57 protein-coding genes and 1 pseudogene (1 of these 58 running past the window's edge) are annotated in these 56192 nt (G+C 64.2%); 23 read left to right on the top strand and 35 right to left on the bottom strand.

Features of this window, described 5'->3' with window-relative positions; translation table 11 throughout:
* Together QO034_RS09625 and QO034_RS09620 are read right to left on the bottom strand one after the other, a co-directional pair.
* Positions 1-153 carry the 5' end (the start) of a cell division protein FtsX gene (locus tag QO034_RS09625; RefSeq protein WP_284485310.1) on the bottom strand. Its footprint begins 747 nt before the window's first position, so only the first 153 of its 900 coding nucleotides appear in the window; it begins with the start codon at positions 151-153; its stop codon lies beyond the left edge, outside the window.
* Positions 150-827: a cell division ATP-binding protein FtsE gene (locus tag QO034_RS09620; protein ID WP_284485309.1), complete on the bottom strand. Its 678-nt coding sequence runs from the start codon at positions 825-827 to the stop codon at positions 150-152. Before QO034_RS09620 ends, QO034_RS09625 begins: the two co-directional genes overlap by 4 nt.
* A 188-nt stretch (positions 828-1015) precedes the next feature.
* Here QO034_RS09620 and QO034_RS09615 point away from each other — a divergent pair, with 188 nt between their 5' ends.
* The gene (locus tag QO034_RS09615; RefSeq protein ID WP_284485308.1) at positions 1016-1792 is read left to right on the top strand and encodes a zinc-ribbon domain-containing protein; all 777 of its coding nucleotides are present in this window, start codon (positions 1016-1018) and stop codon (positions 1790-1792) included.
* On the opposite strand, the gene QO034_RS09610 is transcribed toward QO034_RS09615, so the two are convergent.
* From QO034_RS09610 to argH, 6 genes are read right to left on the bottom strand one after another with little or no spacing between them, the layout of a single operon-like run.
* Entirely contained in the window at positions 1793-4357 is a 2565-nt protein-coding gene (locus QO034_RS09610; protein WP_284485307.1) for a TIGR02302 family protein, read from the bottom strand. It lies immediately after the preceding gene.
* A gap of 34 nt (positions 4358-4391) precedes the next feature.
* Positions 4392-5657 carry a diaminopimelate decarboxylase gene (gene lysA / locus QO034_RS09605; RefSeq protein ID WP_284485306.1) on the bottom strand — a complete coding sequence of 422 codons (1266 nt, stop codon included), beginning with the start codon at positions 5655-5657 and terminating at the stop codon, positions 4392-4394.
* A gap of 49 nt (positions 5658-5706) precedes the next feature.
* A complete protein-coding gene (locus QO034_RS09600; protein WP_284485305.1) occupies positions 5707-6024 on the bottom strand; it encodes a DUF2834 domain-containing protein in 318 nt (105 codons plus the stop codon).
* Positions 6025-6027: 3 nt separating this feature from the next.
* Positions 6028-6198, bottom strand: coding sequence for a hypothetical protein (locus tag QO034_RS09595; RefSeq protein WP_284485304.1), 171 nt, complete (start codon positions 6196-6198; stop codon positions 6028-6030).
* 28 nt (positions 6199-6226) lie between these two features.
* Positions 6227-6430: a hypothetical protein gene (locus QO034_RS09590; protein WP_284485303.1), complete on the bottom strand. Its 204-nt coding sequence runs from the start codon at positions 6428-6430 to the stop codon at positions 6227-6229.
* The gene (gene argH, locus QO034_RS09585; RefSeq protein ID WP_284485302.1) at positions 6427-7815 is read right to left on the bottom strand and encodes an argininosuccinate lyase; all 1389 of its coding nucleotides are present in this window, start codon (positions 7813-7815) and stop codon (positions 6427-6429) included. The genes QO034_RS09590 and argH overlap by 4 nt, the downstream gene beginning before the upstream one ends.
* A gap of 23 nt (positions 7816-7838) precedes the next feature.
* Here argH and QO034_RS09580 point away from each other — a divergent pair, with 23 nt between their 5' ends.
* The gene (locus QO034_RS09580; protein ID WP_284485301.1) at positions 7839-8396 is read left to right on the top strand and encodes a TlpA disulfide reductase family protein; all 558 of its coding nucleotides are present in this window, start codon (positions 7839-7841) and stop codon (positions 8394-8396) included.
* A gap of 24 nt (positions 8397-8420) precedes the next feature.
* Here the strand turns inward: QO034_RS09580 and QO034_RS09575 are convergent, their stop codons facing one another.
* A complete protein-coding gene (locus tag QO034_RS09575) occupies positions 8421-8996 on the bottom strand; it encodes a DNA-3-methyladenine glycosylase I (protein ID WP_284485300.1) in 576 nt (191 codons plus the stop codon).
* Positions 8997-9145: 149 nt separating this feature from the next.
* Between QO034_RS09575 and QO034_RS09570 the strand changes: the two genes are divergently transcribed.
* The 4 genes from QO034_RS09570 to QO034_RS09555 all read left to right on the top strand — a co-directional run bounded on the left by QO034_RS09570 (position 9146) and on the right by QO034_RS09555 (position 13477).
* Entirely contained in the window at positions 9146-9985 is an 840-nt protein-coding gene (locus QO034_RS09570; RefSeq protein WP_284485299.1) for an EAL domain-containing protein, read from the top strand.
* A gap of 216 nt (positions 9986-10201) precedes the next feature.
* A complete protein-coding gene (locus QO034_RS09565) occupies positions 10202-11377 on the top strand; it encodes an acetyl-CoA C-acetyltransferase (protein WP_284485298.1) in 1176 nt (391 codons plus the stop codon).
* A gap of 82 nt (positions 11378-11459) precedes the next feature.
* On the top strand, positions 11460-12182 hold the full coding sequence (gene phbB / locus QO034_RS09560; RefSeq protein ID WP_284485297.1) for an acetoacetyl-CoA reductase: 723 nt from the start codon (positions 11460-11462) through the stop codon (positions 12180-12182).
* Positions 12183-12487: 305 nt separating this feature from the next.
* Entirely contained in the window at positions 12488-13477 is a 990-nt protein-coding gene (locus QO034_RS09555; protein ID WP_284485296.1) for a transcriptional regulator GcvA, read from the top strand.
* Between the two features lie 66 nt (positions 13478-13543).
* Here QO034_RS09555 and QO034_RS09550 read toward each other — a convergent pair whose 3' ends face one another.
* The 3 genes from QO034_RS09550 to QO034_RS09540 form a co-directional block, all read right to left on the bottom strand.
* A complete protein-coding gene (locus QO034_RS09550; protein ID WP_284485295.1) occupies positions 13544-13708 on the bottom strand; it encodes a YdcH family protein in 165 nt (54 codons plus the stop codon).
* 120 nt (positions 13709-13828) lie between these two features.
* On the bottom strand, positions 13829-14602 hold the full coding sequence (locus tag QO034_RS09545) for a tRNA1(Val) (adenine(37)-N6)-methyltransferase (RefSeq protein ID WP_284485294.1): 774 nt from the start codon (positions 14600-14602) through the stop codon (positions 13829-13831).
* Complete coding sequence (locus QO034_RS09540; RefSeq protein WP_284485293.1) at positions 14599-14814, bottom strand: putative signal transducing protein; 216 nt, start codon at positions 14812-14814, stop codon at positions 14599-14601. The genes QO034_RS09545 and QO034_RS09540 overlap by 4 nt, the downstream gene beginning before the upstream one ends.
* 56 nt (positions 14815-14870) lie before the next feature.
* Between QO034_RS09540 and QO034_RS09535 the strand changes: the two genes are divergently transcribed.
* Complete coding sequence (locus tag QO034_RS09535; protein ID WP_284485292.1) at positions 14871-15869, top strand: polyprenyl synthetase family protein; 999 nt, start codon at positions 14871-14873, stop codon at positions 15867-15869.
* Here the strand turns inward: QO034_RS09535 and QO034_RS09530 are convergent.
* From QO034_RS09530 to QO034_RS09515, 4 genes are all read right to left on the bottom strand, one after another.
* The gene (locus tag QO034_RS09530) at positions 15845-16771 is read right to left on the bottom strand and encodes a 4-(cytidine 5'-diphospho)-2-C-methyl-D-erythritol kinase (RefSeq protein ID WP_284485291.1); all 927 of its coding nucleotides are present in this window, start codon (positions 16769-16771) and stop codon (positions 15845-15847) included. The genes QO034_RS09535 and QO034_RS09530 overlap by 25 nt on opposite strands.
* Positions 16758-18479, bottom strand: a complete 1722-nt coding sequence (locus tag QO034_RS09525) for a tetratricopeptide repeat protein (RefSeq protein WP_407696752.1) — start codon at positions 18477-18479, stop codon at positions 16758-16760. The genes QO034_RS09530 and QO034_RS09525 overlap by 14 nt, the downstream gene beginning before the upstream one ends.
* 101 nt (positions 18480-18580) lie before the next feature.
* On the bottom strand, positions 18581-20230 hold the full coding sequence (locus tag QO034_RS09520; protein WP_284485290.1) for an electron transfer flavoprotein-ubiquinone oxidoreductase: 1650 nt from the start codon (positions 20228-20230) through the stop codon (positions 18581-18583).
* Between the two features lie 177 nt (positions 20231-20407).
* Complete coding sequence (locus QO034_RS09515) at positions 20408-22606, bottom strand: xanthine dehydrogenase family protein molybdopterin-binding subunit (protein WP_284485289.1); 2199 nt, start codon at positions 22604-22606, stop codon at positions 20408-20410.
* Between the two features lie 485 nt (positions 22607-23091).
* Here QO034_RS09515 and greA point away from each other — a divergent pair, with 485 nt between their 5' ends.
* Genes greA through QO034_RS09500 form a run of 3 tightly spaced genes read left to right on the top strand, consistent with a single transcriptional unit; the run spans position 23092 to position 25242 of the window.
* Positions 23092-23562, top strand: coding sequence for a transcription elongation factor GreA (gene greA / locus QO034_RS09510; protein ID WP_284485288.1), 471 nt, complete (start codon positions 23092-23094; stop codon positions 23560-23562).
* 11 nt (positions 23563-23573) lie between these two features.
* Complete coding sequence (locus tag QO034_RS09505; protein ID WP_284485287.1) at positions 23574-24602, top strand: hypothetical protein; 1029 nt, start codon at positions 23574-23576, stop codon at positions 24600-24602.
* Between the two features lie 49 nt (positions 24603-24651).
* Positions 24652-25242 carry a DUF502 domain-containing protein gene (locus QO034_RS09500; protein ID WP_284485286.1) on the top strand — a complete coding sequence of 197 codons (591 nt, stop codon included), beginning with the start codon at positions 24652-24654 and terminating at the stop codon, positions 25240-25242.
* 27 nt (positions 25243-25269) lie between these two features.
* Here QO034_RS09500 and hemA read toward each other — a convergent pair whose 3' ends face one another.
* Positions 25270-26493 (bottom strand): 5-aminolevulinate synthase, encoded by a 1224-nt coding sequence (hemA, locus tag QO034_RS09495; RefSeq protein WP_284485285.1) that lies wholly within the window; start codon positions 26491-26493, stop codon positions 25270-25272.
* 208 nt (positions 26494-26701) lie between these two features.
* On the opposite strand from hemA, the gene QO034_RS09490 reads away from it, so the two are divergent.
* On the top strand, positions 26702-27409 hold the full coding sequence (locus tag QO034_RS09490) for a Crp/Fnr family transcriptional regulator (protein ID WP_284485284.1): 708 nt from the start codon (positions 26702-26704) through the stop codon (positions 27407-27409).
* A complete protein-coding gene (locus QO034_RS09485) occupies positions 27406-27966 on the top strand; it encodes a DUF4202 domain-containing protein (protein ID WP_284485283.1) in 561 nt (186 codons plus the stop codon). The genes QO034_RS09490 and QO034_RS09485 overlap by 4 nt, the downstream gene beginning before the upstream one ends.
* Here the strand turns inward: QO034_RS09485 and QO034_RS09480 are convergent.
* The 8 genes from QO034_RS09480 to QO034_RS09445 all read right to left on the bottom strand — a co-directional run bounded on the left by QO034_RS09480 (position 27956) and on the right by QO034_RS09445 (position 36754).
* Positions 27956-28225 carry a nitric oxide reductase F protein gene (locus QO034_RS09480; RefSeq protein WP_284485282.1) on the bottom strand — a complete coding sequence of 90 codons (270 nt, stop codon included), beginning with the start codon at positions 28223-28225 and terminating at the stop codon, positions 27956-27958. The two genes, QO034_RS09485 and QO034_RS09480, sit on opposite strands and share 11 nt — an antisense overlap.
* Entirely contained in the window at positions 28222-28770 is a 549-nt protein-coding gene (locus QO034_RS09475; RefSeq protein ID WP_284485281.1) for a cytochrome c oxidase subunit 3, read from the bottom strand. Before QO034_RS09475 ends, QO034_RS09480 begins: the two co-directional genes overlap by 4 nt.
* Positions 28767-30695, bottom strand: a complete 1929-nt coding sequence (locus tag QO034_RS09470; protein ID WP_284485280.1) for a nitric oxide reductase activation protein NorD — start codon at positions 30693-30695, stop codon at positions 28767-28769. The genes QO034_RS09475 and QO034_RS09470 overlap by 4 nt, the downstream gene beginning before the upstream one ends.
* Positions 30696-30704: 9 nt before the next feature.
* Positions 30705-31511, bottom strand: a complete 807-nt coding sequence (locus tag QO034_RS09465) for a CbbQ/NirQ/NorQ/GpvN family protein (protein ID WP_284485279.1) — start codon at positions 31509-31511, stop codon at positions 30705-30707.
* A gap of 5 nt (positions 31512-31516) precedes the next feature.
* Positions 31517-32914 (bottom strand): cbb3-type cytochrome c oxidase subunit I, encoded by a 1398-nt coding sequence (locus tag QO034_RS09460; RefSeq protein WP_284485278.1) that lies wholly within the window; start codon positions 32912-32914, stop codon positions 31517-31519.
* Positions 32915-32929: 15 nt separating this feature from the next.
* Positions 32930-33382, bottom strand: coding sequence for a c-type cytochrome (locus tag QO034_RS09455; protein WP_284485277.1), 453 nt, complete (start codon positions 33380-33382; stop codon positions 32930-32932).
* Positions 33383-33488: 106 nt separating this feature from the next.
* Complete coding sequence (locus QO034_RS09450) at positions 33489-34688, bottom strand: NnrS family protein (RefSeq protein ID WP_284485276.1); 1200 nt, start codon at positions 34686-34688, stop codon at positions 33489-33491.
* Positions 34688-36754 carry a NosR/NirI family protein gene (locus tag QO034_RS09445; protein WP_284485275.1) on the bottom strand — a complete coding sequence of 689 codons (2067 nt, stop codon included), beginning with the start codon at positions 36752-36754 and terminating at the stop codon, positions 34688-34690. The genes QO034_RS09450 and QO034_RS09445 overlap by 1 nt, the downstream gene beginning before the upstream one ends.
* Positions 36755-36863: 109 nt before the next feature.
* Between QO034_RS09445 and QO034_RS09440 the strand changes: the two genes are divergently transcribed.
* From QO034_RS09440 to QO034_RS09390, 11 genes are all read left to right on the top strand, one after another.
* Positions 36864-38618, top strand: a complete 1755-nt coding sequence (locus tag QO034_RS09440) for a nitrite reductase (protein ID WP_284485274.1) — start codon at positions 36864-36866, stop codon at positions 38616-38618.
* A 78-nt stretch (positions 38619-38696) separates the two neighbouring features.
* On the top strand, positions 38697-39482 hold the full coding sequence (gene cobA, locus QO034_RS09435) for a uroporphyrinogen-III C-methyltransferase (RefSeq protein WP_284485273.1): 786 nt from the start codon (positions 38697-38699) through the stop codon (positions 39480-39482).
* A gap of 34 nt (positions 39483-39516) precedes the next feature.
* Positions 39517-39783 carry a c-type cytochrome gene (locus QO034_RS09430; RefSeq protein WP_284485394.1) on the top strand — a complete coding sequence of 89 codons (267 nt, stop codon included), beginning with the start codon at positions 39517-39519 and terminating at the stop codon, positions 39781-39783.
* Complete coding sequence (locus QO034_RS09425) at positions 39780-40922, top strand: cytochrome D1 domain-containing protein (RefSeq protein ID WP_284485272.1); 1143 nt, start codon at positions 39780-39782, stop codon at positions 40920-40922. Before QO034_RS09430 ends, QO034_RS09425 begins: the two co-directional genes overlap by 4 nt.
* Positions 40923-40925: 3 nt before the next feature.
* The gene (ahbB, locus tag QO034_RS09420) at positions 40926-41918 is read left to right on the top strand and encodes a siroheme decarboxylase subunit beta (RefSeq protein WP_284485271.1); all 993 of its coding nucleotides are present in this window, start codon (positions 40926-40928) and stop codon (positions 41916-41918) included.
* Positions 41915-42364 carry an Lrp/AsnC family transcriptional regulator gene (locus QO034_RS09415; protein ID WP_284485270.1) on the top strand — a complete coding sequence of 150 codons (450 nt, stop codon included), beginning with the start codon at positions 41915-41917 and terminating at the stop codon, positions 42362-42364. The genes ahbB (QO034_RS09420) and QO034_RS09415 overlap by 4 nt, the downstream gene beginning before the upstream one ends.
* Positions 42361-42849: a siroheme decarboxylase subunit beta gene (gene ahbB / locus QO034_RS09410; RefSeq protein WP_284485269.1), complete on the top strand. Its 489-nt coding sequence runs from the start codon at positions 42361-42363 to the stop codon at positions 42847-42849. The genes QO034_RS09415 and ahbB (QO034_RS09410) overlap by 4 nt, the downstream gene beginning before the upstream one ends.
* 4 nt (positions 42850-42853) lie before the next feature.
* The gene (gene nirJ / locus QO034_RS09405; RefSeq protein WP_284485268.1) at positions 42854-44071 is read left to right on the top strand and encodes a heme d1 biosynthesis radical SAM protein NirJ; all 1218 of its coding nucleotides are present in this window, start codon (positions 42854-42856) and stop codon (positions 44069-44071) included.
* The gene (locus tag QO034_RS09400; RefSeq protein ID WP_284485267.1) at positions 44043-45590 is read left to right on the top strand and encodes a nitrite reductase; all 1548 of its coding nucleotides are present in this window, start codon (positions 44043-44045) and stop codon (positions 45588-45590) included. Before nirJ ends, QO034_RS09400 begins: the two co-directional genes overlap by 29 nt.
* Complete coding sequence (locus QO034_RS09395; RefSeq protein WP_284485266.1) at positions 45547-46293, top strand: CbiX/SirB N-terminal domain-containing protein; 747 nt, start codon at positions 45547-45549, stop codon at positions 46291-46293. The genes QO034_RS09400 and QO034_RS09395 overlap by 44 nt, the downstream gene beginning before the upstream one ends.
* Positions 46290-46529, top strand: a complete 240-nt coding sequence (locus tag QO034_RS09390) for a hypothetical protein (RefSeq protein ID WP_284485265.1) — start codon at positions 46290-46292, stop codon at positions 46527-46529. Before QO034_RS09395 ends, QO034_RS09390 begins: the two co-directional genes overlap by 4 nt.
* Before the next feature lie 49 nt (positions 46530-46578).
* On the opposite strand, the gene QO034_RS09385 is transcribed toward QO034_RS09390, so the two are convergent.
* From QO034_RS09385 to QO034_RS23445, 10 genes and pseudogenes are all read right to left on the bottom strand, one after another.
* On the bottom strand, positions 46579-46968 hold the full coding sequence (locus tag QO034_RS09385; protein ID WP_284485264.1) for a c-type cytochrome: 390 nt from the start codon (positions 46966-46968) through the stop codon (positions 46579-46581).
* A 20-nt stretch (positions 46969-46988) separates the two neighbouring features.
* Positions 46989-47915, bottom strand: coding sequence for an FAD:protein FMN transferase (locus QO034_RS09380; RefSeq protein WP_284485263.1), 927 nt, complete (start codon positions 47913-47915; stop codon positions 46989-46991).
* A complete protein-coding gene (locus tag QO034_RS09375) occupies positions 47912-48427 on the bottom strand; it encodes a nitrous oxide reductase accessory protein NosL (protein WP_284485262.1) in 516 nt (171 codons plus the stop codon). Before QO034_RS09375 ends, QO034_RS09380 begins: the two co-directional genes overlap by 4 nt.
* Positions 48424-49245, bottom strand: coding sequence for an ABC transporter permease (locus QO034_RS09370; protein ID WP_284485393.1), 822 nt, complete (start codon positions 49243-49245; stop codon positions 48424-48426). Before QO034_RS09370 ends, QO034_RS09375 begins: the two co-directional genes overlap by 4 nt.
* Entirely contained in the window at positions 49245-50144 is a 900-nt protein-coding gene (locus QO034_RS09365; RefSeq protein WP_284485261.1) for an ABC transporter ATP-binding protein, read from the bottom strand. The genes QO034_RS09370 and QO034_RS09365 overlap by 1 nt, the downstream gene beginning before the upstream one ends.
* Positions 50137-51399, bottom strand: coding sequence for a nitrous oxide reductase family maturation protein NosD (locus QO034_RS09360; RefSeq protein ID WP_284485260.1), 1263 nt, complete (start codon positions 51397-51399; stop codon positions 50137-50139). Before QO034_RS09360 ends, QO034_RS09365 begins: the two co-directional genes overlap by 8 nt.
* Before the next feature lie 2 nt (positions 51400-51401).
* Positions 51402-53315 carry a TAT-dependent nitrous-oxide reductase gene (gene nosZ / locus QO034_RS09355; RefSeq protein ID WP_284485259.1) on the bottom strand — a complete coding sequence of 638 codons (1914 nt, stop codon included), beginning with the start codon at positions 53313-53315 and terminating at the stop codon, positions 51402-51404.
* Positions 53316-53337: 22 nt separating this feature from the next.
* On the bottom strand, positions 53338-55518 hold the full coding sequence (locus tag QO034_RS09350) for a NosR/NirI family protein (RefSeq protein WP_284485258.1): 2181 nt from the start codon (positions 55516-55518) through the stop codon (positions 53338-53340).
* Positions 55509-55982, bottom strand: a complete 474-nt coding sequence (locus QO034_RS09345) for a hypothetical protein (protein ID WP_284485257.1) — start codon at positions 55980-55982, stop codon at positions 55509-55511. Before QO034_RS09345 ends, QO034_RS09350 begins: the two co-directional genes overlap by 10 nt.
* Before the next feature lie 98 nt (positions 55983-56080).
* Positions 56081-56192, bottom strand: a pseudogene (locus tag QO034_RS23445) (IS1 family transposase); the annotation flags it as partial.

Below are 56192 nucleotides of genomic sequence, written 5' to 3'. Positions count from 1 at the left end.
CGACGCCAGGGACAGCGCCAGGGCGAACACCGCCAGGAATGCCATCGCGCCACTGACAAAGATCGTCAGGTGGGCTGTAAGACCGCTCGGAGGAACGAGCCGGTCCGCCTGGACATCGCCGGCGAGCAATTCGCGGATGTCGCCCTTTTTCACAGGTCCGCCCCCGCCAGTTGCAGCCGCTTTTCGGAAATGCGCAGCACGCGGGCCTGCACCTGGTTCTTCGCGGCACGGATCAGGGCCAGATCGTGGCTGGCGACCAGCACCGTCTTGCCCATCCGGTTGAGTTCCACGAGCAGTTTCAGCAACCGTTGCGACATGTCCCAATCCACGTTCCCGGTCGGCTCATCGGCGAGTATGACGTCCGGCGACATGATCACGGCGCGGGCCAGCGCCGCACGCTGGCGTTCGCCGCCCGACAGTTCCGGCGGCAGGGCATCCGCCCGCGCGGACAATCCGACCCAGTGCATGAGGTCGGTCAGGTTGGTGTTCTCTTGCCCCATGTCGCGCCCGGAAACGATCAGCGGCAGGGCAATGTTGTCCGCCAGCGGCAGATGATCCAGAAACCGGCAATCCTGATGCACGACACCGACCCGCCGGCGCAACAGGGCCGTCTGGTCGCGGTCCAGCGCCGCCAGATCCGCGTCAAACGCCCGGACCCGTCCCACGGTCGGAAGAAGCGCCCCGTAACACAGCTTTATCAGGGTGGTCTTGCCGGACCCCGATGGCCCCGTCAGGAAATGGAACGACCCCGGAGACAGATCGACCGACACATCGCTCAGCAGTTCCTTGCCGCTGTAGCTGTAGCCCACCTGTTCCAGACTGATCACGGCCATCCCCCTGACACTCGGGTGCCTTTTGCCTGACCGAATGACAGGTTTCAATGGCCCTTCGCCCGCCCCGGCGGCACGACGCCGCCGGGGGCCAGATTGTCCTTTTCCAACCGGGTCCGACAACCTATGGTTCCGCAAAACAAGCAGTAGACGCACAGGCAGCGGACAGGATCAGGAGGCGGAGTATGCGGCTGACATGCCCGAATTGCGATGCCCAGTACGAAGTGCCGGATGCGGCAATTCCGGCCGAAGGCCGCGAAGTCCAGTGTTCAAATTGCGGTAACCTGTGGTTCCACGCCCATCCGGATCATCCCCGGCAGGACACGTCCGGGAAGCTCGAATCCGTGGAGCGGAACGACGCGGTCCGCGATGACGATCCGCGCGACGGGCCGGCACGAGGCGGCGACATCGCGCAGACCGGCGAAGACGTGGATGAGGACGAAGATGACCTGGAAGGGGCCGAGGAAGACGACACCCTTCCTCCAAGGCGGGACATCGATCCGGTCGTTATCGAAATCCTGCGCGCGGAAGCGGAACGCGAGGTAAGACTGCGCGCGGCCGAGAAAAGCGGCGCGACAGAGACGGCTGCCGATCCCGGACCAGAACCGGACGATGCCGCCGCCGACGGGGCCGAATCCCCCCCCGTGGACACGCGGACAAAGCCCGGGCGCGACGCTCTGCCGGAGCTTGCCGGACCGGAACCCGACGCGCCGGATGACGTTTCGCCGAACGTGCCACCCGCGCTATCGGCGGCTTCGGGAACCGGAAACGCGGGCGGTTTCGCGCGCGGTTTCGCGCTGGTGATCGCCGTGGCGTCGGTCCTTGTCCTCGTCTATTCCTGGGCCGACCGCATTTCTGAAAGCGTTCCGCAGGCGGCCCCGGCCCTGGACAGCTATGTCGCCAATGTGAACCAGATGCGCGTCTGGCTGGATTCCACGCTCAACACCTATCTTCCGAAATAGTCAGAAACGATCAAGCAGCCTTTGCAGGTAATCCCGTTCGACTTCGGGCCTCTCGGCTTCACCTGACCGCCGCCGGATTTCGTCCAGCAGTTCGCGGGCCCGGCGATACACGTCCTCGCCCTGCAACAGGTTTTCCTGAGTGCCAAGGGATCCGTTCGATCCGCTGTTCCGGCCCAGCGGATCGCGGTTCTGCGCCCGCATGTCGCCTTCGGTCATACCCTGCCCGGTCTGGTTCTGCTGTTGCTGCGCCATCGCTTCGCCCAGCGCGCGCATGCCTTCGCGCAGCGCCTCCATGGCTTCGGACTGCTGGTCGATGGCGCCGGCGTAGTCGTCCTGCCGCAGGGATTGCTCGGCCCCTTCCATCGCGCGCCCGGCCCGGTCCAGCGCATCGCGGGCGGCATCGCCTTCGGGCGTGCCCGCGCCGGGCAACCTGCCCTGTTGGCGGGCCAGTTCATCGCGCAGCGCCTGCTGCCGGTCCGCCAGCGACTGTTCCGATCCCGGCTGCCCGTTGCTGCCCGGCTGGCCCTGCCCGTCGGCGCGCCCCTGACCCTGTCCCTCGTGGCTCTGGCCGCGCCCCTGGCCGCCATTGCGGCCTTCGTTGCCCCGGTTTTCCCCGGACTGGGCACCCGGATTGAACTGTTCCTGAAGATCGCGGAACGCCTGATCGGACAGACCCTGCTGTTCGCGCAGGGTTTCGGCAAGCCCTTCCATCGCCTGCTGACCTTCGGACTGGCCGCCCTGACCCTGCCCCTGGGTCACGCGCATGTTTTCCATCATCTGCTGCAATTCCCGCAGCGCCTGTTCGGCCTCGGCCATGCGGCCCTGTTCCATCAATTCCTGGATGCGGTCCATCATGCGTTGCAGGTCGTCCTGCGTCATCTGCATCCCGTTCTGCGCCTGCTGCTGGTCGCCCTGCTGGCCTTGCTGCTGCGCCTGACGCGACAGTTGCCGCAGGTAGTCGTCCGTCGCCTCACGCAATTCCTGCATCAGGTCGGCGATCTCCTGGTCGCTGGCGCCGTTCTTCATCGCCTCGCTCAGCCGTTCCTGCGCCCGGCGCAGCCGTTCGAGCGCATCGCCCAGGTCACCTTCTTCCAGGAGGATCGCCAGATCCCACATGGCCTGGGCCAGTTCGGCCTGATGGTCTCCGGTCAGGCCATGGTCCGTCATCAATTCCAGCCGACGCAGGATCGCCCGAAGACGCAAATAGCTGGTTTCGGAGCGGAAAACCTCGTCCGGACGATGGGAAATGGCCCGAAGCACCTGCGCCACCCGCCGCGCGTTGTCCAGCGACCAAAGCAGGTCGCGCCGCTGCTCCACCACCGCCGCGGCCATCGGATCGAAGAACCGGCGGGCCGGCAGCAGCATCGGCCGCGGCTCGGCCTCGGTCACGTGACCCGCGGCATCTTCGGCGGACAGCGTGACGGTCACGGGCAGATGCGCCCAGGGGTGCCTGGAAAAATCCTCGACCAGGGTTTCGGTGAAATCGGTCCGGTCCCCGGCAATCGGCATCGGCAATTGCACGATCACCTCGTCCCGCGGGTCCGGGTCCACCGCCAGGCCGTGGCGTCTTGGCAGGACCCCCAGGTCGAGCGTTATCCGCGCCTGCCCGGACACCACGCCATAGTCGTCGGAGGCCGCGAAGGGCAGCAGCATTTCGCCGGTGGCCTCGGCCTCCGCCGGTCCCGCGATAGCCACCTGCGGCGGCATGTCCGCGAGCACCCGCAGGTCCCAGGTCCGCCCGCCGGGTCCGTCGATCCGTAATTCCCCGTCCCGCGCGACGGTGATGTCCTGGATCGGATCGCTTGCGGGCGGGGTTTCCCCGATGCGGCCGGAGACGGTTTCGGCCAGCGTGAGGGCGCCGATCTCGCCATAAAAGCGCAGAGTGATCCGGCTGCCTTCGGGTACCTGCATCATCGGCGCGGACACGTCGTTCAGATAGATCGTCGGTTTGCCCGTGTATCGCGGCGGCTCGACCCAGCCTTCCCATGTCGGGCCACCGGCGAGATCGATCCCGCCCGGCGCCATGGCGGCCATGGTCCCGACGCGCCAGATCGAACCGAACAGCAGCGCCACGAGAAACACCAGCAAGGCCGCATAGCGCAACGCGAAGGGATCACGCCGGGCCACGCGAAGATCCGGGGCGGGCGCGCGGGCGGTGGCGGCACGTCTGGCCATGCGCGTCTGATGCGCCTGCCAGACGGCCATCGAGTCGCGGTCGGCGGTGCCGATCACCTGATCGTCGAGAAGCGCCTGGATCGGATGGCCCGGCAGGGTTTCATCGAGCCGCGCCAACGCCTTGTCCCGTGTCGGCCAGCGGAACTGCCGCAGCCCGATCGCGACTGTCCCGAGCAGCGCCAGTCCGGACAGCGCCGCGCCGCCCCAGACGATCCTGACCGGCAAATGATCCTGCACGCCGAGCATCAGCAGGGCCAGCGCCAGCAGCGCCACGCTGACAAAGGGCCAGAAGCTGCGCACGGCGTTTTCGGCCAGCAGGCCGCAACGGGTGAGGAACAGAGGCAGGCGCAGATCGCTCAGGACGGGGATCGTGCCGGTGGGTTTGGCCATCAGGGTCTCCGAAGGGCCGCGACGCGGAAGCGCGTCACAGCCATTCGGGGATGGTATCGCGATTTATGATTTCGTCAAAGGTCGGACGGTGCCGAATAACCGCAAATTGATCCCCTTTCACCAGAACTTCCGGGATCAGCGGGCGGGTGTTGTATTCGCTGGCCATCACCGCGCCATAGGCCCCGGCGCTGCGAAAGGCGATCGTGTCGCCCGCCGCGAGCGGCGACATGGCCCGTTGCCTCGCGAATGTGTCGCCTGTTTCGCAGACCGGGCCGACGATGTCATAGGGCCGCGTCTCGACACCCGGTTCCGGTTCGACCAGCGGCACGATATCATGGTGCGCATCATACATCGCCGGTCGGATCAGATCGTTCATCGCCCCGTCCAGGATCAGGAAATCGCGTCCTTCGCCCTGTTTCACATAGATCACCCTGCAGACCATGATCCCGGCATTGCCCGCGATCAGCCGGCCCGGTTCGATCTCGATCTCGCAGCCGAGATGGCCGACCGTGCGCTTGATCAGCGCGCCGTAATCCAGCGGCAGGGGTGGCGCGCTGTTGCTGCGTTCGTACGGGATACCCAGCCCGCCCCCAAGATCGAGCCGCCGGATGTCGTGCCCATCCGCGCGCAACAGGGTCGTGAGTTCCGCCACCTTGAGGTAGGCCTGCTCGAACGGTGCAAGATCGGTCAACTGGCTGCCGATATGCACGTCGATCCCGATCACGTCGAGACCGCGCATCGCCCCGGCCAGCGCATAGACCTCGCGGGCGCGGGCGATCGGAATTCCGAACTTGTTCTCGGACTTTCCGGTTGCGATCTTTGCGTGGGTCTTCGCGTCGACGTCCGGGTTCACACGGATGGTGATCGGCGCGATCTTGCCCAGCGACAGGGCCACCGCGTTCAGAACCTCCAGTTCCGGCTCGGATTCGACGTTGAACTGGCGGATGCCGCCTTCCAGCGCGGTGCGGATTTCCTCGGCGGTCTTGCCGACGCCGGAAAACACGATCCGCTCTCCCGGCACGCCCGCCGCCCTGGCCCGCAGGTATTCGCCGACGGACACCACGTCCATCCCCGCGCCGGCCTGCGCCAGCGTCTTCAGGATCGCCTGATTGCTGGCCGCCTTCATCGCGTAGCACACCAGATGGTCGGTGCCCGCCAGCGCCTCGTCGAACAGGCTGAAGTGACGCAGCAAGGTTGCCGTGGAATAGACGTAGAACGGCGTGCCCACGGCAGCGGCAATATCGCTGACCGGCACGTCTTCGGCATGCAAGCTGCCGTTTCTGTAAAGGAAATGATCCATGCCGCGCGATTAAACCGATCCCGAGGGCGGATCAAACGGATTCGTCAGCTCAGTCAACCGGGCGCGTGCGCAGGAACAGGTAGAGCGGCAGGCCGCAGCTGACGCCGATGCCAAAGGTTGCCGGTATCGCGATCAGCCCGATCCAGTTTCGCCGCACCGCGACTTCGGCAATCACGAAAACGGTGAGCGTCACGGCGGCGATTGTCAGGTCCCAGACCAGCCCGCTGCTGGCGGCGTTGGCATGCCAGGCGTCCATCAGTCCGGCGAGATCCAGACCGTTCGCGCCGAACCATTGCAGGAAATAATACATCGGATGCACCGCGCCCCAGACCGCCAGGGCGAGATAGACCTTCCGGAGCGATGACACGAATCAGAACCCCAGGTAGATCGACATCGGCCCCTGGTGAACGCCGAGCGCGCCATAGGTGTGCATCCCGCCGGAACCGACCCCGATACCGACATTCATCGAAGGCTGCACCGGCTCGCCATCGACTCCGCATCCCGCGAGAAAGACGGCCAGTACAACCACGATCTTCTTCATGCCCGAAATCCCGATCTGCTACACATCTTCACGGCAGAACCTGATGATAGCCCGAAACGGCCGCCGGGTCGACCGCGTTGCGCATGGACAGGGACACGCCCATCCGAACATCTCCGGAGACCCCGACGCCACCGATCGTAGAGGTTGGCTCGGGTCGCCGTGACGGCGTATCGACCGGATCGCAGGCGCTCAGCGCCATCAATCCGGCACAGATCAGCAGCGGCCGGATCACAGCGCCTGCCTCCAGCGGGCGATCTGTTCGCGAACCCGCGCCGGGGCCGTGCCGCCATAGGACATGCGTGAATTGACCGAATTCTCCACGCCCAGCACATCGAAGACACCGGCGGTGATGTCCGGATGCACCGACTGCATGTCCGCAAGCGTCAGGTCGGGCAGGTCGCACCCGCGCGCCTCGGCCTTGGCGACCAGAGATCCGGTGACGTGATGGGCGTCACGGAACGGAAGCCCGAGCACCCGAACGAGCCAGTCGGCCAGGTCGGTCGCCGTCGAGAACCCGGACCCGGCGGCGGCGGCGAGACTGTCGCGGTTCGCGGTCATGTCGCGCACCATGCCTTCCATCGCAGCCAGCGCCAGCATCCAGTTGTCGGCGGCGTCGAAGACCTGTTCCTTGTCTTCCTGCATATCCTTGGAATAGGCCAGCGGCAGTCCCTTCATCACCATCATCAGCGCGGTATTCGCACCGAAGATGCGTCCGACCTTTGCGCGGATCAGCTCGGCCGCATCCGGGTTCTTCTTTTGCGGCATGATCGAGGAGCCGGTCGAAAACCGGTCGCTCAGCGTGACAAACCGAAACTGCGCCGAGGACCAGATCACCAGTTCTTCGGCGAAGCGCGACAGGTGGATCGCGCAGATGCTGGCCACGCCCAGGAACTCCAGCGCGAAATCCCTGTCGCTGACGGCATCCAGCGAATTGGCGGCGGGACGGTCGAACCCGAGCGCGGTTGCGGTCATTTCGCGGTCGATCGGAAAACTTGTTCCCGCCAGCGCCGCCGCGCCCAGAGGCGATTCGTTCATCCGCACCCGCGCGTCCCGCACCCGGCTGAGGTCGCGCCCGAACATTTCCACATAGGCCATCATGTGGTGGCCCCAGGTCACGGGCTGCGCGGTCTGCAAATGGGTGAACCCCGGCATGACCCAGCCGGCGCCCGCCTCGGCCTGCCCCAACAGCGCCCGAATCAGCGCGATCAACCCGGTCTCCGCCGCATCCAGCTGGTCGCGCACCCACAGCTTGAAATCGGTCGCCACCTGGTCATTGCGGCTGCGTCCGGTGTGCAACCGGCCTGCCGGTTCTCCAACGATCTCCTTCAGCCGCGCCTCGACATTCATGTGGATGTCTTCGAGCGCGGTGGAAAACGCGAAAGTCCCGGTTTCGATCTCTGACAAAACAGTGAGCAGGCCTTTTCCAATCGCCTCGGCATCGCTATCGGTTATCACACCCGTCGCGGCGAGCATCGCCGCATGGGCGCGCGACCCGGCGATATCCTGTGCCGCCATCCGCCGATCGAACCCGATCGAGGCATTGATCGCCTCCATGATCGCGTCCGGACCGGCGGAGAACCGGCCACCCCACATCTGGTTCGAGGTCGTATCTGTCATATGGAAAACCCTTCGGAGGGGACATGAGAAATCTGTTGCTCGCGTTCGTTTATACGGCCCTCGCGATGGGTGCAAACATTGCCGCCGCAGATATCGCCGAATGGGAAGCGCTGCGCGACGGCGACATGAAGAAGCTGGTGTTTCACGACACGCCCGAACCGGCAAGCACCGCCGAATTCGATCTGGAAGACGGGGCCGGAACCGGCACGCTTGCCGACTATCGTGGCAAATACGTGCTTTTGAACTTCTGGGCGACCTGGTGCGCGCCCTGCCGCAAGGAAATGCCGATGCTGTCAGAGCTTCAGGCGGAATTCGGCGGCGACGATTTCCAGGTGGTGACCTTGGCCACCGGGCGTAATTCGCCGGTCGGCATCCAGAAGTTCTTTGACGAGATCGGTGTCGACAATCTCCCCCGCCATCAGGATCCGAAACAGGCGGTCGCCCGCGACATGGCCGTGCTGGGGCTGCCGATCACCGTGATCCTGAACCCGGACGGGGCGGAAATCGCCCGTCTTCGCGGCGATGCCGACTGGAATTCCGACAGCGCAAGGGCGATCCTGGCGGCGATACTCACGCCATAGGCCCGGCGCCCCCTTCCCCGCGGTTCAGGTCGATACGCCCAGTTTCGCGACCTCCGCATGGCGCGGACAGGTCACAAGATGATCATTGACCATCCCGACCGCCTGCATGAACGCGTAGACGATCGTGGGGCCACAGAAACGGAACCCCGCCTTCTTGAGATCGCGGGAGATTTGCTGTGACAGCGGCGTGAAGGCCGGAACCTCCGACATGTCCCGCCACCGGTTCTGGATCGGCTTGCCCCCGACATAGTCCCACAGGAACCTGTCAAAGCCCTTGTCGCGCTCCAGCCTCTGCCAGGCCTGCGCATTTCCGATCGTGGCTTCGATCTTGCCGCGATGACGGACGATGCCCGGATCCTGCAACAGGCGCCGAACCTCCGGTTCCGACCAGGTGGCGATCACGTCCGGATCGAACCCGCTGAACGCAGACCGGAAATTGTCGCGCTTCTTTAAGATCGTGATCCAGCTCAGACCGGCCTGAAACCCGTCAAGCACCAGCTTTTCCCACAGCGCGCGGCTGTCGTATTCCGGCACCCCCCAGTCCGTGTCGTGATAGTCCACGTAAATCTGTTCGGACCCGGCCCAGCCACAACGCTCCACTTGTGCCTCCTTCCGCATGATACCGATTTCGATCAAACCCGAACCGATTTCGAAAGTTAAGTCCGGATTTACGCATGCCTGCCAATCTGGACGGACCGCGATTCCTTCGGGATCGGCGGAATCGGATTTCTTGCTCCTGCGGGGACCACATGCTGACACGTCGAAAAATGCAGGCCGATATGCCGGAGGGCGGACAAAGCCCGCTCGACTCCGCCGTCGCCGGCCGCGACGACGACACCCTGGACATGGTGACGCAAGCGGTCCGCCATCGCCAGACGATGCTCGCCTATCAACCGGTGATGCAGGCCCAGCCTCCGCACCGGACCGCGTTCCACGAAGGGCTGATCCGCGTTCTGGACGGCACCGGCCGGGTGATCCCGGCCCGCAATTTCATGCACCTGGTCGAAAAGACGGAACTTGGCCGCGAGATCGACTGCCTGACGCTTGAAATGGCCATGAAGACGCTGACCGCGAATCCGTCGGTCCGCCTGTCGGTGAACATGTCGGCGCGCTCCATCGGCTATCAGCGCTGGATGCGCATTCTCGACCGGCACCTCAAGAAGGATGAAACCCTGGGCGAACGGCTGCTGCTGGAAATCTCCGAAACATCGGCGATGACGGTTCCGGAACTGACCATCGATTTCATGGACCGGCTGCAGGACCGCAACATCAGCTTCGCCCTGGACGATTTCGGCGGTGGGATGACCTCGTTCAGATATCTCAAGGAATTCTTCTTTGACGCGGTCAAGATCGACGGCCAGTTCATTCGCGGAATCCACGCGAACAGCGACAACCAGGTCGTGGCGCGGGCGCTGGTGTCCGTTGCCAAACAGTTCGACATGCTGGTCGTCGCGCCGTCCGTCGAATCGGTGAAGGATGCGGAATTCCTCGTCTCCATCGGCGTGGACTGCCTGCAGGGCTATCTCTTCGGCGCTCCGACCGTACGGCCACCCTGGATTCCTCAGGCCGACGACCGCGCTGCCGGCTAGCCCCGGAACCATCATGCTCTACCTGCCCCTGCATCCGGTGCTCGGCGCATCCGGTTGCGCCGCCTGCATCGCATGAGACACACTGTCCGTTGCTGCAATTGCGACAATCCGCTATGTCCAAGCCCGCAAGGAGGGGATTCCCGGACCGATGCCATCCTGCGGGAAGGACCGGCCCGACGCACTCCCCGACATTAATGCTGGCAAAGGATTCACAGAATGACAAACGTAGTAATTGCATCAGCAGCGCGGACCGGTGTCGGCAGTTTTGGCGGTTCTTTCGCCAATACGCCGGCGCATGATCTTGGCGCGGCCGTTCTCGAAGCCGTGGTGGAACGCGCGGGTATCGAAAAATCCGAAGTCAGCGAGACCATTCTCGGTCAGGTCCTGACGGCCGCGCAGGGACAGAACCCGGCCCGCCAGGCCCATATCAACGCCGGCCTTCCGCAGGAAAGCGCAGCTTGGGGCATCAACCAGGTTTGCGGATCGGGCCTTCGCGCCGTCGCGCTCGGCGCACAGCATATCGCGCTGGGGGACGCCGACATCGTCATCGCCGGCGGACAGGAGAACATGACCCTCTCGCCCCATGCCGCAAACCTGCGCGCCGGGCACAAGATGGGCGACATGAAATACATCGACACGATGATCCGCGACGGTCTCTGGGACGCCTTCAACGGCTACCACATGGGCCAGACAGCCGAAAACGTGGCCGAGAAATGGCAGATCTCGCGCGAACAGCAGGACGAATTCGCCGTCGCCAGCCAGAACAAGGCCGAAGCCGCGCAGAAGGCCGGCAAGTTCGCGGATGAAATCGTGCCCTTCATCATCAAGACCCGCAAGGGCGACGTCGTGATGGACAAGGATGAATACATCCGTCACGGCGCCACCATGGAAGCCATGGCAAAGCTGCGCCCCGCCTTCACCAAGGACGGGTCGGTCACGGCCGCCAACGCATCGGGCCTGAACGACGGCGCGGCGGCGACGCTGCTGATGTCCGCCGGGAACGCCGAGAAGCGCGGCATCGAACCGCTCGCGCGCATCGCCTCCTACGCGACAGCCGGCCTGGACCCGTCGATCATGGGCGTCGGACCGATCTACGCGTCGCGCAAGGCGCTGGAAAAGGCCGGCTGGAAGGCCGAAGACCTCGACCTGGTCGAAGCCAACGAAGCCTTTGCCGCCCAGGCCTGCGCGGTGAACAAGGACATGGGCTGGGATCCGGCCATCGTCAACGTCAACGGCGGCGCCATCGCCATCGGCCACCCGATCGGTGCCTCGGGCGCGCGCGTGTTGAACACCCTGCTGTTCGAGATGAAGCGCCGCGATGCCAAGAAAGGTCTCGCCACCCTGTGCATCGGTGGCGGTATGGGTGTTGCCCTCTGCGTCGAACGCGACTAAACGGAATCGGGTGCGCAAGATAATTGCGCACCCGACACAATTTCCTGCAACTAAGTTGCCCAAGCACCAATTGGAGACCAGAATGTCCCGAACAGCTCTTGTAACCGGAGGCAGCCGCGGGATCGGCGCCGCCATTTCCAAAGCCCTGAAAGCCGCCGGCTATTCCGTCGCCGCAACCTATGCCGGCAATGACGAAGCCGCCGCGGCCTTTACCGAGGAAACCGGCATCAAGACCTACAAATGGAACGTGGCCGATTACGACGAGAGCAAGGCCGGCATCGCCAAGGTCGAAGCCGATCTCGGCCCGATCGACGTGGTCGTCGCCAATGCGGGCATCACCAAGGATGCGCCGTTCCACAAGATGACCCCGGAACAGTGGCACCAGGTCATCGATACCAACCTGACCGGCGTTTTCAACACCGTCCACCCGGTCTGGCCCGGCATGCGCGAACGCAAGTTCGGACGCGTGATCGTCATCAGTTCCGTCAACGGACAGAAAGGCCAGTTCGCGCAGGTCAACTATGCCGCCACGAAAGCCGGCGATCTCGGGATCGTGAAATCGCTCGCGCAGGAAGGCGCCCGCGCCGGCATCACGGCCAATGCGGTCTGTCCGGGTTATATCGCGACCGAGATGGTGATGGCGGTGCCGGAAAAGGTGCGCGAAAGCATCATTGCGCAGATCCCGGCCGGGCGTCTGGGCGAACCCGAAGAGATTGCCCGTTGCGTGGTCTTCCTGGCCTCCGACGAGGCCAGCTTCGTCAACGGATCCACGATCAGCGCGAACGGCGCGCAGTTCTTCAGCTGATCCGAAAAGTCACGCGGAAACCTGAAAAGGGCCGGTCGTCAAGACCGGTCCTTTTTGGTGCTTCGTGTTCCGATCAGGTCCGCTTGCGCAGCGAAAACAGCCAGTTCCACGCATCCTTGATCGCGCGGGACCTTTCTTCATGCGCGACCTGAAAGGTGCGACGGGTGTCAGGGTTGGTCGTGCATTCCAGCATCCTAGTCTCCTTCGTATTCAGCAATTCTGTTCTGACACCGAATATGCGCCCTTGGAAAATTACTGACAAACGAGACTTTTCACGCCTTCGGATAAGTATTACTTGAGTGACCATGACAGACAGGCTGCCACCTCTGACCGCCCTTCGGGCATTCGATGCTGCCGCGAGGCACATGTCCTTTGCCCGCGCGGCGGCGGAATTGAACGTGACGCCGGCGGCCCTGTCCTTTCAGATCAAGTCGCTTGAGGAGCACCTAGGCCAGCCGTTGTTTCACCGGCTGAACCGGTCCGTCGAACTGACCGAAGCGGGCCGGGTTCTAGCCCCCGGTGCGGCGGAGGGGTTTCAGACGCTGAGCGCCGCGTGGCGGGCGGCTAGGCGGTTGCAGGACGACAAGACCCTCACAGTCACGGCGGGGCCTGCTTTCACGGCGAAATGGCTGGCGCCCCGTCTCTATGAATTCGCCCAGGCGAACCCGGACATCGAACTGCGGTTTTCCGCCAGCCTCAGGATGATGGATTTCGACCGGGACGAGGTCGATGTCGCAATCCGTTTCGGATACGGCCCCGACCCGGACTTGTTTGCCCTGCCTCTGGCCTTTGAATGGCTGACGCCGGTCCTGACCCCGCAACTGGCGGCGCAATACCCGACCGCGGAGGATCTGCGACACGCGCCGATCCTGTTCGATACATCGGTCGATCACCTGCTGCGACCGCCCTGCGACTGGGAGACCTGGTTTCGCGCTGCGGGAATCGACTTCAACCCGACGCATGGCGCGCGTTTTTCACAGGCCGATCATGCTGTCGATGCGGCCCTGGCGGGCGTCGGCGTCGTTCTGGGAAGACGTGCGCTGGTGGTGAAGGATCTACACGAGGGACGCCTCGTCGCGCCCTACGGGATTGCCCTCAGAACCAAGGCTCATTTCAGGTTTCTTTGCCCCAAGGGCGCAGAAGACCGCCCGCAGATACGCGCGTTCCGCGACTGGATGCTGCGCGAGATCGAAAAGACGGCCTCGGTTTCCGAAAGCCTGACGATCATCCCGGTCGAAGACGTTCTGCCCAAGGCGGCTCTCGACAGCCCTACGCCCCGGCAACGACCGGAATGATCCTCAAAACCCTTCGGAATGTTTGGTCGGAATTTCGGGTGGAGTGACGGCCCGAAAGAGCCCCGATCAGGCGGATAGCCGCTCGATTTCCTCTTTCAGCTTCAACTTCCGCTTCTTGAGTTCAGCCAGATGCAAGCCGTCCACACCCGGCGCACGCTGGGCTTGCTCGACCTCGAAACTCAGGTGTTCGTGCTTCTTCTTCAGTTCAATCAGGTGCGAGCTCAGGCTCATGGCAGTCCTCCTCTGAATAAGTTGCACATGAAGTTGAGCATATTCTTTGCTCCCTGTCACGTGACATTCACAATCCTCTGATAGCAGATCGCCGGCTCGTGAAATGGCCCTGGCGCGGCGTCAATGCCGCCCCCAGGCCAGAGGCGCGGCATCGCGCAGAACTGCCGCAACAGAAGCCGTGTAGCTGTCCCGATCGGCGGTGTGCCGCGCGCCCTCATGCAGGATGCAGGGGGCATGCAACCGGAACGCAGCCCGCCCGCCCTTGCGGGCGCGCAGAATCACCAGATCCGGCGCACGTCCCGGTCGCGCCGAAAGGGGTAGAACTTCGACCGACCCGAGGCTGTCTTTGCAGGCCAAAAGCAGATCGGGCAGGCGGTCGGTTCGTTGAATCATGTGCAGGTAGCCCTTCGGGGCCAGCCTGCGGGCCGCGACGGAAACCCAGTCGGCAAGGGGCGTGGCGGATTCCCCCAAGGCCAGGCGGCGCCCCGTGTCCCGCGCCGAAGAATGGGATGCAGGTCGAAAATAGGGCGGGTTCGCAAGCACATGGTCGAATGCCATCTGGCGCAATCCCGCCGGGAGCGCGGTCAGGTCGGCCGTCACGATATGGGCGCTGATTTCGTTGATCTCTGCATTGCGCCGCGCGAGTTCGGCATAGGCCGGCTGAAACTCGACGCCCCAAAGCGTCAACCCCGGCATGCGCGCCGCGAGACAGAACAGGGCCGCCCCCGCCCCGCACCCCAGGTCCAGGACCGATTGACCGGCCCTGGCAGGCGCGCTCGCCGCAAGCAGCACGGGATCGATACCCGCCCGGTAGCCGTGCCTTGGCTGCAACAGATGAAGCCGTCCGCCCAGAAAAGCGTCCCGCGTCAGCTCACTGTCGGCGAAAAGGCTCATTGCCCCAAGGGTATGTCATTGTCCCGCATGACGCGGACCGCGCGGTCATAATCGTCGCAGCGCACCATCATCCGGCGCGGAAAGATTCCGATGCCGCCTTCGAGGATGCTCATGTTTACGTCCATCTGAAAGCAGTCTATATCCTCGCCCTGTAAAAGAGCGGATGCGAAAGCCATGATGGTCGGGTCGGTGCTGCGCAAAAGTTCTTTCATATCAGGGGATGTAAGGGCAAGGTTCCGCGGATGTCGAGCCTTGTTTCAGGGGTGAAATGGATACGGGTATCGTGACAAAACCGCATGATGCGCTGGCGAACACGCTCTCGGAAGAGATGACGGCGGTCAATGACCTGATCCGGCGGCGCATGGCGTCCAAACACGCGCCGCGCATTCCCGAAGTGACGGCCCACCTGGTCGAGGCCGGCGGCAAGCGCCTGCGGCCGATGCTGACGCTCGCGGCGGCGCGGTTGTGCGGATACTCCGGGCCATTTCACATCCATCTTGCCGCCACGGTGGAGTTCATCCACACCGCGACCCTGCTGCATGACGACGTGGTGGATGAAAGCGGCCAGCGCCGGGGGCGCCCGACCGCCAATCTCCTGTGGGACAACAAATCCAGTGTCCTGGTCGGGGATTACCTGTTCGCCCGCAGTTTTCAATTGATGGTCGAAACCGGATCCCTGCGGGTTCTGGACATCCTCGCCAACGCCGCCGCCACCATTGCCGAAGGCGAAGTGTTGCAACTGACCGCCTCGCAGAACCTTGCGACCGATGAAGCCGTCTACCTGCAAGTGGTGCGCGGCAAGACAGCGGCATTGTTTTCGGCGGCGACCGAAGTCGGCGGTGTGATCGCCGGCGCGCCGCAAGCCCAGGTGCAGGCGCTGTTTAACTATGGCGATGCGCTCGGGATCGCGTTCCAGATCGCCGATGACCTTCTCGACTACACCGGCGATGCTTCCGCGACGGGCAAGAATGTCGGCGACGATTTCCGCGAGCGCAAGCTCACCCTGCCGGTGATCAAGGCGGTGGCACAGGCGACGCCGGAGGAACTGTCGTTCTGGAAACGCACGATCGAGGACGGTCGGCAAACGCCCGGAGATCTGGAAACGGCGCTGGCGATCATGGCGAAATACGGCACATTGGACGCGACCCGCGCCGATGCATTGGACTGGGCCGAAAAGGCGCGCCTCGCGCTCGCGAAACTGCCGCAGGACCCCATTCGCGACATGCTCGAAGACCTGACCGACTACGTGGTGTCCCGCCTGTCCTGAGGAGCGGTTCGCGCAATTTCGGGGTCCGGGCTGGCAATGCCCCTTCCGGGGTTGAGCGTCGTCCTTGCAACCCACCAGCCAACACAGGTACGTTTCAGTCTGTCCGCCGTCTTTTGCGCCGCTTCGGCGCTGTCAAACAGCCCGAAACAGGTCGCCCCGGACCCGCTCATCCGCGACAGCAGCGCCCCCTCTCCGTCCAGCGCCTTCAGAACCTCGGCGATGACGGGTGCCTGCAGGATCGCGGGCGGTTGCAGATCGTTGCGCTGACGACGCAGCCAGCCGATCGTGTCACCAAAGGACGACCCGGTCGTGAACGGCGGCATGGGGGGATTTCCCTTTGCCGTCAACGCGCGAAACACCTCGCCCGTAGGCACCGCAACACCGGGGTTCACCAAGACCGCGGGCAGAGGCGGGATATCATTCACCCGTTGCAACCGATCCCCGATCCCCGACACCCGGACCGCGCCCGGCTCCAGGCACATGGGCACGTCCGCGCCCAGCGACAGTGCTTCGGCGAGCGAGAGCGCAGCAACGCCATGGCTGCGCCTCACCGCGCGCAGCAGCGCGGCGGCGTCGGACGACCCACCGCCGATACCGGCGGCCGAAGGCAGGTTCTTTTCAAGCAGGATGTCGGCGGTTGCGACATTCACCGCTGCCGCCGCGCGCAGCACAAGATTGCCATGATCGACCGGAACACCGGCGCAAAAGGGACCGGTGATGCGCAGCCGCAGCGCCTCGGATGGGGAAACCGTGATCCAGTCGCCGACATCGGCGAAGACCACGAGACTGTCGAGCATGTGATACCCGTCGCCTCTCTGGCCGGTCACATGGAGGGTAAGGTTAATCTTGGCGGGCGCGAATTCCCGGACGGCGCCTCGGACTTGGGCGTCAGCCGCCGTCATTGACCACCTTCAGCGGGTCGGATCCTTCCTGCGCCAGCACCTCGTCCAGCCCGATCTCGAGCTTGCGGCGAATTCGCTCCGGGTCGGCTTCGCCATCCGTGTCCTCCGGGTCGATGAAAGACAGCGCCCGCTTCCACTGGAATTCCGCCTCGCGGTAGCGACCGACGGCCCAGTAGACATCGCCCAGGTGGTCATTGACGACCGGATCGACCGGCATCAGTTCGACCGCCGTTTCCATGTGATCGACGGCTTCTTCATAGCGGCCGAGCCGATAGAGGACCCAGCCGAGGCTGTCCACGATATAGCCGCTGTCCGGCCGCGCCGCCACGGCGCGTTCGATCATGTCCAGAGCCTCGTCCAGCTTTTCGCGGCGCTCGACCAGCGAATATCCAAGATAGTTCAGGACCTGCGGCTGTTCCGGATTGATCTCCAGCGCGGCGCGGAAATCGGCTTCGGCCTGGTCCCATTGTTTCAGCCGTTCATGGCTGATCCCGCGGGCATAGAGGAGGAACCATCGGGCATTGGCCTCTTCGTCGGAATATTCCAGCGCCCTGTCATAGGCGGCGACCGCCGCGGGATAGTTTTCCTGCTGGCGTTGCAGGTCGCCGAGTGCGGAGTAGACCGGCGCCAGCGTCGGCTGAACCTGCGCCAGTTGCTCCAGGACCTCGATCGCCGCATCCGGTTTCGCCGCCCGCCGCAGGGCTTCGGCGCGGCCCATCTCTGCGGCATGATATTCCGGGCTGGACTTGGGTATCTTCTTGTAGGTTTCGACGGCGAGTTCGTCCTGCCCCAGCGCATCCAGCAATTGCGCGCTCAGCAGCAGGGCCTCGACATGATCCGGACGCAGGTAGGTGGCGACGCGCACATAGACCAGCGCGTAATTGTCCGCGGTTTCGCCGGTCAGGGCTTGACCGATGGTATAGAAAACCTCGGCGATCCCGTCATGCGGCGACGTGACCTGATCGAAGGACAGTTTTTCGCCCGCCGCGAGGCGGTCGGCCATGTCCTGCAAACCGGGGTCCAGCCGTTCCCCGAAGACATCGGTCAGAAAGGCCAGCGCATCGTCGTTGCGTTCCAGCTGCGACAGGATCTGGACCCGGGCCGTCGCAGCCCCGCGCGACATCGCGGAGAGGCCGCTGTCTTCGTCGGCAAAGATCGCCTCGGCCCCTTCGAAGTCACCGACCGACGCCAGCGCCAGCGCCTTGTGGTAGAGCGCAAAGCTGCGCAGCCCGTTTTCTTCGGCCACTTTTTCGAACTGTTCCAGCGCCTGCGCCACCGATCCGGCGCCCATATGCGCCCAGCCGATCACCAGGCCGTCGACCAGCGGGCCGATGCCTTTGGTCTGCGGATCGCGCGCCAGAAGTTCGTCATACTTGTCACTGGCAACCAGGTTCGCCACCACGACCATATGCGCGACCTGGCTGCGCAGGCCGAGTTCTTCCATGTATTCGGCCACCGGCAAGGCGCGATCGACCTGGCCGACCGCCAGTTGCGCCAGGACGACATTTTCCATCAGGACAGGATTGTCCCGATCCCGTGCCAAGGCGCGCGAATAATATTCGGCGGCTGCCTCGAAGTTATTGTCGTTGATCGCCTGGCGACCGGCAAGATACGATCCGGCCGAGGTGTCGGCTGCCCAGACGAAAGGGGCCGCGAAGGACAATGAAACGGCAATAAGAACCGCGTTGCGCAAAGATGAAAGACCCAAGGAACCTGCCTCGCCGTTTGCTGTGACGGGGAAACTAGGCTCTCCGGAGAGGGGAGGCAATGGCGCAGCGTGTTTTGCTGCGCCTTTCCGTTCGTTTTCGCCTACATATTGGGATAATTCGGGCCGTCCCCGCCCTGCGGTGTGACCCAGGTGATGTTCTGGCTGGGGTCCTTGATGTCGCAGGTCTTGCAGTGCACGCAGTTCTGGAAATTGATCACGAAGCGCGCGTCCTTGCCATCCTCCTGCACGAACTCGTAGACGCCGGCCGGGCAGTAGCGCGCCGAGGGGCCTGCGAACTTGGGCAGGTTCACCTCGACCGGCACATCCGGGTCGGTCAGGCGCAGGTGGCAGGGCTGGCTTTCCTCGTGATTGGTGAAGGAAAACGCGACGTTGGTCAGGCGGTCGAACGACAGGGTGCCATCGGGCTTGGGATAATCGATCGGCGCATGCTTGCTCGCCTCTTCCGTCGCCTCTGCGTCCGTCTTGCCATGTCCCATCGTGCCGAACAGCGAAAAGCCCAGCGTATTGGTCCACATGTCGAACCCGCCAAGGGCAAGCGACGGAAGCAGACCCCATTTCGACCACATCGGCTTGACGTTGCGGACCTTCTTCAGGTCCTGGCCGATGGCGCCGCCCCTCACCTCGTCCTCATAGGCCGTCAGTTCGTCGGCGCCGCGCCCGTCCTGAATGGCGGCAAAGGCCGCTTCGGCCGCCGCCTTGCCCGACAGCATCGCATTGTGGTTGCCCTTGATGCGCGGCACGTTGACCATCCCCACCGAACAGCCGAGCAACGCGACACCGGGCGCAACCATCTTTGGCATCGACTGATAGCCGCCCTCGGAGATCGCCCGCGCCCCATAGGCCACGCGCTTGCCGCCCTTCAGCAGGTCCGCCACCATCGGGTGATGCTTGAACCGCTGGAATTCCATGTAGGGGAAGAGATGCGGGTTCTTGTAGTTCAGGTGCACGACGAAACCGACGTAGACCTGGTTGTTTTCCAGATGGTAGATGAACGACCCGCCCCCGGCATTGCCGCCCAGCGGCCAGCCCATGGTGTGGGTGACAGTGCCTTCCCGATGCTTGGCCGGGTCGATTTCCCAGATTTCCTTCATGCCGATGCCGAATTTCTGCGGCTCGTGACCCTGGCTCAGGTCGTATTTCGCGATCACTTCCTTTGAGAGCGATCCGCGCACGCCTTCGGACAGGAAGACATACTTGCCGTGCAGTTCCATCCCCGGCTCGGTGTTGGGGCCGTAGGAACCGTCCGGCTCCAGCCCGAAGACGCCCGCCACGACGCCCTTGACCTCGCCCTTGTCGCCATAGACCAGTTCGGAACAGGACATGCCGGGGAAAATTTCCACGCCCAATGCCTCGGCCTGCTCGGCCATCCAGCGGCAGACATTGCCCATGCTGACGATGTAGTTGCCGTGGTTGTTCATCAGGGGCGGCATCGGCCAGTTCGGCACCCGCAGCTTGCCCGCCTCGCCGAGCATGTAGAAATTGTCTTCTTTCACCGGCACGTTCAGCGGCGCGCCCTTTTCCTTCCAGTCGGGGATCAGCGCATCCAGCCCGCAGGGGTCGAGCACCGCGCCGGACAGGATATGAGCGCCGACCTCGCTGCCCTTTTCCAGAACGACGACATTCAGATCCGCATCCAGCTGTTTCAGACGGATCGCCGCGGACAGACCGGCCGGACCTGCCCCGACGATCACAACATCGTATTCCATCGCTTCGCGTTCGATTTCGGCCATCCCGGCGCTCCTTGGCTAGATCCCAGCAACCCTCGCAGGCGCAAAACTGTTTCGCGGCTGATACCGTTTGGCGGGGCCAAGCGTCAATCAAAACACCGCGTCAGATGGTCGTTCGGATGATGAAAATGCGCTCTGAAAAGCCGCGCGGGCGGCGAAATTGCCGCCCGTGCGCCGTGTTCAAACCGTGGGACCCAGAGGCAGGGCGCGCATGCGCTGCCCCGTCGCCACGAACAGGCCGTTCGCGATCGCCGGGGAGACCGGCGGCACGCCAGGTTCTCCGACTCCCGTGGAATGGACGCTGAACGGATGCGGCACGATATGCGTGACCACGTTTCCGGGGAAATTGTCGGAGCGCACCACGTCATAGTCGTTGTAGTTGCTCTGCATGACGGCACCGTTCTCGAAGGTGATCGACGAATGCAGCGCCACGGTCATTCCCATCACCGACGCCCCTTCGATCTGGCTCCGGATGCGTTCCGGGTTCGCAGCGAAACCGCAGTCGATCGCCATGTGCATTTCGGGCACCGTGATTCGGCCGTCGACAACCTTCACATGGGCGGCGCAGGCGACGTAGGACACGAAACTTCGATGCACGGCAAGCCCGATGCCTTCGCCCTCGGGTAGCTCCTTGCCGAAACCGATCCCGTCCGCCGCCACGGTCAGCACATGCGCCAGACGCCCCGTGTCGATCGGGAATTCGTCATAGACCTCACCGTAATCCCAGAAATTCTCCGGATAGCCTTCGGCGACCGGGTCCACCTTGCGCGGCGCCCCTATCAACTCCAGCCACATTTCGCGCTGGTCCTTGCCAAGGTCCGCCGCAAGCTCGCCGACGAAGGATCCGATGGCAAAGGCGCGCGGCAGGTTGGACACGGCCCGGAACCAGCCGATCCGCGTATGCGCAAAGGCCTCGCCGTTCTCGACGCTCACGTTCGGGATGGCAAAGGGCATGTCCACATGCCCCATGCCGTTCTCGATGAAGAACTGGTGCCCGCCGTCCGGCGCGAAGGTGGTCACGATGGACGGCGCGACGGAATTGTGCCGCCATCCCGTGACCTTGCCCGCGTCATCCAGCGCGACCTCGATCCGCTCCGCCGACGTGGTGTGGTAGAAACTGTGGCGCACGTCGTCTTCGCGGGTCCATTGCATGCGGACCGGCGCGCCCACCTCGCGGCTGAGCAGCGCGGCCTCGGTCACGTAGTCCGCCTTGGATTTCCGGCCGAACCCGCCGCCCAGAAGCGTCACGTTGACCCGCACCTTTTCCGGTTCCAGACCCAGCGCCACGGCGGTATCGACCCGCGCCGCATAGGGGCTTTGAACCGGGGCCCAGATTTCCAGGCCCTCCGCAGTATAGCTGGCCAGCGCCACCGGCGGTTCCATCGGGATATGCGCCATGTGATCCTGCGTATAGGTCTGCCCGAACACACGCGCGGCGCCCGCGAAGGCCGCATCCGGGTCGCCCTGCTTGCGCAGGACCTGGCCCGGTTGCTCTGCCGTGGCTTTCATTTCTTCCATGAACGGGCCGGAATTGTAGCCCGCATGCGGGCCATCGTCCCATTCGATCGTCAGCTTGTCCCGCGCCTGCATCGCGGCCCAGGTGCTGTCGGCAACCACGGCCACGCCGCCCAGCGGGGCGAATTTCGCCGGGGGAATCGAATGCGGCAGCTCATAGACACCGACGACTCCCGGCATTGCCAGCGTCTCGGTCGCATCAAAGGACACGACCTTGCCGCCGACCACCGGCGGACGCACGGCAACGGCATACTTCATGCCGGGCAGGGTCACATCCGCACCGTAGACAGCCTTGCCGGTGGTGATGTCGTGGATATCGTAGATCTGCACCTCGCCCTTGCCGATGTAGCGGAACTGGTCCTCCGATTTGTAGGCAATCTCTTCATGCGTCGGGACCGGCAACGCCATCGCCGCCGCCGCCAGTTCTCCGAATCCCAGCGTTCTGTCACCGTTCCGGGCCATGTGGTTTTCGACCACCACATCGCCCGCATCGACGCCCCATTCCTGCGCTGCGGCGGCCTGCATCATGTGCCGGACCGAACCGCCGATCTTGCGCGCGGCCTGGATATGATGGCGCAGGCTGCGCGAGCCGTCGGTATCCTGGTTGCCGTATTTCGGCTCGTCGCCTTCGGCCTGAACGATGCGGACACGTCCCCAGTCGGCTTCCATCTCGTCCGCCATGATCATCGGCAGCGACGTCCGGCTGCCGGTGCCCATCTCGGAACGATGCGCAACCAGCGTCACCGTGCCGTCAGCGTCGATACTGACGAACACGAGCGGATCGTCACGCAGACCATGCGGCATCTGTTCGCCGCCGGTCGGCCATTTCGGAAAGGCATCGCCGCGTGTCGCGTAGACACCCAACGCAAGGGCATCAGCGGGTCCGCCTCCACTTCGATCTCGGCGCCATTCACTGTCAATAGTGTCATCTTCCTCTCCCTGTTCTTGTGAATAGTCTTGGCAGTATGTCTTGGTTGTCATGGGCGCGCCTGCGATGTCGGCGCCGGTTCCGCCAAGGAGACTAGCACAGACTGGCGATTCCCCCAAAAAACCGTTGCCCGACACCACGGCGCGCCAGGATCATGGCGGAGATCCGGAACGACGCCAAGAATGCCGCGGTTCAGACTGCCGATCATGCGGTCCCCGAAACTGCCGGACGGTTCGATCGCGATGATCGCCACGGACTGAAACGCGGGAGCCGGCATTCCGCTCAGGCCGAATACCGCCACCCGGTTCTTGCACTGCCCCTTGCAATCCGGCGCGGGTTTGGGTCAGGTAAACGCCAAATCATCGGATCGTCCCGGCGCATATCGCGTCGGGGCGACCTGTTTTAGTATGGATGACAAGTCATGGAAAAAATCCCGATGACGCCGGCAGGACACAACGCGCTTGAAAAGGAACTCAAGCAGCTGAAGTCCGTCGAGCGTCCTGCCATCATCAAGGCAATCGCCGAGGCCCGCGAGCATGGCGACCTGTCGGAGAACGCCGAGTATCATTCCGCGCGGGAAAAACAGTCTTTCATCGAAGGCCGGATCAAGGAAATCGAAGGTGTGCTGTCGCTGGCCGACGTGATCGATCCCGCCAAGCTGTCCGGCCCGATCAAGTTCGGCGCGACGGTCACGCTGGTGGACGAAGATACCGACGAGGAAAAGACCTGGCAGATCGTCGGCGAATACGAAGCCAACATCGAAAGCGGCCTGCTCAACATCAAGTCGCCGATTGCCCGCGCGCTGATCGGCAAAGAGGAAGGCGACAGCGTCGAAGTGCGCACGCCGGGCGGCGACCGGTCGTATGAGGTCGTCAGCATCGCCTATTCCTGAAAGACCGCCCCATGTCAGGTCCCGAGCCAGGCCACCAGGAAAAGAACCGGACGACATCACTCGGGATCTATGACAGGCCGAGCCTGCAGGCCGTGACGGGCATAGAAATCGCGGCGATCGTCCTCTCTGTCCTGTGGCTCGCCGGATCGTTCCTGTTCTTCGTCATGACCCCCGAAGACGGCGAATCCGGGCAGGGCGGATCGCAGATCGCGACGACCATCCTGACTGTCTTCATGCCCGTGGCCATGATCTGGGTCGCGGCCACCGCCGCACGATCCAACCGCGTGATGCGAGAGGAAAGCCAGCGCTTGCAAACGGCCATCGACAGCATCCGCCAGGCCTATGTCGCCCAGGCGCAACGCGGCATGGGCGGGTCGGACGCTTCCATGGCCCGCAAGCTCGATGAAATCGCCGCCGCCGCGCGCAAGACCGAAACCGCGCTGGCGACCTTCTCGACGCGGCGGGAAACCGGCCCGGCCGGCGTCAGGCCGCCCGCGTCGCATGGCTCCGAGATGCCGGCGGATCAGGGCTTGCTGGCACTCGGCACCCCGGCGGAGGCGCTGTCGCCGCCGCTTCCGACAGACGATTTTATCCGCGCGCTGAATTTTCCGGAGACGGCGGAAGACGAACCGGGGTTCGCCGCGCTGCGCCGCGCCATGCGGGACCGCCGGGCAGCCCAGCTGATTCAGGCCAGCCAGGATGTCCTGACCCTGCTCAGCCAGGACGGTATCTACATGGACGACCTGCGTCCCGACATGGCCCGGCCGGAAATCTGGCGCCAGTTCGCGCAGGGCGCCCGCGGGCGCGCCATTTCGACGCTCGGCGGTGTCCGGGACCGCACGTCGCTGGCCTTGACCGCCGGACGGATGAAACAGGACCCGATCTTTCGTGACGCCGCGCACCATTTCCTGCGCCTGTTCGACCGCAGTTTTGCGGCCTTCGAGACGGGCGCGTCCGATGCCGACATTGCTGCGTTGGGCGAAACACGGACGGCGCGCGCCTTCATGCTTCTGGGGCGGGTTGCCGGCACATTCGACTGACCGCGGCGTCCCTGGCTGGCGCCGTCCACAACCATGCCTGGACAACCGAATGAAAACATTGAAAACAACGATTCTCGGCGGGCTGCTCTTTCTGGCCCCGCTTGTCGTCCTGATCTTCATCCTGTCAAAAGCTTTCGAATTCAGCCGGACCCTGGCGGTTCCCCTGGGACGCGTGTTTCCCATGGATCGCATCGCCGGCGTCGCCCTTTCGGACATCCTCGCCGTGGGCCTGATCCTTTTCGTTTCCTATCTCGCGGGCCTCGTCGCGCGCGGAAAGGTGCTGGCAAAACCGGTGGCGCGGATCGAAAGGGTGCTGATCTCGGTCGTGCCCGGCTATGCGGTCCTGAAAAGCACGCTGGCCGGATTGATGGGCGACACCTCTGTCGAATCGCTGTTGCAGCCGGTCCTGATACGGCTGGACGATGTCCACCAGATCGCTTTCGAGGTCGAACGGCTTGACGACCGGTCGGTGGTTTTTCTGCCGGGTGCGCCGTCGGCCTGGTCGGGGACCTCAGTGATCGTCGATAGCAAACGCGTCACCTACCTGTCCGTGCCGCCGCATCAGGTAACGGGGCTTCTGCGCGTTCTCGGACGCGGCACCGGAAAACTGAGCCTGGACTCGTCGGCAAAACCCGATTGATCGCGGGTTCCGGCGTCCGAATTCCCCTTACTGGGCGGCCATCGGGCGGCGGGCCAGCTGACAGGCGCTCCACAATTCGGCAAGGGCCGACACCAGCCGGTCGATGTCCTCGGCGGAATGAACCGGCGACGGCGTGATACGCAGCCGTTCGGTGCCCTTTGGAACCGTCGGGTAGTTGATCGGCTGAATGTAGATCCCGAACCGGTCCAGAAGCAGATCGGAGATGTATTTGCACTTGACCGGGTCGCCTACCATCACCGGAATGATGTGGCTGGGGTTCTTTATGTGCGGGATTCCGATTTCGTCCAGCCGCGCCCGCAGTTCGGCGACCCTCTGGTGCTGAAGCCGGCGCTCGCTGGCGCTGGCCTTCAGATGCCGGACCGAGGCGGCGGCTCCCGCCGCGACGGCGGGCGGCAATGCGGTCGTGAATATGAACCCGCTGGCGAAACTGCGCACGAAGTCGCACAGGGCGGCGGAGGCGGCGATGTATCCCCCGACGACGCCAAACGCCTTGCCCAGGGTGCCCTCGATGACGGTCAGCCGGTGCATCAGCCCTTCCTGTTCGGCGATCCCGCCGCCACGCGGACCATACATGCCGACGGCATGAACCTCGTCCAGGTAGGTCATCGCCCCATATCGATCCGCCAGATCGCAGATTTCCGCGATCGGAGCGATGTCGCCATCCATCGAATAGACCGATTCAAAGGCGATCAGTTTCGGCGCATCGGCGGGCGCGGCGGCCAGTTTCATTTCCAGGTCAGCCAGGTCGTTGTGTTTCCAGATCACCTTCTGGGCGCGCGAATGGCGGATTCCTTCGATCATGCTGGCGTGGTTCAGGCTGTCGGAGAACACGATGCAGCCGGGAATTTCCGAAGCCAGCGTTCCCAAAGCCGCCCAGTTCGACACGTAGCCCGAAGTGAAAAGCAGAGCGGCTTCCTTGCCGTGCAGATCGGCCAGTTCCTGTTCCAGCAGCACATGGTGATGGGTCGTGCCCGAGATGTTGCGGGTTCCGCCCGCGCCCGCGCCGCACGTGTCCAGCGCGTCGTGCATGGCCGCGAGGACCGCGGGATGCTGGCCCATGCCGAGATAGTCGTTGGAACACCAGACCGTCACGTCGCCGGTTTCCGACTCCTTGAAACGGGTGGCTTTCGGAAAAGCACCGCGCTGCCGCATCAGATCGGTGAAGACACGATAGTTGCCTTCGTCCTTCAGCCGCGCCAACCGCTCCTGAAAATAAGCCTCATACGACATCCGCGACCCTTTCCTGACGTTTGGCATGAGCCTAGTCCGGACCGGACCCGTCCATCCTTGACAATGATCAAGCCATCGCCGAATGCGTCCCCCTGTCGCGATGGGCAAATCCGCTGTTAAGTTTCGCGACGCTCTCGTGTAAACCAGCTCTGGTAGAGGAAATTTCGATGCGCCAGAGAGCTGGGCCACGGGAAAGAGCAGGAACATCATGATTGCAGACCGGGACACGAGCATCGCGCGCAATTCGCTGCTGCTGAAGAGCATGCCCAAGGACGTCGCCGACGCGCTGCTCAAGGGTGCGGTCACGCGGCAGGCCGGCCGGGGAGAAACCCTTTTCCTGCAGGGTGAAATCGCGCAGGTCATCCACGTCGTGCTGGACGGGTGGGTCAAGTTGTACCGCATTTCTCCGAACGGCAACGAAGCGGTGGTGAACGTGTTCACCCGCGGCAGCAGCTTTGGCGAAGCCGTCGCCTTTCGCCATGGCGAATATCCTGTGTCGGCCGAGGCGGTCACGGATTGCACCCTGTTGCAGATCTCCGCCACGACCTTCACCACGATGATGCGCGCTAACCCGGAAATCTGCCTGTCGGTTCTGTCGGCGACGTTTCAGCATCTTCAGGCGCTGGTCGGACAGATCGAACAGATCAAGGCGCAGACCGGGGCGCAGCGGGTGGCGGAATTCCTGCTTGGCCTGTGCAACCAGGAGACGGGCAGTTGCGTCGTGACCCTGCCCTATGACAAGGTCCTGATTGCCGGGCGTCTGGGCATGAAGCCGGAAAGCCTGTCCCGTGCTTTCTCCAAGCTGCGTCCGCACGGGGTCCGCATCGCCAAGAACCACGCGGCGATCGAGAATATCGAACAGTTGCGCACTTATGCCGACGAAGATCCGGCCTCAGCATGGAACAAGGCCCTATGAAAAATCTGGCCGCGGCCCTTGCCGCCATTGACGCCGCCAATGCCCACGATCCGGACAGGTCCGAAGGCGACCCGGCGGCGCAGCTTTACGGTCGGCGGATGACCGAGGAACTGGCGCGGCTGTTTCCCGATGCCTCCGAACCCTTGCAGATCGCCGCGCGCGGGCAGCACATCGAACGCTGGATCCTGAAACGGGCCGACTATCCGCAGGGGCGCGAAGGGTATCTGACCTGGCGGCGGGATCTGGCCCGCCATCACGCGGACCGGGTGGGCGAGATCATGGCCGCCGCCGGCTATGACCAGGACTCCGCCGAGGCGGCGGGCAAGATGATCCGCAAGGAAGGGATCAAGCGCGACCCGGATGTTCAGGCGCTTGAGGACGTGATCTGCTTCGTATTCCTGAAATGGTATTTCGCGCCGTTCTCGACCACGCAGGACCCGGACAAGATGCAGCGAATCGTGGAAAAGACGGCGCGCAAGATGTCCGCGGAAGGGCGCGTACGGGTGTTGAAGGAGTTCGAACTGCCTGACGCGCTGGCCGCCGCGTTCAAAGCATGACCGGAATCAGGTAAAGCCCCAGCAGCAGCGCACAGAACAGCGCCAGCGACACTCCGAAGCCCCGCGCCCAGAAGGGCGCCTGCGCAAGCCCGAGGTAGCGCCCCAGGATCACCCGCGCCTTCAGCCAGGCCAGGGTCAGGATCGCGGCCCCGGCCAGGGCCTGCCAGTGCGCCGGAATCGGCCAGACCGCAATCAGCGTCGAGACAAAGCTGAAGACGAGCAGGGCCAGCCAGCCGGTTATCAGGGCTTGTGTCGTCATCGCAGCAGGTAGATCACAGGAAACAGCAGCACCCAGACCAGGTCGACCATGTGCCAGAACGCGGTGCCGACTTCGATGTTGCGCGGCGCATTGCGCCAGCCGACCAGCAGCAGGATCACGATACCCGCCACCACATGGGCGGCATGAAAACCGGTCAGCAGGTAGTAGAACGTGAAGAACGGATGGCTGTCCCAGCCGATGCCGAGCGCCGACTTGTCCGAATACTCCACGGCCTTGATGACAAGAAACAGCACCCCCAGAAGCGATGCGGCAACCAGGGCCAGCCGCGAGATCCCGCTCCGGCCCGCTTCACGCAGCGGCAGGGCCAGCGCCGCGAGAAATCCGCTGGTCACGAGGATCACCGTATTCAGGCCGGCGGCGGACCGGTTGAGAAAGGACTGCGCCTCGGCAAAACCGGCCGGATCGGTGGCGCGCACGGCAAGGAACGCCGCCAACCCGGCGCCGAACACCAGCAGTTCGCTGACGATCAGCACCCACATCATCAGATCCCCTGGCAACTCGTCCAGCACCGTTGCTTCGCTCATGCGCCTACCAGTTCCCGGTAGATGAGCGGCAATGCCTCGGTCAACTTGTCGGGATGCGGAATGACGTGGAAGCCGCCGCGTCCGAACAGGCGCGGAAACCACGTCTTGGCCTGCTTGTCGATGGTGACGCCGAACACGGAATGACCGGCCCGACGCGCCTCGCGCACGGCCATCGCGGTATCTTCGATGCCGTGGCGTCCTTCGTAGTGGTCCAGATCGTTGGGCTTGCCGTCGGTGATCACCAGCAGCAACCGGCGCTTCTTGCTCTGGCGCGCCAGGTCCACCGACGCATGGCGGATCGCCGCGCCCAGGCGCGTGTAGAAACCGGGGCGCAAGGCCCCGATCCGGTCCTCGACGGCGGCAGTCATCGGTTCCCCGAAGGCCTTGCATTGCTGGATGTAGACGCGGTCGCGCTTCAGCGAGGAAAACGCGTGGATCGAGAAATCGTCGCCGCAGGCGTCCAGCCCCCAGGACAGGGCCGCCAGAGCCTCGCGTTCGATGTCGATCACCGCCCGGCCGGTCACGGCGCTTTCGGTCGACCGCGACACATCCAGCAGGATCGACACCGCCAGATCGCGGGCCTGCGGCAGCGATTGCCGCCAGATCCGGTTGCTGCCCGCGCCATTGGCCAGAATGTCGACCCGCGCGCGCACGACCGCTTCCATGTCGAGTTCATCCCCGTCAAGGCAACCGGGCACGAAGACGCGGCCGGGACGCAATGCCTCGAACTGACGTTTGACATGTCGAATGCGGCGCATGGCGCGCGGATCTTCGCGAAAGGAGGGGACGCAATCACCCGCTTCCGCGATGCTGTGAAGAACCCGGACGTGATCGGGCAGGTAGGCGCCGGATCGCGCATCCCATTCAGGATAGGTATGCACACCGGACAGGCGTTCGCGGTCCACATCTTCGGGCGCGAGGTCCAGATGCAGTTTCAGGCGGGTCGCGGGGGCCTTGGATATCTGGCCCAGCCCGATCTCGTCCTGATCGTCGGCGGCCTTCTTGGCGTTGTCCGGATCGTCGTCATCGACCCGGCGGTTCAGGTTCAGGAACTCGGCCCAGCTGAGGATCGCCTCGAACTTGTGCAGGATCAGGCTATCGGCGCGTTGCGCCTGGTCAGCCTGCCGACGGCGGGCGCGATGGGTTCCGTCGCCGCCTTCCTCGGGCGACCCGTCGGCGTCCCGGCTTTCTACACTGTCGGATGCGCTGAACGCCAGTTCGCGCAGGTCGGGCCAGATGGCCACGGGGTGGAAAGGCTGGTATTTTCCAGGAGCCTTCAGGTTCGACGGGTGCGCCTGCTGCAACTGGAGCGCATGATCCGACAGCGGCGCTGTATCGCCCAGCGCATGGCGCACGAGCGATTCGACGGCGGCCTCGACCCTGGGCAGCCCGCTCGTGGTCCGCCGCTGATGCAAGGTCGCATCGCACAGAGTCCGGTAGAGGTCGGCAAGACCGGGTGCCTGTTCCAAAGCGGATTCGACCATGGCGCGCGCGGATGCAATCGCCGCAAGATCGGCGCGCAACGGGTCCGAATGGGTCATGTGTTCGCCGGCATTGGCGGCGGCGGCGGTGAGCCAGAGATAGAGCGCGCCATTGGCTTCACGCGTCGGAAACACTGCCAGCCGTTCGGGCAGGCGCAACACCTCGCCGTCGAAGCTGGCGCGCGGGAGGATTTCCGCTTCGGCCCCCAGCCGGCGCAGGAAACTCAGACGGTGGCGGCTGACTTCACCGCTGACGGGGCGCAGTTCGACCGAATGCGCCCCGCCGAGTCCGCGAAAGAAAACGGCCAACCGCCCGCTGACCTCGGAAAGGTCTACGCTGGCTCCGTGATGCACCTCTGGTGCATCCAGGCGGCTGGCAAAGGCGTGCCACAGTTTCCCGACGGTTTCTTCGGGTTCCCATGGCTCTATTTCAATCCTGCCCACGGCCATGCCTCACCCGAAGATGGCCGCAACAAGATCTAGGAGCCCGCGTTTCACATCGGCGTCGTCCGTCAGCGGTTCGATCATCGCCGCCTCGACCGCGCGGTCAATGGGCATGCCCTGCGCGATCAGCGACGCGGCATAGACGATCAGACGGGTGGATACGCCTTCTTCAAGATCCTGCCCCTTGAGTGCCCGGAGCTTGCCGGCCAGACGGACCAGGGGCTTCACCCTCTCTTCGTCCAGACCGCTTTCGCGCGCCACGATCTGTACTTCCAGATCGGGCGACGGGAAATCGAACTCCACCGCGAGAAACCGCTGGCGGGTAGACGGTTTCAGGGTCTTGAGGATGTTCTGGTAGCCGGGATTGTAGGACGCCACCAGCATGAAGCCGGGCGCGGCCTCCAGTTCCTCGCCGGTCCGGTCGATCGGCAGGATGCGCCGGTCGTCGGTCAGCGGGTGCAGCACCACGGTCACGTCCTTGCGGGCCTCCACCACCTCGTCGAGATAGCAGATCGCGCCTTCCCGCACCGCGCGGGTCAACGGCCCGTCGACCCAGACGGTTTCGCCGCCCTTGAGCAGGTAGCGCCCGATCAGGTCGGCGGCGGACAGGTCGTCATGGCAAGCCACCGTATAGAGCGGCCGGCCCAGACGCGCCGCCATATGCGCCACGAACCTGGTCTTGCCGCAGCCCGTCGGCCCTTTCAGGAGCATCGGCAGGTTGTTGGCGCTGGCGGCCTGAAACAGGCTGCATTCATCGCCCTGGGGCAGGTAGAAGGGGGCGTCGGCCGCCCCCTCGAGTTTGCTGAAAGCGTTCATCGCCATCACTCCGCAGGCACGTGGTCAGGATCTTCTTCCAGACGGTGGCGCTCGATCGGCCCCGGCGTGACCACTTCGCGACGCGGCATGAAGATCGCGTAGAGGAACAGCAAGACCCCCAGCAGCACCGCGATTCCGGCACCGAACCGCATCCAGTAGAAGATGGCGATGCTGTCCTGAACGTCCATGTAATATTCCCCGATAACCCGCTGCATATGGGTCTGCACGGTGCCGGCAAAGGTCAGGGTGAAGGTCATGAAGACCATGCCACCGGACATCAGCCAGAAAGACGCCATGTTCAGCACCTGGTTGTAAGGGTCGCGGTGTTTCAGGATCGGCATCGCATAGCTCATGATCGCGAGGTTCAGGCAGACATAGGCGCCAAAGAACGCGAGGTGGCCGTGGGCCGCGGTGATCTGCGTGCCGTGGGTGTAATAGTTCACCCCGTGCAGCGTGTGCAGGAAGCCCCAGATGCCGGCACCGAAGAAGGCCAGCGTCGCGCAGCCCAGCGACCACAGCAGCGCGGCCTTGTTGGGATGGTCGCGGCGGCCTTTCCAGACCATCACGAAGGCAAAGGACATCATCGCGAAGAAGGGAATGACCTCGAGGCTCGAGAAGATCGAACCGATCCACTGCCAGTAGCCCGGCGCGCCGATCCAGTAATAGTGGTGCCCGGTCCCGAGGATGCCCGAGAACAGCGCCGCCGCGACGATGACATAGAGCCATTTTTCGACCACTTCGCGGTCCACGCCGGTCAGCTTGAGCATCAGATAGGCGAGGATCGACGCCATGATCAGTTCCCACACGCCTTCGACCCAGAGGTGGATCACATACCACCAGTACATCTTGTCCAGCGACAGGTTCACGGGGTTGTAGAAGGCAAAGAGGAACAGCAGCGCGAGCCCCCAGAGGCCGAGCAGCAGGATGTTGGTGATCGCCGTCTTCTTGCCCTTCAGAACGGTCATCGTCACGTTGAAAAGGAACATCAGGGCCGCAACGACAATGCCCGCCTTGACCCACTTGGGCTGTTCGAGAAACTCGCGGCCTTCCTTGCCGAGAAGCCAGTTGCCTTCAAACAGGTTGAAAAGATAGGTCACGACGACGCCGAGCGTGCCGACGACCAGGATGATCAGCTGCAAGTAGGCGATGGTCGGTGAATGGATCTCGCGCTCCGCCTCTTCCGGGATCAGGAAATAGGCCGCGCCGAAGAAGCCCAGCAGCAGCCAGACGACAAGGCTGTTGGTGTGCAACATGCGGATGATGTTGAACGGCACCAGCTCGGACAGGGTGTTGGGCATGACATAGACCCAGCCGGCCAGCAGCCCGCCGAGGATCTGAACCGCAAACAACCCGAGCGCCACGGCGAAATAGGCGTATGCGATTTTCTGAGATTGATATTTCATTGTGTGGGTCCTTTCTCAGCCCGCATCGTTGGGCGGCCAACCCTGTGCATCGATGGTGTTGGTCCACAGCAGAAAATCGCTGAGCGCGCGGAATTCCTCGTCGGTCAGATCGAAATAGGGCATCTGGCGGCGTCCCTCGATGCCGGTGGGCATCGCCTGCATCCAGCCCTTGAGCGTGTCGAAGGCCGCCTCGGGGTCGTCCTGCACCCCCCAGCGGGTCATGACATTGGCAAGTTCAGGCGCGAAATAGGCCCCTTCGCCCAGGATGCTGTGGCAGTTGATGCAGGCATGGCGTTCCCACACATGCTTGCCGAGGGCAACGCTTTCGGTGATGCCCTCGTGGTCGGTCGACGTGGTGACGATGTATCGGTGCGAATGGGCCGTCAGCCCCACAAATATGATGATAAAGAACAAGGACCCGCCGAAAAAGATGTTTCGGGCCATGCTCTTGGTCATGACTTCGCGCATTGCGCTCTCCTTTGCGCTGCGTTGATTGTCCGGCAACAATGGCGGCGGGCCGGGATTCGATCCTTGGCAAAAGTCAAGTTTTGCGACAATCGTGCAAAAAAGACGTTCAGGGTGACTGCCGCGCCAGGCGCGGCGCCAGCATCGCCGGACCCAGCGCCAGCAGGAACAGCGCGAAGGCGGTGATCCAGATGGCGCCGCTCGCCAGCATCATCGCGAGATATCCTGTCCCGGCCAGGTATGAACCGAACCAGCGGCAGACCGCGGACAGGGCGATCAGCCCATAGGCGACCGCGACCGGTCCGGGCGCCACCAGCGCGCGGCCGGTGTGACCGAGAATGGCGCGGCTCATCACCGCCAGGGTCATGCCGCCGACAGCGCCGATGCCCAGAACATGCAGGCCCGCCACTTCGTCCGCCAGCCCCATGTATCCGCCCCCCCAGAGCGCAAGCCCGACGCCCAGCATCAGCATCGACAGGTGCAGCGCGGCGAGGATCGGGCTGCGCCAGGTCCAGGCCGACCGCCAGCAGGACAACCGCACAAGCTGCGCAATCCCCGCAGCCAGCGCCGCGACGCCCACGATCCGATCGGGAGCGCCAATGAGCAGCAGGAACGGGATCAGGACCGTAAGGCCGTTGGCGATGGGCGCGGCGGCGCGGGGCGGATGCGGCCACAGGCTTTCGTCCACCCCGTCGCGCTTCATCGCATTGCGGGTGAAACCCGGCGTCACTCGGCCGCCCAGGACGGAAATCATCGCGCAGAGCGACAGCAGACCGGCACGCAGGCCGGGAAACAGCGTTCCCTGCGTCGCACCGGTCCATTCCAGGTGCACCAGCAGGTTGCTCGTCCAGAGCAGCGTGACGAAAAGGAGAAACATCAGGTTCTGTGGTTTCGGGCGCTTGACGAGCTGCGCCGCGATCCGCGCCGCGACCAGCGGCTGGAACGCCAGATCGACGACGGCGACCAGAACCGGCGGCAGGACACCCGATGTCGCGACCGCGATCCGACCGGCAAGCCATACCATCACCGCGACAACGATGAAGCGGCGCGCATCGGCCGCGCTGCCGGTCCAGGTCGGCACCGCGGTCATCAGGAAACCGCCGATCGCCGCGCCGGCATAGCCAAAGATCATTTCATGCGCATGCCATTGCGCAGCGGGTATCGCGACGGGCAGCGCAATCGCTGTCGAGTCCGAAAGCTGGGTTCCCAGCCAGATCTCCCAGACCAGGACGGCGGCGACGGCGAAAATCCCCGCCGCCATGAAAAAGGCCCGGAACCCGTCCCCGAACAGGCGCTTGAAGCCCTCCATCACGAGGCCGCCGTTTCCGGCGCCGGCTGGCGTTTGCGGCGCTTCAGGACCGGGCAGGTGTTGTCGTCATTCATCACCACCTGGCAGCGCAGGCACATCACGCATTCATTCGGGTTGATGCGGCCCAGCGGGTCGATCGCGCCGACGGTGCACTTGGTTTCGCAGAGCCGGCATTCGCGCCCGCATTGCGGCCGCCGATGCAGCCAGTCAAAGATCTTCAGCTTCGCCGGTATCGCCAGCGCCGCGCCCAGCGGGCACATGTATCGGCAATAGAAACGCTCGATGAACAGGCCCGCCGCCAAAAGCGCCAGCACGAACAGGACGAAGGGCCAGGCCCGCATCATCCGCATCGAGATCGCGGTCTTGAAAGGCTCGGCCTCGGCAAGGATCAACGCGTCCTTCATCGAATAGAAGGACAGCGCCAGGATCGCCATGAACAGCGAGTACTTGATGATCCACAGCCGCTCGTGCAGCGCATGCGGCACGGCGATCTGGCGCACGCCCAGCTTCTGCGCCAGTTGGTTCGCAAGCTCCTGAAGCGCTCCGAACGGGCACAGCCAGCCGCAGAACACCCCGCGCCCCCAGAACAGCAGCCCCAGTGCGACCCCGGCCCAGAGCGTGAAAATGACCGGTTCGATCAGGAACGTTTCCCAGTGAAAGCCGGTGAGGAGAGATTGCAGGAACGCCACCACCTGCACAACCGACAACTGCCCGTTCAGCCCCCAGCCAAGCCAGACCAGCGTGACCGTCAGGAATCCCGTGCGCACCCGCCGCCAGAGCTTCGGCCGCCGCACGAGGCTTTCCTGGAACAACAGGATCAGGGTCAGAAGCACCTGCATCGCGGCCACGCTGAGAACGGCGTATTTCTTGTCTTGCCAGGACTGTTGCCACAGCGGGGCGGGTTCCGGCGGCGGCGCGACGATAAAGGCGTCGGGCAAGGCATATGGCAGCGAGAGGACGAAAGACACGTCTTCGCCGCTGTCGGTGGTTCGCGACGCCGTCAGTTCCAGAACGAAGGGCTTGGTCGGGTCGAAACCGGGTCCGCCCAGCCGGAACAGGCTGCGTTCCTTCAGATCCGGCGCATCCGCCAGCGGCAGCTTGTCGATCCGGATGTAGCCGTCGTCGGCCAGCGGCAGCCGCAAGGCCCCCTGCACCACCGTCAGCCGGTCAAAGACACCGCTGCGCCGCCAGTCCGTACCCCGGTGCGAATACAGCCCGCGCGACGCGACGAACAGCACCACTTCATCGGGTCCCAGGACCCCCACCGCATGGGAAAATTGCTGCTGTCCCAGGATATTGCGCCCGATCGTGGGCGGGTCGGCCAGCCCGGCCCACAGTTCGACGAAGGCATCGTCTCCCTCGGGGAGCGGCGGCCTGGCGCCAGGCAATTGCGCCCGCGCCTCGTCCATCGATACGCGGCGGTGCGAAAGGGCTCCCCCTGCCTGAAGCGCTGCCCATGTGGCGGGTTCGAACCCGACACGGTCGATCCCGCCGCCCGCAATCAGCCCGCGACCGATCGCCAGGGTGCGCGCCGTGCGAAGAATCGAATCCCGGATCACCCCGGTCGATACAGTCGCCCGCGAAATGATGTCCGGCATGTCCGGTCCGGAACCGGCTCCACCCGGATTTGTCAGGTCGATCCCGGCGAACCCGCCCACGAACCGGGCAATGTCCGCATCCGAAAGGCCGAGCGTCAGGATCGGTTCGCTGTGACGCATCAATCGCGCGCCGATCAGCCGGCCATCGAGGTCGATGGCCACGAGGACATCCAGCGGGCGGCCGGAATAGCCGACCGACCGCGCGATTTCCCAGGTCGACGCGACATACCCCAGGAGACCGTCCTGGCCTTGCACCGACCAGCCCGGCACATCGCCTTCTTCGCGGATCAGCACCGGCGCGGCGTCCAGTCCGAAGATTTCTGCCGCTATTTCGGGCGTTGGTTCGGCCGGAGCGATGCGATTTTCCGACGCGGGCCGGATCGCCTGCGCCATGACTGGCCAGGCGACGCCACATATGAGCATGATGAGCGCGACGGTGACACCGCGGATCAGGACCAAGCGAACCATGACCCTTTGTCGCGCTCTCTCGCCGGGAGAGCCTTAACGAAAGTCAAGGATGGGCCCGCGATTTGGCGTCAGGGTCTTCCTTGCCTCACCAGCGAACGGAGTATTCGTTATGAAATCCACATCAGCCATCCGGCGCGCATCGCTTCTGACAAGCGCTGCTGTCGCACTGGGCCTTGCCGTGACCGGCGTATCGGCCCAGGACAAGCCAAAGGACCACGCCGATAGTCCGGCCGACATGTATGTGCCGTCCATGACAACCCTCGGCGAAATCCGGGTCGAGATTCCAGGCCGCAAGCCTGACGATCCGGTCATGACCGACGAAGAGTTCCAGAGGTCCACCAAGATCTATTTCGAACGCTGCGCAGGCTGCCACGGCGTGCTGCGCAAGGGCGCGACCGGCAAGGCGCTGACCCCCGACGTGACCCGCGCCAACGGCTATGAATACCTGCGCGACTTCATCACCTACGGTTCGCCGGCCGGGATGCCGAACTGGGGCACCTCGGGCGACCTGTCCGAGGAGGATGTGGACATGATGGCACGCTATGTTCTGCTCGAGCCGCCGGCGCCGCCGGAATTCGGCATGAGCGAGATGCGCGAAACATGGCAAGTGCACGTCGCCCCCGAAGATCGTCCGACCGAAAAGATGAACGACTGGGATCTGGACAACCTGTTCTCGGTCACGCTTCGCGATTCAGGCGAAATCGCCCTGATCGACGGGAGCACCTACGAGATCAAGAAGGTCATCAAGACGGGCTATGCGGTCCACATCAGCCGGATTTCCGCTTCGGGACGCTATCTTTTCGTGATCGGCCGCGATGCCAAGGTCAACATGATCGACCTCTGGATGGAAAGCCCCGACACGGTCGCCGAAATCAAGATCGGTGCCGAAGCACGGTCGGTCGAGACCAGCAAGTTTGAGGGATTCGAGGACAAGTACGCCATCGCCGGCGCCTATTGGCCCCCGCAATTCGTGATCATGGACGGTGACACGCTGGAACCCCTGCGGATCAAGTCGACCCGCGGCATGACCTATGACGAACAGACCTACCACCCGGAACCGCGCGTCGCGGCGATCCTCGGATCGCATTACAAGCCCGAGTTCCTGGTCAACGTCAAGGAAACCGGCAAGATCCTGATGGTGGATTACTCCGACATCGAAGCGTTGAAAGTCACCGAGATCAACGCCGAGCGATTCTTGCATGACGGCGGTCTGGACAGCACCCAGCGGTACTTCCTGACCGCAGCAAACGCTCGCGGCAAGGTCGCCGTGGTCGATACCAAGGAAAGCAAGCTGGTTGCCGTGGTCGAAACCGAAGGCCAAACGCCTCATCCGGGCCGCGGCGCCAACATCATGCACCCGACCTTTGGGCCGGTCTGGGCAACGTCGCACCTTGGCGACGACACCGTTGCACTAATCGGGACCGATCCTGAAGGCCACCCCGAGCATGCCTGGAAGATGGTGCAGCAGATCTATGGCCTCGGCGGCGGTTCGCTGTTCGTCAAGACCCACCCGGAATCGGAGCATCTCTATGTCGATGCCACGCTGAACCCGGATGCCGAAGTCTCCGGATCGGTGGCCGTGTTCAAGGTTGCCGACCTGGCAAACGAGGAGCCCGAGTTCACGGTTCTGCCGATCGTCGAATGGGCCGGAATCGCCGAAGGACAGCCGCGTGTTGTGCAAGGTGAATTCAACCAGGCCGGCAACGAGATCTGGTTCTCGGTCTGGAATGCCAAGGACCTGGAATCGGCCATCGTGGTGGTGGACGACAAGACGCTGGAACTGAAACACGTGATCAAGGACGAACGCCTGATCACGCCGACCGGCAAGTTCAACGTCTACAACACCCGCTCCGACGTCTACTGACCTGCGCATTCCGGGGGCCGTGATCCGGCCTCCGGATTTTCCCGAGACCCGTTGCGAGCCAGAAACAGGAGCCAGCACATGTCGTCCACAGGCAAAGTTTTTCTGATTGGAGCCGGACCCGGCGACGCCGACCTGCTGACCCTGCGTGCGGTTCGCATGCTCAACCAGGCGGATGCGGTGGTCTACGACCGTCTCGTGTCGCCCGAAATCCTTGGATTGTCGCCCGCCGGCGCGCAGATGATCCCGGTCGGAAAGGCCCCGAAGTGCCATGCGGTCCCGCAGGACCGGATCAACGAAATCCTCGCCGAACTGGCCGCCCAGGGGCTCACCGTCGCCCGTCTCAAGGGCGGCGACCCGCTGATCTTTGGCCGCGGCAGCGAAGAGGCCGCGTATCTGGCGGACCGCGGCATCGCGGTCGAATACGCCCCAGGCATCACCGCGGCGCAGGGCATGGCCTCCGCGACCGGCGTGCCGCTCACCCATCGCGGCCTGGCGACAGGCGTGCGCTATGTCACCGGACATCGCGCCGCGGACCAGTCGCTCGATCTGGACTGGGCCAGCCTCGCCGATCCCGACACGACGCTCGTGGTCTACATGGGCGCGGCGAACATCTCCGAAATTTCCCTGAACCTGATGCGAAACGGCATGCCGGCCGCGTTGCCGGTCATGGCGATCTGTTCGGCCACCACGCCGCGCGAACGCCGGATCGTGTCGCGACTCGACCAGATCGGAGTGGACATCCAGGCGACACCGATGCCGGCTCCGGTCCTTTTCGTCATCGGCCGCGTCGTATCGCTGTATCGGGCCGGGAACGCCCCCATCCACGAGGAACGGCACCCGCCTGCCGTGGCGGCCGGTGAATAAGATCCTGCTCTACCTGTCCCTGACCGGCGCCGCGATGGCCGCGGACACCGCGCCGGTCAATGGTCCGGCGCTGGCGCAGCTGGTGCAGCAGGACTGCGGCTCGTGCCACGGGCTGACGCTCAAGGGCGGGTTGGGGCCGGATATCCGGCCCGAGGCGCTGTCCCACTACGATCCGCAATCCCTGTCCGCCGTCATCCTCGACGGCATTCCCGGCACCGCCATGCCGCCCTGGCGTCCCCTTCTGACCGAGGCAGAGGTCGATTGGATGGTTACCTATCTCTTGAGCGGAGGAACCGAATGAAACGGTTATTTCTCGCGGCACTGACCGGCCTGACGCTCGCCGGGCCAAGCCTGGCGCAACCGACGGGGGACCTTGGCCTGATCGTCGAACGGGCCAGCGGGTCGCTTCTGGTCGTGGATCAGTCCGACCGCGCCCGGATCGGGCGCATCACCGGGCTGGGCGACCTGTCGCACGCCTCGCTGGTCTATTCGCCCGATGAACGGTTCGCCTATGTATTCGGACGCGACGGCGGGCTGACCAAGGTCGACATTCTGGAACAGTCCGTGGTCAACCGCGTCATGCAGGCCGGCAATTCGATCGGCGGCGCGATTTCCGACGACGGACGCTTTGTCGCCGTGTCGAACTACGAACCCGGCGGCGTCCGGATCTTCGATGCCGACACGCTGGACATGGTGGCGGATATTCCCACCGGGTCAAAAACCATCGGCCTTGTCGACATTCCGGGCACGAAATTCGTGTTCAGCCTGTGGGACGAAGGCGAAACCTGGATCGCCGACATGTCCGGCGAGACTCCCGGGATCACCCGGATTCCGGGCATGGGCAGCAATCCCTATGACGCGCTCGTCACCGGCGACGGGCGGACCTATATCGCCGGCCTGTTCGGCGACGACCACCTGACGGCGCTGGATCTGTGGCAGCCGCAGCCGGAACCGAAACCCATCCTGGATGGTTATGCGAAAGGCCGCGAGGGCCTGCCGGTCTACAAGATGCCGCACCTCGAGGGCTGGGCGCAGGCGGGGGGCGAGTTCGTCCTGCCCGCCGTCGGCCAACACGAGGTCCTGTGGGTCGATGCGCGAAGCCTGACGGAAACCGGACGCACCGAAACCTACGGCCAGCCGGTCTTTGCCATGTCGCGCCCCGACGGGCGGCATGTCTGGGTGAATTTCGCGCATCCGCTGAACGACACGATCCAGGTGATCGACAGCGTCACGAAACAGGTCGTCCATGAATTCAAGCCCGGCCCCGGCGTCCTGCACATGGAATTCACCCCGCGCGGGCGCGAGGTCTGGCTTTCGGTGCGCGACGCCGGAAAGGTCATGGTCTATGACACCCAGACCTTCGAGAAGCTCAGCGAGATCGACGCCGAGAGCCCGTCCGGCATCTTTTTTACCGCACGGGCGCACAGGACGGGGATGTAGGCCATGGATGGTGTCACCGACAGGATCACGCAGTCTCTTCTGGATGACTGGCAGCGCGATTTCCCGATCACGCAACGCCCCTTTCTGAAGGTCGCCGAAACCCTCGGCCTGACCGAATCCGACGTCATCGAACGACTGGAAACCCAACGGGACAACGGACGGATCACCCGCGTCGGCGCCACCTGCGCGCCCAATGCGGTCTCGGCCAGCACGCTCGCCGCCGTCTCCGCCCCCGAAGACCGGATCGAGGATGTCGCGGCGCTGATCGGGGCAGAAGCCGGAATCAACCATTCCTATCTGCGCGAACACGACTGGAACCTGTGGTTCGTGGCCACCGGACCCGACCGCGCCCATGTGAACAACACGCTGAACCGGATCTCGGCGCGCACCGGCCTGCGGGTGATGGACCTGCAGCTCGTGCGTCCCTTCAATGTCGATCTGGGCTTCGCGCTGCGGCGCAACGGCACCGCTCAGAGTGCAAAACGGCCGGTCGATGCCTCGGTGTTCCAGCCCGGCGACCGCCCGATCCTTCAGGCGCTGACGCGCGGGCTGCCTCTGGTTCCGCGCCCCTATGCGGCCCTGGCGGCGACGCTCGACCGGACCGAGGCGGATGTTCTGGCGCGTATCGCTGTTCTCAGCGAGGCGGCGATCATCGCGCGGCTGGGCGTCATCGTGCGCCACAGGGCGCTGGGATGGCGGTCCAACGCGATGGTGGTCTGGGACATGCCGCATGACAAGATCACCACCGCCGGTCCGCTGCTGGCGGCGCAGCCGGGCATCACGCTTTGCTATGAACGCACGCCGGTCGCGGGTCTCTGGCCCTACCGGCTCTATTCGATGATCCACGCCCGCAGCCGCGCCGACGCGCTGGATGTTCTGACCCGCGTCTGCACCCTGCCCGAATTCGCCGATGTTCCGCATATCCCGCTGTTCTCTCTGCATTGTTTCAAACAGACCGGCGCGCTGGTCAGTGAGCCGGCAAAGGAAGTCGCATGACACTGGATGAAACCGACTGCCGGATCCTGAACCACCTTCAGGACGGATTTCCGATCGCTCCGCATCCCTACCGTATGGTTGCCGAGGAACTGGGGCTGGCGGAATCCGACCTGCTGGACAGGCTTGCCCGGATGAAGGAGTCGCGCGTGATCACGCGGTTCGGGCCGTTCTTTGACGCCGCCGCCATCGGCGGGGCCTTCTGCCTCTGCGCCATGGCGGTTCCCGAAGACCGTTTCGAAACCGTCATGACCAAAGTCAATGCGCATCCCGAGGTGGCGCACAATTATGAACGCACGCATCGGCTCAACATGTGGTTCGTTCTGGCGACGGAAACGCGCGAGGAGATCGACCAGGTGGCCGAAGCGATCGAGCTGGAAACGGGGCTGAAGGTCCTCTGCTTTCCGAAACTGCAAGAATTCTTCATCGGGTTCCGAGTCGCCGCATGACGATCGACGCCACAGACCGCCGGATCATCGCCGCCACCCAGGCGGGACTTCCGCTCGTGTCCGAGCCCTATGCCCGGATCGCCGCCGAACTGGGCCTGACAGAGGCAGCCCTGTGCGACCGGTTGCGCGCGATGCAGGACAGCGGTGTCATTCGCCGGATCGCGGTTGCCCCAAATCACTACAAGCTTGGCATGACCGCCAATGGCATGTCGGTCTGGGACGTGGCGGATGACCGGGTCGCCGAACTCGGGCAGATGGTCGGCAATCTGGATGGCGTGACCCATTGCTACGAACGGCCCCGCGCCCTGCCCGACTGGCCCTACAACCTGTTCGCCATGCTGCATGGCGGCAGCCGCGAGGATGTCGAAGCCCAGCGTGTCGGGATCGCCGCGCTCCTGGGCGATGCCTGCCGGGGGCATGACATTCTCTATTCCACACGCATTCTGAAAAAGACCGGGCTGCGGTTGCGCAGCCAGAAAGGTTAGCGCGATGTTCCGCCTGTCCGAATACATGCACCAGCTTGTCCACCCGACCCCGGTGCGCACCCGGCGCGGCAGCGGTGGGGTCAAACCGGTGGTGATCTGGAACCTGACCCGCCGCTGCAACCTGAAATGCCGCCACTGCTATACGGTTTCGGCCGACGTGCATTTCCCCGGAGAGCTGTCGCACGACCAGGCGGTCGCGACTCTGGACGACCTTGGCCGGTTCGGCATCCCGGCCCTGATCCTGTCGGGCGGGGAACCGCTGGACCGGTTCGATTTCTTCGATCTCGCAAAGCAGGCCCGCCCGCTGGTGCGGATGCTGGCGCTGTCCACCAACGGCACCAAGATTCATGGTGACACGGCGGACCGGGTGGCGGAGATCGGATTCGACTATGTCGGCATTTCCATCGACGGAATCGGCGAGACGAACGACTGGTTCCGCGGAGTCGACGGTGCGTTCGACGATGCCGTGCGCGGCGTGCGCGAATGCAAGCAACGGGGGATCAAGGTCGGCCTGCGGTTCACGCTGACACGGGACAACGAAAGCCAGTTGCCCGACCTGCTGAAACTTTGCGACGACGAAGGCGTGGACAAGTTCTATCTCTCGCACCTGGTCTATGCCGGCCGGGGCGACAAGAACCGGGGCGAGGACGCGGTGCATGACCATACCCGCCGCGCCATGGACATTCTCATCGACAAGGCGTGGAACGACGCGAGGACGGGATGGCCGCTCGATATCGTGACCGGCAACAACGACGCCGACGCCGTCTATCTGATGAACTGGGCCGCCGGACTGTTCGAACAGGACAAGCTCGACAACCTGCGCGACCATCTCGAAGCGTGGGGCGGCAATTCCTCGGGGCTTGGCGTCGCCAATATCGACCACCAGGGCAAGGTGCATCCCGATACCTACTGGTCCGACTACACCATCGGCAGCGTGAAGGACACCGCGTTTTCCGAACTCTGGACAGGGGGCGATCCGATGCTGGCGCAGTTGCGGCTCCGGCCGCGCCCGCTCAAGGGCCGTTGCGGATCCTGCGCGTTCCAGTCTGTCTGCGGCGGCAACACCCGCATCCGGGCGCTGCAACTGACCGGCGATCCCTGGGCCGAAGACCCGGCCTGCTACCTGTCCAATGCGGAGATCGGCATCGAGGAGGCCGAACGCCTGACCGTCACACCGTTCCGGGGGAAACGCCATGATCCGGCGCATGATTTCAGCCTCTAGCCTCGTCCTTCTGGCCTCTCTGGCGTCGGCGGAACCCGCGCAGGACTATGCCGACAACTGCGCGTCCTGTCATGGCGATACGCGGCTGGGCGGCACCGGTCCGGCGCTCATCCCCGAAACCCTGGGGCGGATGCGCGGACCCAACCTGGAATCCGTGATCGCGCAGGGCCGGGCGGCGACGCAGATGCCGGCCTTCGGCGAGGATCTCGGGGCGGACCGCATCGCTGCCCTGGCCGAATACCTGCAAACGCCGCTCGACTCGGTGCCGGACTGGGGGCCTGAGCAGATCGCGGAAACCCTGTGGTTCGATCCCGACTACAGCGCAGCGCAGGCGCCGGCCTTCGATGCCGACCCGATGAACATCACGCTGGTCGTGGAAACCGGCGATCACCACGTCAGCGTGCTGGATGGCGATACCTTCGAGGTGCTCGACCGGTTCGAAACGCCCTTTGCCGTGCACGGCGGGCCGAAATTCAGCCCCGACGGACGCTATGTCTTCATAATGTCCCGCGACGGATGGGTGCAGAAATACGATATCTGGTCGCTGCATCAGGTCGGCCGTGTCCGCGCCGGACTGAACAGCCGCAATATCGCCATCAGCAAGGACGGGCTGCATCTGGCGGTGGCCAACTACCTGCCGATGACGCTGACCTTGCTGTCCACCGCCGATCTGAGCGTGGAGAAGGTGATGCCCGTCATTTCCAAATCCGGCGTCAAGAGCCGCGTCAGCGCGGTCTATCAGGCCCCGCAGCGGGACAGTTTCATTCTCGCGCTCAAGGACCAGCCCGAGATCTGGGAAGTCGCCACCGACCCCGATGCGGATCCCGTCTACGAAGGGTTCATCCACAGCCAGGAAAAGGACATGATCGAGGCGATCCCTTCGTCCGAAGGCCTGTTTGCGCGCCGGAGGATCGAGACCGCGGAACCGCTGGACGACTTCTTTTTCACCGATGACTACCGCCACCTGATCGGGGCGGCGCGGGACGGCGCGCGCGGTGTCGTCGTCAACCTGAACGTCGGGCGTGAAATCGCCGAACTGCCCCTGCCCGGCATGCCGCATCTGGGGTCCGGCATAAGCTGGGAACTGGACGGGCGCCGCGTCATGGCCACGCCCCACCTGAAGGAAGGCAAGCTGTCGATCATCGATACGACAGACTGGACGGTGCTGAAAACGATCGAAACCGAAGGGCCGGGTTTCTTCCTGCGCAGCCACGAGGATTCCCCCTATTTCTGGGCCGACGTGTTCTTCGGCCCGAACAAGGATGCCATGCACGTCATCGACAAGCAGTCGCTTGAAATCGTCAGGACGCTACGCCCGGAACCCGGCGCAACCGTCGCGCATGTGGAATTCACCCGCGACGGGCGCTATGCTCTTGTTTCGGTATGGGAGGACGACGGCGCGGTGATCGTCTATGACGCCGCCACGCTGGAAGAGGTCCGCCGCCTGCCGATGCGCAAACCATCCGGGAAATACAATGTCTGGAACAAGATCACCTTCTCTGAAGGCACAAGCCACTAGATCGGCGATCATCGTCAGCCACGGCCAGCCGTCCGATCCGGATCCGGCGGAACGCGCTCTGGCGGATCTGACGGCGCGGGTCGCCGCGCTGATGCCCGGCTGGCGGCTGGCCAGCGCGACGCTCGCCAAGCACGGGGCGCTGGACGCCGCCGTCGCCGAGGTCGGGCGCGACGCCCTGATCTACCCGTTGTTCATGACCGACGGCTGGTTCACGCAGACGACCTTGCCCAAACGTCTTGGCGCCGCGCAGGCGCATATCCTTGCGCCTCTGGGAACCGATCCGTCCCTGCCGGATCTGGCAGTCCACTGGCTGGCGGAGGAACTTCGGACGAGACGCTGGCAGGCCCGTGAAACCACCCTGATCGTGGCCTCTCATGGCTCTGGCAAGAGCCGGAACTCGGCGCGCGATACCCGGCGTTTCACCGACGCGCTGACGGCGGCCATGCCCTTTGCCGACGTGCGGACCGGATATATCGAAGAAAGCCCCTTTCTCGGGGATATCGTTTTCGATCTGCCCGAACAGTCCATCTGCCTGCCGTTCTTCGCGGCCGAAGGCGGGCATGTGACCGACGACATCCCGGAAGCGCTCGATCTCGCCGATTTCCGGGGCCTGAGGCTGGCACCGGTCGGAACCCATCCGGCGATCCCGGCCCTCGTGGCCCAGGCCCTGCACGCCGAAGCCCGGCGGCTGGAGGCGGCATGACCGACGCGCCATCCGGCCTGTCCTTCGGCAAACTGTTCCTGTTGCTCTACGTGTTCACCGCCGGAGCAGTCGCGATCAACCTTTTCATGCTGGGGCTGATGGGGCAGGCCATCGGATTGCCCGCCCTGTCGCCAACCACCGCGCTGCTGCTGAGCATTCCGCTCGGTCTGCCCGCCAATTGGCTCGTGACCCGTTGGGTGCGCGGCCTGATGGACGAGGCGGACGGCACAAAATGAAACGCCCCGCCGAAACCGGCGGGGCGTTCGCACAGTCCTGGGGCCGGCCTTATTCTGCCGGGAAGGTCTGCAGATAGGCGATCACGTCTTCGACGTCGTCTTCCTTGCGAAGTCCCGCGAACGACATCTTGGTGCCCTTCATGAAATCCTTGGGCTTGGCCAGGAATTCCTTCAGCGAGTCTTCGTCCCAGACAAGTCCGCCGGCCGCGGCTTCGAGCATCGCGTCGGAATACTTGAACTCGTCGCCCAGATGCGCCGCCGGGGCCCCGACGATCCCGTTCAGGGTCGGACCGACCTTGTTCTTCGCATCGGCGCCGACTTCGTGACATGCCTTGCATTTCTTGAAGACATTCTCACCCTTTTCCGCGTCTCCGTCGGCAAACACCGGCGCGGACAGCGCAACGAGCATGGTGGCCGAGCTAAGAATTGATTTGATCATTTTCGAGGTCCTCCTAGGAATCATATCAGTGTTTCTAGCGTAGTATTCGGAAAGGTTCCAATGGCATGTGCCAAATCGGCCGGGGACATCAGACACCCGGCGGTCGACAGGCCATCGGCGACAGCCGCCTGCGGCGCAGAGACCGAAACCAGCCGGTTGATCGCTTTGGCATCCGCGCTGCGCGGATCCAGAATGTGGCCGATCCCGGCCGCGGGCACCAGCATCGTTCCGGCCGGGGACGACGTTGCGACGGCACGGTCCCTGAGAACCACGCGCTGGACGATCTCGCCGTCGGGCGCGGCGATCCCCGCCTGCCAGGGCATGCCGTCCGGACGGCGCCCCATCGCGACGATTTCGCCGAAATCGATCAGCACGTTGCGCAGGCCGCGCTCGGTCAGCAGGGCTCCGATCCGGTCCGTGACATAGCCCTGCGCCACCCCGTTCAGGGTCAGGGCCATACCGGGGCGATCCAGCCGCGCCTCCTCCGTGTCGAACCGCACGCCGTTCCAGCCGACCAGCGACTGCGCCGCCTCGATCTCCCGGTCCGTGGCGGCGCTGCCGCGGGTTGCCCGCAACAGCCACATCGGCTGCAACGTCGGATCGAAAGCCCCCGCAGTCGCACGGTTCAACCGGTCACACAGGCTCAGCAGGTCCAGAAGTTCCGGAGCTGGCGCACGCACGAGGCCGGTTTCATTCAGTTGCACGAGCTGGGAATCCGGCCGATACAGGCTGAATATCCGTTCCAGCCGGTCCGCCTCATGTTCCACGGCGCGGAACACGGGCCGGGCTTCGGCGTCGGTCAGACCGGCGAGTTTCATGGAAGCGCCCGCTCCCATCGTGTGGCCTGTCCAGTAGGCCACAGGCGCGGCCGACGCCCCGGTCGAGAGCGTCATCGCGGTGGCTGCCGATATCGACAGGAAACGGCGTCGGTTCAGTTTCGGTGTCATGCCGGGTCCTCCAACGGAGCATCAAGATCGACCGGTGCCAAGGCCGCGGCATCCGGAATTCTGTCCAGTTCAACGATGCTGCCACCGTATCGCTGCACGAAACGCTGGGCGGCGGCCTCGTCCGCGAAAGGTACGATTTCCGGCGCGCCCATGCCACCCTTCACGCCGGCGTCTACGACGAAATGCGCGGTTTGCGCGGCGATCCAGTTGTCAGGTTCGACCTCATTCCACGCCTTCGCGACCCCCATGTCGCTCACGTAGATCGCCACGATGTCCGCACTGCGCTCGGGGCTTTTCAGATAGGCGACGAGGTCGCGCACCTGCGCAAAGAACAGCGGCGCCGGCATGCCGTCCAGATGGATCTGCCCCTTCGGACCGCCGTGTTCGGAGACGTTCATCTGGCAGAAGAAACTCAGGGCGTCTTCGGTCATGCTGGCCGGCGGCGGCGCGTCGGCCACGTCTTCGCGGCAGGCCGCCACGAGCAGGAGCGCGAGGATCAGGGGCGTTCTCATGGCTCCAGCCTCGCGAAGAAACGGCGTGCCAGAAGCAGGCCGAGGGCAGGCCAGACCGACAGCGACACCGGCGCGACCCAGGCCGGAAGCGCGGCGGCGGCACCGCCAAGGCCGGTTGCCATCGCGACCCCGTCGGATGCGGCGATGTTCCAGAGCCGGAAGGCATCCGCCGGATTGGCCGCCATCAGCCAGGGGAAAACCTGCTGCGTGAACCATCCGCCGGCGTCAAAGACCACGGCCCCCAGCAACCCGAGGTCGTAGAGCACGACGAAGACCAGCCACAGCCCCGCACTGAGCCCAGCGGCGCCCGTCGCGCTGCCCGCAAGCGCCGACAGCATGTAGCCAAGGGCAAGAAAGGCCGCACCCAGCAGGATCGAGGTCAGGACGAGGCGCAGCAGGGCGATCAGACTGGCGGCGTCGACCCCTCCGAAAAACGCCGCCAGCGCCCCGGCGGTGCCAAAACCGATGGTCATGGCAAACCCCAGGGCTGTCAGATGCGCCAGGAACTTGCCCAGCAGGATCTCGGCCCGGCTGACCGGATAGGACAGGAGCAGGCCCAACCCGCCGCGTTCCGCCTCTCCGGCGATGGAATCAAACGCCATCATCAGGGCCAGCAAGGGCGCGAGATAGACCGACAGGGTGGTCATGGACGCGACCGAAACCGTCAGCATGTTGACACCCAGCGAACCCGTCGGGGCGCTGCCCGCAAGCGTCAGCGCGACCGCGAACAGCACCATGATGACGGTCGCCATCAACAGCCAGCGGTTGCGCCGGGTGATGGTCGCCTCGATCCGGGCGATGGCGAGGATGCGGCGGATCATTGGCCGTCTCCCTTGGAATAATGGCGATACAGATCTTCCAGCCGGGGCGGGTGCATTTCGATGTCGGCCACCGCCTCGCCCATGGCGGACAGGCGGCGCAATTCGGCCATCTTGCGGTCCGGCGTGCAAAGGAGGTCGACCGAGACCCCGTTGACCCGCGTGCCGCCGGTCTCGCTGGCGATCCGGTCGGCGGCGTCGGCATGTGCCCGGACCCGCAGCCGCGTCGGCAGACCCGCGCGCAGGCTCAGGTTGGCCAGCGTGTCGTCGGCGACCAATCGTCCGTCGCGCAGGATGGCGATGCGGTCGGTGCGGGCCTCGACTTCCGTCAGGGTATGGCTGGCGATCACGACGGCGGTGCCGTGATCGGCCATTTCGTCGATGATCGCATAGAGTTCGTGGCGCGAGATCGGGTCGAGCCCGGATGTCGGTTCGTCCAGAAGCGCCAGTTTCGGGCGCCCCAGAAGCACCTGGGCAAGGCCGAGCCGCTGGCGCATGCCCTTGGAATAGGTGCCGATGCGCCGGTCGGCCGCGCCGGCCAGGCCGACCCGGTTAAGATAGCCCGCGACTTGCGCCACGGGGCAGTCGGCCAGACGTGCGAACAAGGTCAGTTGCTCGCGCCCGGTGAGCGATTTGTGAAACGCGACCGCCTCGGGCAGATAAGCGGTGACGGTGCGGGCATGGGCGCTTCCCGGTCGCGCCCCATCGATCGTGATCGCGCCGTCATCCAGCGTCGTGAGGCCGAGCACCGCTTTCATCAGCGTCGATTTTCCGGCTCCGTTATGACCCAGAAGGGCAATGCGCTGGCCGGGTTCCGCTCGCAGGGAAACGTCATCGAGAACCCGCAGCGCGCCGCGGGATTTTCCGGCGTTTTCAATGCTTAAGATGGAGTCAGCCATTGTGGTCTCCTGCAAACTCGGGCACATCGACCGGGGCGGGCCGCATCAACGGGAAACTGTCCATGACGCCCCCCGGCAGCAGCGCGGGAAAAGCCGCCTGCGACCAGCGGACGAGCTGCACCGCGGGCGAGCCGAGCAGCAGCTTGGCGGCCGGCTGGGTCCAGAGCACATGATCCATCGCGTCATTGGGGCGATAGGGCACATCGGCGATTCCGTTGCCGTCCAGATCATAGGCGGCAAAGTCGCTCCAGTGATTGCCTTTTCCGTCCCTGGACCATTCGTCCCATCGGGTGCTGACGTATTTCACCTGGGTGCGGTTGCCGACAAAGGCATTGCCGGTGATCTCGTTGTCCGCGGACCCTGCGGTGAAGTGGATGCCGATGTCGCAGCCCTCGAACCGGTTGCCCGAAAAGCTGTTCTTGTTCGAATTGTACAGGAACGCACAGCGGTTCTGCCCGTTCTGCACAAGATTTCCGCTGATCTCGGAATTGTTGGTGTAGTTCATCATGATGCCGTGTTCACGGTCGTTGACCGACAGGTTGCCGATCACTTTCACCCGCTTGGAGAACATCACCGCATAGCCCAGATCGTTGCCGATCGAGACGTTGCCGCTGACTTCGGACTGGTTGGCATACATGTAGTGCACGGCGAAGCGCAGGTCGCGGAAACGGTTGCCGGTAAAGACGTTCCGCTTGGAGGAATTGACGAAGATCCCGTCGCGGCCCCAGCGCACGTCGTTGCCGTCGACCACCGCGCCCGGCGCGTTCCAGACATAGATGCCGTTGCCACGGTCGTTCATGCGGCGGTCCTGCCGTCCTTCGATACGGTTGCCGGTCACGAGCGCGTCGCGCGCCCCGTGGATGTCGATCCCGTAGAGATTGCCGAGCAACAGGTTGTCACGGACGACGGCGCCGGTTGCGCCCTCTTTCAGTTGCACGCCAGAGTCGATTGTTTCGTGATCCGATCCCGAGCCGGTGATGGTCAGCCCCTGCACCACCACGCCCGGCACGGTGACTGTGACAACGCTGCCCTGCCCGCCTCCGTCCAGCGTGGCATGGCCCTGCCCGTCCAGCGTCACCGGTTTGTCCAGGACAACGGTTTCGGAATAGGTGCCGGGCCGCAGGGCGAGCGTATCGCCCGGCGCGGCCCGGCCCAGGGTTTCGGCAATGGCCCCCGGCCTGAGCGGCACGTCCCACTCTGCCGCCCAAAGCGGCAGGGCGGTCAGAACCAGCGCAATTGTCAGGGGCCAGCGCATGGTCAGCTTGCCCGCGGTTCGACGAGCATGCGGCCGCGCATTTCCATGTGCAGCGCGTGGCAGAACCACTGGCAGTAATACCAATGCACGCCGGGCCGCGCGGCAATGAAGGTGACAGAGGCGGTCGCCTGCGGCGCGACCTCCATCGCGACACCGAAGTTCGCCATGCAGAAGCCATGCGTCACGTCGTCGATGTCATCCATGTTGGTGACATAGATGGTGACTTCGTCGCCCTGCTGCACGGTGAATTTCTCCATCGAGAACTCCGGCGCGACCGAGGACATGTAGACCCGGACCTTGTTGCCGTCCCGGATGATTTCCTCGTGGCCCCAGTCCAGATCGACGCCATCGGCTTCGGCCTGCTTGCGGGCGTCTTCCCACATCGGATCGTTGCGGTCCCAGATATCGACCGGGTTCACGATGTCGGCGCGCACGATGATGCTGTCATGCGGTTCGGCAAAGGTCGGCCCGTCATGCACGACACGCAGTTCGCTTTCGGACAGGTCGATGATCTGCTCGTTCTCCGGCTTGAGCGGACCCGTGTTGAGGAACCGGTCCTTGGAAAACTTGTTCATCGAGATCAGCCACTTGCCGTCGGCTTCCTTGGTTTCGCCCATCGAGGTCGAGTTGTGCCCCGGCTGGTAATGCACATCGACCTTCTGTTCGATCGGATCGACGTCTTCGCCGGCATAGGCGCGCAGGGCCTTGTCGATGTTCCACTTGACGATCTGGCTGTCCAGGAACAGCGTCGTGAAGGCGTTGCCCTGACCGTCGAATGCGGTGTGGAGCGGGCCGAGACCCAGCTGCGGTTCGGCGACGATACAGGACCGCGGGTCGGCGTCGCTGTCAAACAGCGCATCGACCTTCGTCACGTCGATCACCGAAACCGTCGGCGACAGCTTGCCGTTGATCATCACGTGCTTGCCATCCGGCGCGGTGTTGCAGCCGTGCGGGCTGTTGGGGATCGGAATGTAGCGGGTGAACTGGCTGTTGGCGCTCTTGCGCCCGTCGACCACCGGAACGCCATTCAGTTCCTGGAAATTGCCCGCGGCCACGGCCTCTTCGATGGCCTTGATGTTGAAGACGACGCAGTGGTCCATCTCGTTGGCGGTCATCTCGGCCAGGTTCATGCCCATTTCCGAGTTGTAGCTGGTCGAGAAGGCGTATTTGCCCTGATAGTCGCAGTCGGTGTTGTCGAGGTTGCCCGACACGATCACCTGCCAGGCGACCTTCATCTCGTCGCCGTCGATGGCGGTGAAGATGTTCACGTATTCCTCGGGCTTGTCGAGGATCGTTCCGTCGTTGACCAGCGGCGCCTCGTGTTCGCCATTGGCGAAGACATAGCCGGTGCGCGGGTATTTCTGCGGACGCATGCCGTGGATGTCATGCGCGTTCGGGATCTCGATGATCTTGTCGCATTTCATCACGTCGCAGCGCACGCGGGCGACGCGGGTGTTGGCCTTGTCGTTCATGAACAGGTAGCGCCCGTCATAAGTGCCGTCGGTGAACGACATGTGCGGGTGGTGCAGGTCGCCGTTGTCGTAGGTCGTCTTGCCGTTGGCGGCCAGGAATGCCTTGGTTTCCGGCAGCAGCCCTTCGGTCAGCACCTTGAGGCTTTCGTTGGTCTGGCCCCAGCCGGTGGCCGAGCAGCGGTTGAACACCGGCACCCGCATCAGTTCCCGCATCGACGGGAAGCCGAGGATGCGCAACTCGCCGGTCTGGCCCGAGGACCAGAAGCCGTAGTATTCGTCAAGCTCTCCGGGTTCGAGATTGATCTTGCCGGCGGCCCGCGCCGCGGTGCCCGAACTGTTCAGCAGCGCGCCGCCGATGCCGGTTCCCGCCAGCACCGCGCCGGTCGCGGTGGCGCCCAGCATACCGCGCCGGGTGAGGGCGAGTTCCTTGAATGATTTTGACATGATCTGTTCCTCCTTCTGGGATTCAGGTTTTGGCCAGCTTCGGGGGCGGGCCCTTCTTGAGAATGTCGTCGCTGACCTTTCCGACAGCGGCGCGTCGTTTCAATTGCCGGATCACCACCGGGCATTTCGCGTCGGACTGGTAAAGCACCTGGCAGTGCAGGCAGTTGACGCATTCGTTGGGGTTGATCTCGCCCGTCGGGTGGATCGCCTGGACAGGGCATTCGTTGGCGCAGGTCTGGCACGGGCTGCCGCATTCCTTGTAGCGGCGCAGCCAGTCGAACATCCGCATCCGCGCCGGGATCGCCAGCGCCCCGCCCAGCGGGCAGAGGTAGCGGCAGTAGAACCGTTCGACGAAGAGACCGATCACCAGAAGAGTCACGGCGAAGACGACGAAGGGCCAGTCGCGCACGAATTTCAGGATGATCGCGGTCTTGAAGGGCTCCACCTCGGCCAGTTTCTCGGCCAGCGGGATCGACGCCAGCGACACGCCGAAGAGGCCCAGGAAGATCATGTACTTGATCGGCCAGAGACGTTCATGCAGGCTCCAGGGCAGTTCCCACTGCGGCACTTTCAGAGCGCGGGCGATCTGGTTGGTGAGTTCCTGCAACGCGCCGAACGGACAGAGCCAGCCGCAATAGGCGCCCCGTCCCCAGAAAAGCAGCGCGGCCGCGATGGCGAACCACTGGATGAAGACCAGCGGGTCGAGCAGGAAGGCATCCCAGGTGAAGCCGGTGCGCAGGGAACCGGCGAGCGCCATCAGATTGACAACGGACAGTTGCGCATTGGCATACCAGCCGATGAAGAACAGGCTCATCGTCAGGAAGGAGATGCGCACCCAGTAGAAAACCCGCGCGTTCGCGGTGGCCTGGAACTGGAAGAAGAAGATGCCGGTCAGCGTCAGCAGCATGGCGAGGAGAATGGCGATTTCCACCACCCGGTCGCGCCAGATCCGTTGCCACAGCGCCGTCTTCGCCGCGGCCTCGGCGCCGTCGTCCTCGACCACGGCCGGCCCGGATTTGGGCAGCGGCAGCAGGTATTTCTCCGGCAGGTCATAGCCAAGGTCGAAGGTCAGAAAGGTCTTTTCCACCGCGCCGATGGCCCGCTGCGCCAGCAACTGGACACGGAAGGGTTCGGTCGGGTCGAACCCGGCATCGGCCGGAATCGTGAAGATGTCCAACTCGGTGAAACTGGGGGCATCCGGCGCGGCGAGCGTGCGCAGCCGTTCGTGCTGCTTGTCGGTCCAGCGCACCGCGTTGTCACCCTGGATCAACTGGATCCGGTCGAACAACCCGCCGCGCACATAACCCGATCCCTTGAAGGAATACTTGCCCCGCGCCATGAGAAGCAGCGCCTGTTCGCCCGGTTGAAGCCGGTCGGTCAGGTTGGCGTATTCTTCCGGCCCCAGCAGGCTGAGTCCGATCGCGGGCACGCTGACCAGAGCGGCGTGCATGTCGATATAGGTGTCTTCCGGCGCGCCGGATTCCGGCCGCGCGATGGCGCGTTCGTCGCCGGTTTCCTCGAACGCCGCGTTGATCTGCCCCACGTCCAGCGCCAGCCTGCGGACCGACCCGTCACCGGTAAGCGTCACCCAGTCGCGCGTGTCCGTCTGATCCATGTCGATCTCGCGCGCCGGGCCGCCACTGTCCGCCGGGGCCAGCCCTCCGAGATTGAGCGCGCGGGCGACCTTGATCCCGGCGCGCACCAGGCTGTCGTCGATCACCATGATGGTGACGGTCGCGCCCGAGATGATGTCCAGGTCATGCGCCTCGCCGCCGGCGGCGGCCTCGGCCGCGAGATCCATGCCGCGATAGCCTTCCGTCAGGGCCACGATCTTCGAGTTCGGGATGCCGATCAGAACGATCGGTTCGGAATGCTTGACCAGTTGCACGCCGGTCAGCACCGCATCCGGCGAAATCGCCGCGACCACATGGATCGGCTTGCCGGAATAGCCGGTGGTGCCGACGAAATCCGAGGTCAGGAAGGCCCAGGCGACCGTCTCGCCGCCCCGCAGGACGGGCGCGACGGGAATATCGTCGCGGATCGCCCCGAAAGCCTCGGCCTCCGGCGCAAGATCGGCCGGGGAAAGTTCGGAGAGAAAACTGGCGAGCGTGTCCGCATCGGCGCGGGGCGCGGTCAGACCGACCAGTGCGGCGGCAAGCAGTATCGCGGAAAGGAACAGGGAAGCAGCGCGTTTCAAGACCACGCCCCCCCTGCCGAGAATCGTGTCGGGACCATGAGGGGAAGATCCAATGAGTTAGGGATTGACTGCCAAAGCGGCGGGCCGCGCGTGTCTGGCCAGAACCGGGCGGCGCCTTGCGGCACATCGGCGTCTTGGGCGCCATAAAGCCGGACCGCGCCGCCGGGTGCCGTCACAGCCACGACCGCGGCTTGCGGAACGGCCATCGGCACCGGACCGCCGAGAACGCAGGGGCAGCAATCCTCGCAACTTTCCGGAGCCACGGGCGCGCCGTCCTCGGCCGAGACATCCAGGAGCACTGTTTCCGCTCCGAATTCACCACAGATTTCGACCCACATGCTGCCCGACGCCTGGGCGGAGGCCAGCGGAAAGACTTGCAGGACCAAGGCCATGATTCCGATCAGCGCGCACAGAAGCCGCCGCCGTTTCAGGGCGGTGCGTCCGGTGCAAAGGGAATCGGCAGGTTTCACGAAAGATCCGTCGGTTGCGGGTTCACTTCCGTGCTTAAAGGTGAGTCTGGTATTGCGACTTGACGAAAGTCAACAGGGGTGGGGTTTTGGGTAGTGGGTCAGTTTGAATTATCTTTTTTGCGAGGCTTGTAGGGGCCGCGCTTTTTCGGTGCTGGCTCTGCCGCATCAATCAAGGCAACGATATCTTCAACTTCCCACGGGCTGGCTGAC

This window comes from Sedimentitalea xiamensis (assembly GCF_030164465.1).
GTDB lineage: Bacteria > Pseudomonadota > Alphaproteobacteria > Rhodobacterales > Rhodobacteraceae > Sedimentitalea > Sedimentitalea xiamensis.
This window is presented reverse-complemented; position numbering and strand designations above follow the sequence as displayed.

Excerpts from the sequence above, each read along its gene's own strand:
- QO034_RS09615 (WP_284485308.1), top strand. The coding sequence starts at position 1,016 with ATGCGGCTGACATGCCCGAATTGCGATGCCCAGTACGAAGTGCCGGAT.
- QO034_RS09610 (WP_284485307.1), bottom strand. The coding sequence starts at position 4,357 with ATGGCCAAACCCACCGGCACGATCCCCGTCCTGAGCGATCTGCGCCTG.
- lysA (WP_284485306.1), bottom strand. The coding sequence starts at position 5,657 with ATGGATCATTTCCTTTACAGAAACGGCAGCTTGCATGCCGAAGACGTG.
- QO034_RS09595 (WP_284485304.1), bottom strand. The coding sequence starts at position 6,198 with ATGAAGAAGATCGTGGTTGTACTGGCCGTCTTTCTCGCGGGATGCGGA.
- argH (WP_284485302.1), bottom strand. The coding sequence starts at position 7,815 with ATGACAGATACGACCTCGAACCAGATGTGGGGTGGCCGGTTCTCCGCC.
- QO034_RS09580 (WP_284485301.1), top strand. The coding sequence starts at position 7,839 with ATGAGAAATCTGTTGCTCGCGTTCGTTTATACGGCCCTCGCGATGGGT.
- QO034_RS09570 (WP_284485299.1), top strand. The coding sequence starts at position 9,146 with ATGCTGACACGTCGAAAAATGCAGGCCGATATGCCGGAGGGCGGACAA.
- QO034_RS09565 (WP_284485298.1), top strand. The coding sequence starts at position 10,202 with ATGACAAACGTAGTAATTGCATCAGCAGCGCGGACCGGTGTCGGCAGT.
- phbB (WP_284485297.1), top strand. The coding sequence starts at position 11,460 with ATGTCCCGAACAGCTCTTGTAACCGGAGGCAGCCGCGGGATCGGCGCC.
- QO034_RS09555 (WP_284485296.1), top strand. The coding sequence starts at position 12,488 with ATGACAGACAGGCTGCCACCTCTGACCGCCCTTCGGGCATTCGATGCT.
- QO034_RS09550 (WP_284485295.1), bottom strand. The coding sequence starts at position 13,708 with ATGAGCCTGAGCTCGCACCTGATTGAACTGAAGAAGAAGCACGAACAC.
- QO034_RS09545 (WP_284485294.1), bottom strand. The coding sequence starts at position 14,602 with ATGAGCCTTTTCGCCGACAGTGAGCTGACGCGGGACGCTTTTCTGGGC.
- QO034_RS09540 (WP_284485293.1), bottom strand. The coding sequence starts at position 14,814 with ATGAAAGAACTTTTGCGCAGCACCGACCCGACCATCATGGCTTTCGCA.
- QO034_RS09535 (WP_284485292.1), top strand. The coding sequence starts at position 14,871 with ATGGATACGGGTATCGTGACAAAACCGCATGATGCGCTGGCGAACACG.
- QO034_RS09530 (WP_284485291.1), bottom strand. The coding sequence starts at position 16,771 with ATGACGGCGGCTGACGCCCAAGTCCGAGGCGCCGTCCGGGAATTCGCG.
- QO034_RS09520 (WP_284485290.1), bottom strand. The coding sequence starts at position 20,230 with ATGGCCGAAATCGAACGCGAAGCGATGGAATACGATGTTGTGATCGTC.
- greA (WP_284485288.1), top strand. The coding sequence starts at position 23,092 with ATGGAAAAAATCCCGATGACGCCGGCAGGACACAACGCGCTTGAAAAG.
- QO034_RS09505 (WP_284485287.1), top strand. The coding sequence starts at position 23,574 with ATGTCAGGTCCCGAGCCAGGCCACCAGGAAAAGAACCGGACGACATCA.
- QO034_RS09500 (WP_284485286.1), top strand. The coding sequence starts at position 24,652 with ATGAAAACATTGAAAACAACGATTCTCGGCGGGCTGCTCTTTCTGGCC.
- hemA (WP_284485285.1), bottom strand. The coding sequence starts at position 26,493 with ATGTCGTATGAGGCTTATTTTCAGGAGCGGTTGGCGCGGCTGAAGGAC.
- QO034_RS09490 (WP_284485284.1), top strand. The coding sequence starts at position 26,702 with ATGATTGCAGACCGGGACACGAGCATCGCGCGCAATTCGCTGCTGCTG.
- QO034_RS09485 (WP_284485283.1), top strand. The coding sequence starts at position 27,406 with ATGAAAAATCTGGCCGCGGCCCTTGCCGCCATTGACGCCGCCAATGCC.
- QO034_RS09480 (WP_284485282.1), bottom strand. The coding sequence starts at position 28,225 with ATGACGACACAAGCCCTGATAACCGGCTGGCTGGCCCTGCTCGTCTTC.
- QO034_RS09475 (WP_284485281.1), bottom strand. The coding sequence starts at position 28,770 with ATGAGCGAAGCAACGGTGCTGGACGAGTTGCCAGGGGATCTGATGATG.
- QO034_RS09465 (WP_284485279.1), bottom strand. The coding sequence starts at position 31,511 with ATGAACGCTTTCAGCAAACTCGAGGGGGCGGCCGACGCCCCCTTCTAC.
- QO034_RS09460 (WP_284485278.1), bottom strand. The coding sequence starts at position 32,914 with ATGAAATATCAATCTCAGAAAATCGCATACGCCTATTTCGCCGTGGCG.
- QO034_RS09455 (WP_284485277.1), bottom strand. The coding sequence starts at position 33,382 with ATGCGCGAAGTCATGACCAAGAGCATGGCCCGAAACATCTTTTTCGGC.
- QO034_RS09450 (WP_284485276.1), bottom strand. The coding sequence starts at position 34,688 with ATGGAGGGCTTCAAGCGCCTGTTCGGGGACGGGTTCCGGGCCTTTTTC.
- QO034_RS09445 (WP_284485275.1), bottom strand. The coding sequence starts at position 36,754 with ATGGTTCGCTTGGTCCTGATCCGCGGTGTCACCGTCGCGCTCATCATG.
- QO034_RS09440 (WP_284485274.1), top strand. The coding sequence starts at position 36,864 with ATGAAATCCACATCAGCCATCCGGCGCGCATCGCTTCTGACAAGCGCT.
- cobA (WP_284485273.1), top strand. The coding sequence starts at position 38,697 with ATGTCGTCCACAGGCAAAGTTTTTCTGATTGGAGCCGGACCCGGCGAC.
- QO034_RS09430 (WP_284485394.1), top strand. The coding sequence starts at position 39,517 with ATGGCCGCGGACACCGCGCCGGTCAATGGTCCGGCGCTGGCGCAGCTG.
- QO034_RS09425 (WP_284485272.1), top strand. The coding sequence starts at position 39,780 with ATGAAACGGTTATTTCTCGCGGCACTGACCGGCCTGACGCTCGCCGGG.
- ahbB (WP_284485271.1), top strand. The coding sequence starts at position 40,926 with ATGGATGGTGTCACCGACAGGATCACGCAGTCTCTTCTGGATGACTGG.
- QO034_RS09415 (WP_284485270.1), top strand. The coding sequence starts at position 41,915 with ATGACACTGGATGAAACCGACTGCCGGATCCTGAACCACCTTCAGGAC.
- ahbB (WP_284485269.1), top strand. The coding sequence starts at position 42,361 with ATGACGATCGACGCCACAGACCGCCGGATCATCGCCGCCACCCAGGCG.
- nirJ (WP_284485268.1), top strand. The coding sequence starts at position 42,854 with ATGTTCCGCCTGTCCGAATACATGCACCAGCTTGTCCACCCGACCCCG.
- QO034_RS09400 (WP_284485267.1), top strand. The coding sequence starts at position 44,043 with ATGATCCGGCGCATGATTTCAGCCTCTAGCCTCGTCCTTCTGGCCTCT.
- QO034_RS09395 (WP_284485266.1), top strand. The coding sequence starts at position 45,547 with ATGTCTGGAACAAGATCACCTTCTCTGAAGGCACAAGCCACTAGATCG.
- QO034_RS09390 (WP_284485265.1), top strand. The coding sequence starts at position 46,290 with ATGACCGACGCGCCATCCGGCCTGTCCTTCGGCAAACTGTTCCTGTTG.
- QO034_RS09385 (WP_284485264.1), bottom strand. The coding sequence starts at position 46,968 with ATGATCAAATCAATTCTTAGCTCGGCCACCATGCTCGTTGCGCTGTCC.
- QO034_RS09380 (WP_284485263.1), bottom strand. The coding sequence starts at position 47,915 with ATGACACCGAAACTGAACCGACGCCGTTTCCTGTCGATATCGGCAGCC.
- QO034_RS09375 (WP_284485262.1), bottom strand. The coding sequence starts at position 48,427 with ATGAGAACGCCCCTGATCCTCGCGCTCCTGCTCGTGGCGGCCTGCCGC.
- QO034_RS09365 (WP_284485261.1), bottom strand. The coding sequence starts at position 50,144 with ATGGCTGACTCCATCTTAAGCATTGAAAACGCCGGAAAATCCCGCGGC.
- QO034_RS09360 (WP_284485260.1), bottom strand. The coding sequence starts at position 51,399 with ATGCGCTGGCCCCTGACAATTGCGCTGGTTCTGACCGCCCTGCCGCTT.
- nosZ (WP_284485259.1), bottom strand. The coding sequence starts at position 53,315 with ATGTCAAAATCATTCAAGGAACTCGCCCTCACCCGGCGCGGTATGCTG.